A 57,671-nucleotide genomic window follows, 5' to 3' on the forward strand; every position below is an offset into this window, starting at 1 on the left:
CACCGCCTGCAGCTCGCTCGACGCGTACACGATCTTGCTGTTCTCGATGAGGTCGTCGTAAATGAGCGCGGGCGTGATGGACTGGGCCGCGCTGCCCGGCCGGTGGAACAGGTACTCGCGCTCCTCGGCGTTGCGCGGGCTCGTGAGGTACATGCCGTTGTATCCCTGGCAGGTGATGGCGTGGTCGATGTTGATGCCCTGGCCGATGAGCGATTCGCGGATGAACGAGTGGAACGGGTCGCACGCGATGGCCGACACGAGCGACACGGCGGAGCCGAGCCGCGCCGCAGTCACCGCGGTGACGATGTCGCCGCCGCCGATTGACTTCTGGTACTTTTCGGCGGAGGAAATGTCGCCGTCGCTGCGCATCTCCACAAACGTCTCGCCGATGGCGAGCAGGTCGAAGTCCCTGATATAGGCGGGTTTCATGGCACCCCCACCGGGCTGCGGGCCGTTTTTGCGGCGGCCCTGTTGACAAAACGGTCTATCGCAACGTCGAGTTCGTCTTTTCTCGCCAGGGAAGCGAGCCAGTCAGCGGGGACGGAATCGAGGCCGTAGAGCGCGCCCGCCATGCCGCCGGCCACCATGCCCGTGGTGTCGGTGTCGAGGCCCAGGTTCACCGCCGAGAGAAGAACATCCCTGGTGGTGGAATGGGTGAGCGTGCACCACAGGGCCGCTTCCAGTGTGTCAACCAGGTATCCCGACGACCGTATTTCGCTTTCCTTGAGGCCGGGGACCGCAAACGAGATGATGCGCATGTAATGCGAGAGTTCGTTCCGGTATTCGGGCTTGGCGGAATAAAACGCCAGCGCGCGGGAAACGGCGTTGTGATACGCCTGTTCCCTATCGCCGGCGGAAAGCATTTCCTGCACCAGGAGGCAGTAGATGCCGCACCCCACTTTGGAGCGCGTATGGGCGTGCGTTATCGCGGAAATTTCGTGCGCGCGGGCAAGCAGGTCCTCGGTGGGACTGTCGTGGAAATAAAGCGCCACGGGCAGCATGCGCATGAGCGAGCCGTTGCCGTTGTCGTCCTCGCCCGTGCAGCCGGACTGCGCCGCGCTCGCGCCGTCGTGATATATCCTGTCAAGCGCGAGGTAGGTGGTGAGGCCCGCGTCGAACACGAACCCGGTGGGAGTCCAGTACGATTCGAAAAGCCAATTGCAGAAGGTTTTTCCCATGGCCTCGAGGTCGTAGCCGCCTGCGAGGTTTTCCATGGTGCACAGGACAAGCGCGGTGTCGTCGGACCAGGTGCCTTCGGGCTGGTCGTACCTGCCGTAGCCGAGCATGTTCTTGACAGAACAGAGCGCGAGCTGCTGGCGCGTGGACGATTCTACGGGCACGCCGAGCGCGTCTCCCGCGATCCCGGCGTACAGCGCCGCTTTCATCTTTTTCGTGAGGCCCATTGCTCCTATGAAAATAACATTTTAAGGAAAGGCGGGTTATATTTTTTTACGGGACCAACAGGAGTGGCGGCAGTGCGGGCTGTTTATCGTGGAAGGAGACGGATGTTTCACCGCAAAGCAATGTAAAAGATTGATTGAGTCATGGATTGATGGGCTCTCGAAATATCAAGCACCGTGTCTGCTTCTGCCTTTCCCATGGGGATCCATCGCAGCAAGAAAAACAGAATATGAGGTGCCGCATGAAATCAATTCTTCCAATCTGCTGTCTTTCCGCAATCCTCCTTTTCTCACCTTGCTTTTCCGCCAACTGGTTTGTCGACAATGCTCTCCCTTCCGCCGGCGCGCACGACGGAAAAAACTGGGCATCGGCGTGGAGAAGCCCGGCGGATGCCGCGGGGCTTGGCGCGGGAGACACGGTGTATATCAGCGGCGGGGCGGCTGGCACGTCGCAGACGTACGGCGGGGTGGTGAGCCCGGGATTCGACCACTGGCAGCCCGCGGGCGGAACACCGGGCGATCCCATTGTTTACAAAATAGGACAAGATGCCCTTCACAACGGCACCGCCGTGTTCGACGGCGCCGCCGGCAACCCGGCCGGCTGGCTCGGGTATCCTAATTACAACAACTCGACCAACGTGAGCAACGCGGTGATCAGCGGCGACGCCGGCGACGGCAAACGGCATTTCAGCGTGAGGAATTACGATACGGCGCCGCACGGCCTTGCCGTGATTGATTTTTCGCAGAACCTCAGGATTTCCTACGTTGACTTCGGAAAAGTGTACGGCGGCCTGAACGGCGGCAATATCAACGGGTTTGAGTTCGACCACAACTATGCGGTTGTCGCCGACACCACCGCCGATCATTTCGCGGCCCTGGCGCTCGCCGGCACCGGCTGGGACCAGAACAGAATCCACGACAACATCCTGTATGTTCCCACGCGCGCAGGCGGCTTCGGCGCCGACTGCTTCCAGGGATGTTCCGACGGGTGCAGCATCTACAGCAACAAAATTGTAGGGTACTTGACAAACTACACCGGCGGCCAGCACCAGGACGGCTGGCAGGCGCTGGGCGGCAGCTACATCAAGATGTACGACAACACCTTTATCGGCATCACCAATTACGCCGTGTACGCCGAGGCGCTGTACGGCGACTTCACCCATATGTGGATCTACAACAACATTTCGGTGAACTGCGGCGGCGGCATCATCGCGGGACAGTCGGGCGGCGCCACCGCGTCCATGACGTTCACCGACGTGGTGATCGCGAACAACCTCGTTGACAACGCGGACCAGCCGTATGCGCTCAACAACATCACGGCGCTGCCCGCCTCGTTTGTCAACTGCGTCATGGCCAACAACGTCTGCGTCGCGTGCCGCGGCGGGTTCGGCCTCACCGGCAACACCACCACGCCTTCCACCGCCAATGTGGAAATCGCCGCGGCCGCGGCCCCGCCAGACTTTGTCCGGTTTTCGGCGGGGGACACGATGAATGACTACCACCTGCTGGCCGGCGCCTCGGCGCTGATCGGAGCGGGAACCAACCTTACGCAGTATTTCTCTTATGACAAGGACAATAATGCCCGTCCCGCCGCCGGAGCGTGGGACATAGGGCCATACGTTTATAAAAACGCGTCCGTAAAAGATGTGATGCAAAGGCATGTTGAAGGACAAATCATTCCGCGCGCAGCCATTATAAAGAAATCAATCTTTCAAACATATTTGAGAGACAATGGGGGATTGCGGGTGTTTTATCTTACTGGACGAGTGTTTGATCGATCTGTGGATGTCCATGAAGGCGTTTATCTGGTCCGTTTACCAGACGGCAAAACATCGAGGATGATTGAAGTTGTTAGATAATTAATTTTATTTGCAGGAGCGCATTGCCGGCCGACCCATCGCCGAAGGCGACTTCGGGCGGTCCGGCAACGAGGCCGATAGGCCGAGCCCGGAAGGAGGCCCGCCCCGCGGAGCGGGGGAACGCCCGATCCTTTTTTATTATTATCTTTTCACCATCACTAAAACAATCGCCGCAAGAATCAGCACCGCGCCGGACAATCTCTCCCAGAACACCTTTCTTCCCAGCAGCCTTTCTTCATTTCCCAGAAATTTTCCGAACCACCAGATGAACAGCACGCTCCACATGCCGCGCGAGCTGAAAACAATGTTCATGGCCGTGGCGTTGCCGAAGCGCGAAAGCGCGACCGCCATGGCGACTCCCTGAATGGAAATGAACACGATGCTGGCTATCAGCCACCAGGACACCGGTGATGGAAACAGCATCCTGGTCTTGCGGAACATTGGATAAAACCCGAGCGACAGCACCGCGACAATGAAGAACATGACGGAGATGTAGCGGTCTGCGCCAAAGCCCGGCGCCCATTTCTGTATGTAAATGTCGCACAGGGCGAAACAGATTGAGCACAGCAGGGAATAGGTCATGGTGGGTACAAAGCCCTTTTTGCTTTTCTCGCTGTTACCGCGCAGCAGCGCCAGCGCGATGACCGCCAGCGCCGACGCCACCCACCACAGCACCGGCACCGGTATGCCGAGCAGCATCACGGTGAAAAATGCTACCATGATCACCTTTGCGCCGAGCAGCGGCGTGGCAACCGAAACATCCCCGCACTTTAACGATAATAGCGAAAACGTCTGGCCGGCTATGAAAATGACGCTGGTAAAAAGCGGCTTTGCATAATCCATGTGACCGGGCGCATTGATACCCATGATAAAAAAGGGAACAGCAATAAGGAATGTTCCGATGTTGGAAAGAAAGTTGATATACCAGATGTTTCCGCCGTGCTCCATGACTTTTTTGAAAAGCATGGCGGCGAGGGTGTAGGTGATGGCGCTGAGGAGGGGGAGGGTGAGATATAATGGAAAGGTCATGATAATCCTGGAGCGGGTTTGATGATTGGATAAAATAATTATTATCGTTTGATGTTCCTACGGCGCACAGAAATGTTATTTGAAAGGATTTTTCTTGGCCTTTCAGGGCATTTACAAATGGTCTTCTAGCATTTGCGATGCAATCAAAAAATGCTCATTATTGACATAATATATAGGAAAGACATATTTTAATCCATCAAAAAAATCATCCTATTCAATGCCTAATTCAGAACAACACGTTGTCATCGCCATAGACGGTCCTGCAGGATCCGGCAAAAGCTCCACGGCCAAGCGGGTCGCCGCGCAGCTTGGAATCCTGCATCTTGACACAGGCGCAATGTACCGGGCGGTCACGCTCAAGTGCCTGAGGGGAAAAATACCATACCAGGACCACGTGAAGGTGGCCGCGCTGGTGAAGGACACGAACATATCCTTTTCGGGCATGGCGCCTTCCATGCGCGTGTGGATGGACGGCGAAGACGTCACCGACGCGATCCGCGGCGACGAGGTGACGAAAAACGTATCCGACTACTGCGTGGTCCCTATCGTGCGCACCGTGCTCGTTGACCTGCAGAGAAAAATCGCCGGAGGCCAATCGCTGGTGTGCGAAGGCAGGGACATCGGAACCGTGGTGTTCCCGAAGGCCGGGCTGAAGTTTTACATGGTGGCCTCGGTGGAGGAGCGGGCGAGACGGCGGCAAAAAGATTTCGCGGCATTGGGGATAAAAAAAGGACTTGAGGAACTTGCCGCGGAGATTAGAGAGCGGGACAGAAAAGACTCAAGCAGACCGAATAGCCCTTTATGTAAAGCATCCGATGCTGAAGAGATTGATACAACAAATTTGAGTCTGGATCAACAGGTGACGTACATAGTTGACAAAGCAAGAAAGTATCTTTAGGTTCTTTTACATTGCGACCGCATTGTCATGCTCGACTTTGATTGGGCATCCAGTAATCAGAGTCTACGGGAAGATGGATTCCCGCTTTCACGGGAATGACAAATCGAAAAATAATCATCCAGAATGAGTTATGTTTCTTTAGCCAATATCCATAAACCTTAACCAATTAATTCAGGAGTAAGTATGTCCGAGTCCTCAGTTAAATCCAAAAATGGACAGTCGGCAACCGACGCGCACGGCAACGCAGTGGACCTGTCCGAGTTCGAGGAAAGCTACTACAAGCCCGAGGAAGTCCAGACAAAGCTGGAGAGCTACAAGCAGTCGCTCGAGGGCATTGAGGAAGGCAAGGTGGTGAAGGGCCGCATCCTCAAGGTCACCGACAAGGAAGTATTCGTGGATGTCAATTTCAAGTCCGAGGGAATCATCCCCCTTGCCGAGTTCAAGGACGTTGCACAGTACAAGGAAGGGGACGAGATAGAGGTTTTTCTGGAGCAGGTGGAAGACAGCGAGGGCCAGCTCATCCTTTCGAAGTCCCGCGCCGATTTCCTGCGCGTGTGGGACCGGATATATCAGGCGTTCGAGAAGCAGGAGACCATTGAAGGGCGTATTCTGCGCCGAATCAAGGGCGGCGTGGTGGTCGATTTGTTCGGCGTGGACGCGTTCCTGCCCGGATCGCAGATTGATTTGCGGCAGATCCCGGACATGGATTCGCTCATCAACAAGACCTTCAAGTTCCGCGTGATCAAGGTGAACAAGGCGCGCCGCAACATCGTAGTGTCGCGCCGCGTGATCCTCGAGGAGGACCGCAACCAGCAGCGCGAAAAGATCCTCGCCGAGCTCGAAAAGGGCCAAGTGCGCGAGGGAACGGTCAAGAACATCACCGATTTCGGCGCGTTTATCGATCTGGGCGGCGTGGACGGCCTGCTGCACATCACCGACATGTCGTGGGGCCGCGTGAACCACCCGTCGGAGATCGTGGCGCTCGGCGACAAGGTGAAGGTAAAGGTGCTTGACTTCAACGAAAACAAGGAACGCATCTCGCTCGGCCTCAAGCAGCTCACTGAGCACCCGTGGAAAGGCGTCGAGGACAAGTTCCCCGAGGGCGCGCGCGTGCGCGGCAAGATCGTGTCCATCACCGACTACGGCGCGTTCATGGAACTCGAAAAGGGCATCGAGGGCCTTATTCACATATCGGAAATGTCGTGGACGCAGCACATCAAACACCCGTCAAAGATCGTGGGCATCGGCGACATCGTGGAGGCCGTGGTGCTCAAGGTGGACAAGGAGAACCAGAAGATTTCGCTCGGGTTCAAGCAGCTCGAGCCCGACCCGTGGACCAACGTGACCACCGAGTTCCCGGTGGGCAGCGTGGTCAAGGGCAAGGTGCGCAACATCGCCGCGTTCGGCGCGTTCGTGGAGCTCAAGGAGGGCGTGGACGGCCTGGTGCACATCTCCGACATGTCGTGGACCAAGAAGGTGAACCACCCCGGCGAGCTGTTGCGCAAGGGCGACACCATCGACGTGAAGGTGCTCGACATCGATGTTGACAAACGGCGTATTTCCCTCGGCGTCAAGCAGCTCACCGAGGACCCATGGGGCGACCTCGCCAAGCAATATTCGGTGGGCACCGAGACCGAGTGCGAGGTGGCGCGCATCCTCGACCGCGGCATGATCGTGAACCTTTCGCCCACGGTGGAGGGCTTCATCCCGCTCAACCAGCTCGGCCAGAGCGTGAGTCATCCGTCGGAGGTCTACAAGATGGGCGACAAGGTGCCGGCCGAGGTCGTGGAGTTCGACCTTGAGGGTAGGAAGATCATCCTCAGCATCTCCGAATATTTCAAGGGCAAGGAAGAAAGCTCATGGAAGGATTATGAGGCAGGGCATCCGGTAAAGAAGGTGCCCAAGGCCTCGCGCGCGGAAAAGGCGGAAGCGCCCGCGAAGGATGAGGGACTGGCAGAGGGCGAAGAACAAGCTGAGAAAAAGCCGAAGGAAAAAAAGGCGAAGAAAGAAGAAAATGAAGAGGATTCAATAGAAGAAAAGGAAGAGAAAAAAGGGAAGGAAAAAGAAGAGGAATAAATTTTTTTTTGATTTGAATGAAAAAGATGGACGGCCGTGGAATGAAGAATTTTGCGGCTGTCCTTTTTTATTTGTGGCAATTGATAATTTAAGATTTGGGCGTTTCCCTCACCTTCGGTAAGCCTCAGGCTCGGGTCGGCCCTCCTTCCGGTCTCGCCTTCGGCTCGGGCTGCCGGCGCAAGGCCGCTTCGCGGGGCGCCGGACAGCACCGCGCTCCAGCGCGGCCTCCAGTCGTGCCTAACGCGTCTGCGAACCTTATCGTCTTTACATTCAATAGTGCCGCCGATCGTAGATTGGCGAGTCAGCAAACGGGAAAGGTTTCTTTACCTGTCCAACTGTCCTCCGCGGGTGCGCCCGGCAGAGGTTTGAAGCTTGCAACTGCAGGTACCCGGCTGCACCCAGGAGAGGGGAGTGCCGAGGACACCGCAGGCCAAAGGCCGAAGAGGCCGAGGCCGGTGGAGACGACCCTTGGAAGTACCCGAAGGGGTATACCTCTCCCCCGACTATTTTTATTTTATAAAATTCTTTTTATTATCTCATCCACCGCCATCGCCCCCAATCCCGCCGCCATTTCCCATTTTATCAACGCTGATATTTTTCCTGCTGATTTCCGGAAATCCGAACGGTAAAACAGCCAGCTCCAGTACAAGTGCAGCGGCGCAACGACAATAAGGCAGACGAGCGCGTAGGCGATGCCGAAACCGCGTGAAACATACGGCACGATGACGAGCATCGCATACAGCAGGCCGCACACTGCGATGATCGCCTTGAGCGCGGGGCGGGAGAGCGACGCCGAGGTGATGTAACCGGCCACCCTGTCGCCGGGTTGGTCCTGAACGTCCTTTATTATTTCCCGCGGCATGTTGAGCAAAAACGCGAGAATTGCCGGAACGTAAAGCCGCTGCACATCGGGGCCGAGCAGCCCGCCGAAAACGATGGTGTAGGCGACGAGTGCGCTCACGAGAACGTTGCCGGCGAGCGGCGTGCCCTTCAAAATCAAGGCATACAGCAAGAGCATGACAAGAGGAACGGACGCGCCGATGCCGTGTTGCCACGAGGCGAGAAATCCGCAGATGAGAGCTGCGGCCGCGCAAAGAACGGAAAATACCGTTGAGCTTCTTTTTGAAATGTCGCCTTTGGCAAGGGGCCGTGAGGGATGGCTTATTTTATCCGTGGCAATGTCTGATATGTCATTGACCACGTTGCCGAAGCCCCCGGCCGCTATTGCGGCGGCGATGAGCAGGATCAATTTCTGCCAGGGTCCTGCCGCGTGCGAAAGCCAGAATCCAAGCGCGACCCCGACGCCGATCATGAGCATATTGCCCGGGCGGAGGAGCTTTACATAAGATAAGAGTTTCATATGGTCGGTTTTTTGTTCCGCAGCCCCCGGGGCGCACTGCGATCAGCGCCGCTGCGGGGCGGCGCGGGGTTCCAAGGGGCGTTCGCCGTAAAACACCCCTTGGTCGTCGTGCGGGGGCGAAACCCCGCAATTATACTTTATCTTCTTTTAATGGTAAAAAATAAAATTTTACAAATCAGCGCTGATTTATTTTCATTGCTTGTCATCGTGATAAAATAGTATAAAAAGTGATTAAGATAAGAATCAAAAAAATTGAAAACACGTGGAGGCATTTCTGAAAATCACTATCGAAAAGAAATGGCATCTTTTCATCGCAGTTACTATTGCGGGCGTCGCCTTTGACTGGTTCACCAAATACCTTGCCGCGACGCACCTGCGCGTGGGGGTTCCGGTCAACGTGATCGGCCATTATGCCCAGTTCCTGCTCATCTTCAACAAAGCCGCGATATGGGGGATAGATCCGAGAACAATCATCCCCTGGTTCCCGCTCAACGGGTTCTTTTACATTTTCAATATCGTCGCCATGGCCATCATCATCGTTTATTACCGGACCCTGAAGCCTTCGGACAAACTCATGCAGTGGGGACTCGCGCTCATCATGCCGGGCGCGCTGGGCAATCTGTTCGACCGGCTGGTGCACGCGAAGACCGGCGTGGTGGATTTCATCAGGCTCGGCATTTCCGACAGGCTGTACTGGGCCATTTTCAACTGCGCCGATATCTATGTCACCTTCGGCGTTGCCATCATGCTCTGGTATTTCCTGTTCGTGGAAAAGAAGCAGAAAGCGGCTGCAACGCAGCCAAGTCCGGATATCTCAGCCTGATTTCCGTTTACCTCCGCGATGACCGCCTATGAAAAGCCCAAACGATGTGGTTGAAATAGCCGTGGACTCGTCGGACGCCGGCGCGCGTCTTGACGTTTTTGCCGCGCGCCATATACCGTCGCTCTCTCGCGCGAAAATCCAGTCCCATATTGAGTCCGGATTGATTTTGCGCAACGGCAGGCCCGCAAAGAAAAAAACGGCTCTTGCCGAAGGCGACATTGTCTCTTTTGACAAGGCACGTCTGTCCGCGTCGGCAGCGTCGAGGCTTGTCCCGCAGAATATTCCGCTCGATGTTCTTTACGAAGACGATTATCTGCTTGCGGTGAACAAGCCGCCCGGCATGGTGGTGCATCCGGGCAGCGGGAACAGGGAGGGGACGCTTGTCCATGCGCTCCTCTATCATGTCAAGTCGCTGTCGGCGGGCTTTGCGCCCGACAGGCCGGGCATCGTGCACCGGCTTGACAAGGACACGTCGGGCGTGCTGCTGGTGGCAAAGACCGACCAAACCCACCGGAAGCTCGCCCGTCTCTTTTCTTCGCGCGAAATAAAAAAGGAATATCTTGGATTCTGCATTGGAAAGCGGCCCCAGGCGCACGCGAGCCTGGGAGCGCCGCTCGGCCGCTCGCGCCGCGACCCGGTCAAACGCGCGGTGCGCGGCGACGGCAAGGAGGCGCTCACCGAATACTGGCTCCTGACGAACCGCTGCGGCATATCGATGATGAAATTCGCGCCGCATACGGGCCGCACGCACCAGATCCGCGTGCACTGCAGCGCGGCCGGGTTTCCCGTGCTTGCCGATTCACTTTACGGCGGGGGAAAGGACGCGCTCGGCCGCATTCCCGTTCTGGAAAGGCCGTTTGCCGCAAGCGTGTTCAAATGCTTTGACCGCCACGCGCTTCATGCGCACACCATTACCTTTGTCCATCCCCATACGAACAGGGAGCAGACGATTTCCGCGCCGCTGCCCGGGGATTTTAGAAAAGCAGCGGGATTATTTGAAAATGACGGCGGGAAATTGTCAGCGTCTTTTCATTCGTGAACGTCAACGGCCGCCGCAAGCGCGGCCGAAGTTCTCTTCCGTATCCTTCCGCACAGGTTTTCGCACCCCTTGGGACATTTCTCCGTATTGGCAAGTATCTTTTTAAGATGCTCCGCCCTGGCAGTCGCGTCGATGCGCCGCAGGACAAAATCGAGAAACGCCGAGTCGGCGGCGGTGAACCGTTGCATCTCCGGCAGCGAGTCCCAGCGCTCGGCCAGCGCTTTGACAATGGCGGCGGAAAAAGCCTCCGTGGTATAGACATTTTCACAGTTTTTGTATAACCGGTAAAATTTATTGATCACCCGCCACCCGCCGTACTGCCGCAGGGAGTCCTGCGCACGGAACACGCCCTTGCCGGCGCAATTGGCTTTCTGGCCGCATGAAATCCCCACGGCCAATAAAATGAGGAGGACACATTTGATTATGGAGTTTCTCATCATTGCTATAAATAATTGATTGAACCGTTTTGCCGCAACCGTCGACTATCGGCATGCAGGGGACAGATCAAATGAACGCCCAACATTTGTTTCCATTGTCTTTTCCCTTCTTGCAATTATCGTTGGACAAGCCGGAGGCATTCCTTTACATCAAGTTACTTGACATTTTTATCGGAAGAATGGAATAATAAAAAGGAGAGGGCGGCGTCCGCACATTTTCCATAGTAAACCAGCTGTTTTACCATACATCACCATTTACCGGGAGGAATGTTATGCGCGCGAGGTGTCTTCTTATCGCCGTGCTTCTGTCCTGCTGTCTCGTTCATGCCGGAACAACGATCCTTCTTTCGGAGAATTTCGAGGGCCTTGCCGCCGGCTGGTCGCTCACGGGCGACTGGCAGATCGGCACCCCCACCTACGTGGGACCGGTCTCGGCGTATCAGGGCTCGCGCTGCGCGGCAACGAACATTTCCGGGTACTATTCCGCGAATTCCAACTCGATTTTGACCTCGCCGGTCATCCAGCTGCCCGCAACCGCAACGCAAATTACCTTCTCGTTTTTTGAATGGTATTACCTGGAATCCTGCTGCGACTACATGTACGTTGAGCTTTCCAACAACGGCGGCCTCTCGTGGAGCACGCTGCGAGGGGGACTCAACGGCTACAACCAGGTTTGGACACAGCACACGTATGATCTGACGGCATACAAAAACAGCTCGGTCCAGGTGCGGTTCCGGTTCACCTCCGACGGCTCCGACGAGTATCCCGGCTGGTACATCGACAGCGTGACCGTTGCGGCCACGGTCGTCGACACCGCGAACCTGCCGCACATCGCCGTTGCGCCGGGAAGCATGAGGATCAATGCAACCGACCCGTCGACGAAAACGCTTACCATTTGCAACACCGGCATCGGGGACACGCTGCGGTATTCGCTCAACACACTGGCGACGGGCGCCATCAACATCGTCGCATGGACCTACGGCGCGGAAATGTCGTACCGGTATCCTTACATGGTGAATGCGATCACGTCGAGGTTGCCGAATGCGACCGTCACGGCAACTACCACGACGGATCCGGCCACGCTCGCAGCGCTGCTGCAGAACGCGCAGGTGTTTCTGATACCCTGCCAATTCTATTCAACCCCATCTTACACTTACGGACAGGCGTTTGCCCCGGTGCTGAACAATTTCCTTAACGCCGGTGGCGTCGTGATCGCTCTTGCGCCATCGACCATGACCAGCTTCCTCTCCTACGCAGGCCTCGACACCATATCGGCCTACTCATACGCCACAGTGGGCACGGACCTGGCGACGAACCCGTCACACCCGGTATTCGACAGCGTCTCGACCGGCTCGCTGGCCAACCTGCCGTACACCTATTACTGGACCACGTTCGATGGTGCAACGGTTCTTGCCACCTACAGCTCCTACACCGTGCTCAGCGAGCGGAAAAAGGGCAACGGCGTCATCTACCTTATGGGCTATGATTTCTATTCGGGAAACGCGGTCACGTGGGGAAAGATCCTCGCCAACTGCATCACGAAAAACATTTCACCCACGGGAGGGTTCGTGACCGCCGATACCACAGCGGGTTGGGTAAAGGCGGGCTCCTGCAAGAACGTGCTGCTTACGTTCCACCGCGAGAAAATGCAGCCCGGCACGCAGGTCGTGCAGCTGAGGATAAACCATAACGCGCTGCTCGATGTGAACCCGGTGGTCGTGGCATGCACCTTGTCGGTGGATTCCACCACCGTTGCCTACAGCGCTCCGAGCATGTCGGTGACGCTGTTTACGGGGGACACTGCCACGAGGAACGCCACTATTCAAAATACGGGTTCGAGCCTGCTGAATTTCAACATCACGAAAATAAGCAAGGGAACCGCGCAGGCGCCCATTCTCATTAACGAAATCGGCATCTACTACCGTTTTATCGAATTGCTTAATACCGGAGGCGCCGACGTGAATATCGGGGGCTGGCGGTTGGCCTGGACCGACAATTACGGCGGGCCTGGCACCTACACGTTCCCTGCGGGCACCCTCATCCGCGGTCACCGCTTTGTGATGGTCTATGCGAGTACCGGCTTGTCAAGTGATTCGCTCTTCTACATCGGGAGCGTGATAAACTGGACGTATACTTCGGAGATGTCGGTGTCGCTTGTCAACTCCTCGGGACAGGGGGTCGATTTCTTTAAAACAAGCATGGACCCGACCCTTCCTCCTTCGGGGACCACATGGGCGGGTTCGGGATTCGTGCGGCCCGGCAGCGTATATTATTATTACCGGACCTCCACGGTCGACAATAATTCCGCCGCAGACTGGGCCTATTCCATCGGCGGCTATTACTGGTTTGTCCTCAATCCTGGACAAACCCTTGGCCCCGACGTCCAAACAGGGTATATTTCTGCATCAGCCGATTCTCTCACCCTCGGCGCCGGCAGCAGCTCGCTGATTCGGTTCAAGTACGACGCGAGTTCGCTCATGACAAGCGGCATCTTCATCGACACGTTCAAGATAACTCACAACGCGAAAACAATCGCGTCGCCCATCACCGTGGTCTGCACGCTTGTGGTGAAGTCCAATATTCCAGTTCTCATTCCGTACCAGCCGGACCCCACCATCAACCGCAAACCGCTGCTGCAATGGCACCCGGTTGCGTCGGCGTCGGCCTACATCGTCGAAGTCTCGCAGACCTCGTCCTTTGCCAGCCTCCAGCTGATCCAGCAGACGCAGGACACCTTTTTCCAGCCGCTCATGAACCTGCCGCTGGGCGACGTCTACTGGCGGGTGCGCTGCGACTTGAACGCGAAACCGTCACTGCCGGATTATTTCTTTATACAGAACGACTCTATACCGGTGCTCATCCCAATCATCCCGGACACGGTCACGTCGCAGGCGGGCATGATGTTCACCTGGCACAAGGCCACCGGCGCCACGAGTTACAAGATTCAGATTTACAAGACGGACACCATTATTCCCCAGCCTATTGTCATAACCTTCGCGGCCGACACATTCTACCAGCAGCTGGTGCCGCTGGCGAGCGGCCGGTATGTATGGACGGTATCGGCCAACTTCGATTACAACCGGCTTTCGTATCCGGACACCTTCTGGGTGAAGCCGGTGAGCAAAACGGTGGAAATCACCAGGAGCAAGCTGCCAACGGTTCTCAGCATCAGGGCGTTTGCCTCCTCGGGCCGCGTCATGCTTTCCATCGCGGTGCCGCAGCGCGCGTCGCTGGCGGTGCGGCCCGTTTCGGTTGACCTGTTCGACGTGCGCGGAAGGCTCATCGGCAGGGTGTTCGACGGCATGCTGGCCGCCGGGTATTACCAGTTCGCGGTGCAGGCACAACGCCTCGCCAGCGGCATGTACGTGTGCAGGATGCAGTCGCTCAACGAGCAGCTGCTGACTTCCGTGTACGTAAAGAAGTAGGGAAGACGCTCTGACCGGCGCAGGTGAAGAGACCGCCCGCGATTCGCGGGCGGTTTTTTTATTGGCGATCCGATTATTTATTTTATGAGTTCGTTTTTCATCATGCACCATGAAAGGGGCGCCTTTGGAAACCATTCCCCTCGGCAGACGGCCGCTCGATATCGCCATCATAGGGTTTTTCATTTTCAACGCGGTTTTCATCACCTACTTTTTCGACCTGGAGCAGGTGGTGATACCCAATACGGCGCACTTCACCTATCCGCTTTGGCCTCCGCGTTTTCTGGTGGACCTGGCCCACTGGTGGGGCAAGCACTATGACCCCCTCCTTTACGCGCGTCCGGTGTGGTGGCGCGCCACGATCTGGATCGATGTCCTTTTGTTCGGCCCCTTCTATTTTGTCGCGATCTGGGCATTTGCAAAAGGGAAGAACTGGATCCGCCTTCCCGGCATCATTTATTCGGCGGTGATGCTCACCAACGTGACCATCATCCTGAGCGAGGAGATAGGGGGACCATACGCAACCCCCAATCTTCCGTCCGTGGTCGGCGCCAACGCGTCATGGATCATTTTTCCCCTGCTCATCATCTGGCGACTGTGGGGGACCGATTGCCCATTTTCAAAAAAGAAATCTGCGGTTCCATGAACAATGACGCATTCAGGGAAAAATACGGGCCGTGGGCCGTTGTGGCGGGCGCCTCCGAAGGGCTCGGCGCCGCCTTCGCGGAAGAATGCGCAAGGCGAGGGCTGAAGGTCGTGTTGGCGGCGCGCTCAAGAGACAAATTGGCTTCTGTGCAGACTTCCCTGAGTGAAAAATATAAAACCGAATGCCGCGTGCTGGCGCTTGACCTTTCAGAACCGGATGCTGCGGCCAGTTTAGATCGGCAGACGGCGTTATTGGACACGGGGCTGTTCATTTACAACGCGGCATTGTCGCTGCTCGGTCCGTATTTTATTTTTCCTGAGGATCAGCACCGCGCCACAATGGCCACCAACTGCGCAACGCCGGCGCTGTGCGCCTACCGGTTCGGCAAGCGTTTGAGGGAGCGCGGCAAGGGCGGGATCGTTCTCATGTCATCCATGGCCGGGTTTCAGGGCGGGCCCTTCCTTGCGCATTATGCGGCGACAAAGGCATACTGCACGGTGCTCGCCGAAGGCTTGAGCAGGGAATGCGCTGCCGATAATGTTGACGTGCTTGCCTGCTGCGCGGGCGCGGTTGCAACGCCGGGCTACCTCAGGGCGAACGGGGGAAAAACTTCCTTCATGGTGATGAAGCCCGCGGCCGTTGCGCGCAAGGCTCTTGACAATATCCACCGGCGCGGTGTTTACATCCCGGGAATTTTCAACAAGTGCGGGGCTTTCGTTTTGCAAAAACTGCTCCCGCGCAGCCTGGCGGTGAGCGTCATGGAGCATTCCGTGCGGGGCATGGTGAAAACGCCGGGCAGATTATGATTCTGCAAACCCTCCGTTTTGCAAAGCTGACAAAAGGCAAGTCCCTGTTTCTTTGCTGTATCGCCTATGCATGCGCGGGCATAGGCGCCTGTGCGGTCGGCCTGCAATTTTCACCGGCGCATCCCGTCATTATGGCCGCCGCGGCGGATGCCGCCGCTACATTCGTAGTATTCCTTTTCAGCGTCATATTGGACAATTCCAGCGTGTACGATCCCTATTGGAGCGTCGCGCCCATAGGAATACTTCTGTTTTATGATTTACAAAGCGGAGTTTTCCTTGCTATGCGACAGGTCATTGTGGCCGCACTGGTTTGTTTCTGGGCGCTGCGGCTTACGTTGAACTGGCTTTTACGCTGGCAGGGCCTTGGCGACGAAGACTGGCGGTATGCCGATTTCCGGCCGAACCGCGCGTACTGGGCCTTGAGTTTTGCCGGTTTTCATTTCTTTCCGACGGCCGCGGTTTTTTGCGGGTGCCTTCCGCTCGTTCCGGTATTTCTTTGCGCCACCCATGCATTCGGTGCGATTGACGCCGCGGCGGCCGCGGTCGCGTTCGGAAGCATCCTCATCGAAATGAGGGCTGACAAGGAACTGCGCATGTTCAGAAGCAAACTACGGAAACAGGGGGAACTTTTGACAAACGGGATTTGGAGCCGGTGCCGGCACCCGAACTACTTCGGCGAAGTGGCGTTCTGGTGGGGAATGGGACTGTTCGGTATCGCGGCCGATCCCGCGTACTGGTGGACCATGTCGGGCGCGGCCGTCATCACCGCGCTTTTCCTGTTTATCAGCCTGCCGATGATGGACAAACACATGCTCAAGCATTATCCGTCGTACCGTGAACGCATGGAGTCGGTACCCGCCTTTATTCCATTCTTCCATCGGAAAAAGAAAGGGGGCGATCGCTTTTTCCGGCACTGAGACTTGACTCTTTCCGGTACGATAAGTATGTTACGTAATCCCGATCACCAATCTTTTAAAAGGAGTTTACCGGTATGAAACATGTTTTGTCTGCAGCGGCCATCGTCGTATTGATGGGATCCATTTCCATTACAAAGGCGGACACGGTGCAGGTGAATATTAAATCGCTATTGAACGCGCGGGCCGTTTCGACGTTTTCAAACGGGAAAATCTACACGTGGTCCATGGGTATTGACGGGGGAGGGGGCGGCGACGGATACGTAACGCACTCGGTTGCCGTTCATCTGAACTATACAGGACATACCCTGCCGGACAGCGCACGGTATCCTGCCAACGCCAACCATCCATTGATGATTTTAAATTTTTCCAATGCCGACAGCACCGATTCCCAAACACATTATCTCAAAGGCTCGGATTCCGTCACGTTTTCCGTTCCGCAGGGGAACTATTCGGCCGTCTACCTTGCCCTGACGAGCTCGGAAGGATCCACGACCATCGGCGTCGTGCTTAACTATACCGATGGCCCGGTAACTTCCAGCTTCACGCTGCCCGACTACGATCAGGGCCTCACCACCGGCGTCTTCTATGTTGATTCCGCCATGCAGAAGTGGAACAATCAGAATTCACCGGGTGACAACTACGGTCACGCCCTCAACGGCTACGGCGTCACCGCGAATCCGGCAAAGACGCTCACCAGCGTCAAACTTCTCAAGAAAACTACCGGCAGCTACCTCGTGCTCTGGGGCGTGACCGGGGTCGCCACCGGCGTCACCAAGGTTGTCACGCCCGTCAATGCCGGGAGACTCAATGGGATACGAGTGATGACCAACGGCGGGACAATACGCTTTGTCAATCTTCCCGCGAATGCGCGCGTGAACGTTTTTTCGGCCGACGGGAGAAATGTTTCACGGGCGGTTTTGTTCAACCATGAAAAACTGGCGGCAGGCGTTTACATGGTAGAAATGCATGCGGGTGGCGATTATAAACAGAACCGGATTATTGTTGACAGATAAAATTCATGTCGTATGAACACCATATAATTGGATGCCAAGAAATTCATCCGTCAAGCTTTTTGAAAGAATCTTCTTCCGCATAATAATTGCAGGGGCGTTGTTTTAAACGCCCCTCATCACATCTGTATCGCCAGCCCCTGCGTGAGGGTGATTGTCTCGCCTGGCGCATCGGCGCCAAAGAGGGGGCAGCGAAAGACCGGTCGCGCTCTTCCCGCTCCTAAAAGCCGTGTTTATCTCTAACGCGACCGGGCTGGAGCGAGGGGGAGACTTCCCCCGCAAGGTTTTTATCTTTTTATTGTGCAGAAATAGTTCTCCGCAATCTCCACGGCAACACCAACCCCATCCTCAGCCCTTATCTTTTTGCCCAGTTCCTCACTGCGGATTTTTATTTCTTTATTGGTTACTGCCTCATGAATAGCCTGCGCCAGGTTCTCTGCCGTCAATTTCTTCCAGGGAACAGGACGCGGGGCAACACCCAATTCGTGGAGCCGCCGTGCCCAGAAAAGCTGGTCGGCGAAAAAAGGCACGGGCACCGCGGGCACGCCCGCGCGAAGCCCGGCTCCGGTGGTGCCTGCGCCGCAATGATGGACCACGGCCGCCATGCGGGGGAATAGCCAGTCATGCGGTGCGGATTCCATCATGTAACCATTGTCGGGCAGCGCGGCCGTTGCAAGGCCGCCCCAGCCTGAAAGCAGGATGCCGCGCTGACCGGCGAGGCGCAGCGCGTCTGCGACGAGTTTTGTGGCGGCCGCCGGGTCGCTGTTGTTCATGCTGCCGAACCCTATTGAAACCGGCGGCGGGCCTGCATTGACAAAATCAACAAGGCCGGCAGGGGGCGTCCACGCGGAAGCGAGATCGAGGAACCAGTAACCGGTCGCCGTTGCATTCGGCGGCCAGTCTGTAGGCGGTTTCACCACAAGCGGGCTGTACCCGAACAGCAGGGGCCTTTTTATCGATTCACTTGACCGGTGCAAATCCTTGCCGACGCCGGCGCCGCGGAGCGCGCGCCGCACCACCGGGCCCGCAACCGCGGCCACGCCGAAATCGGCGATTGCATACGTAAACCTGTTGTACAAGGCCGCGCCGGGAATCCGCGGATCGAGCGGCGGGAAAAACGGGTGCGCAAACTTCGAGGTCGCGGCGAGCGGCTGCATCAATGCGGTGCAAAAGGGGATGTTGAGCCACTCAAATGCCGCGCTTCCGAACATCGCGCCGGAGGAGGGCATCACGAACGCGTCCGAGCCGGCGAAGTTTTTTTTCGCCTCGACGATCATCGGCTCGACGAACGGCTCGAGCAGCTGTCTCATCCTGCGAAGGAACATGAACGGGTTGCCGCCCGCGGCAAGCATTGCCCGGCCGCGCTCCGATTCAATCAGCGAGCGTATGTTGAGGTTGACGAACCGGCAGTCAAAGTCCGCGCCTTCGACCAATGGCGCGTAATCAGGCGTGGTGACCATGCGCACCCGGTGTCCCGCCGCCTTGAACCCGTGCGCCAGCGCGATATAGGGCTGCGAGTCGCCGCGCGATCCGCCGGAAGTGAGTGTGATGAGCATTGAAGCCCGGCTCCTTCAGGACGGCTGCCGTGACGCCGGCGCCGCGTTCACGATCAGCGCCCGCATGACAAAGCAAAGCATCACGCTGTTGAAAATATGCCATAAGAAATGGGTTCCGACAGGGAAGCACGGGCAGATGAGCATGTCTATGGTGCGGAATACAAGCGAGAAGAAGAATGCGGCAGCGCCGAGGAATAAAAAAAGACGTTCGTTCTTTTTTGTCGCTGCGGTTACAATTCCGTACACAATCATCATGACAAGCGCCGGTGCGTACACCAGCGAGTTGTTCAGAAGTCCATGAAAGAAGGCGCACATCCACATCGAGGCAAGAAAGCCGGAAAGAACAAGCATGGTCAATCCTGCGGAAAAGTTAAAAACCCGCCGGCTGTAAATCCATAGGAAAGCTACCTGAAAAAGAAAAATCGGCCCGGCGTCAAAAAGCTGGGTGAATCGCGTATGGAAAACATGGAAGATGGTGCTGCCGGCGCCGAGCGCGGCGATAAGGGCGATGAGAACGCAGACGCCGGGGTCTGCGGTGTCGCGGCGCCGGGCCATCCGCCAGCAAAGCCATGCCGCAAGAAAAAACGCCAGATTGCTGGCGGCATTGAACGGTTCGCCGAAAATTCCGGAGGCGGTTCTTTCGCAGTATGCGTCCATCATGACAAGGGCCTTTTATCAGGGCGTCGGCATGGAAGCATGCATGCCGCTTGTCAATTATTGAGGATCATGCCGGTGGAAAACACCAGCATGAAGGCGAGCCAGAGGTAGAGAAGAAGGTTGTTGAGCGCGGACTCGGTTATCGACTGCTCGTTGCTTTTGTTCCGCGCCCTTTCGCGCAGGTGTTTGACAATGGAATAAACAGTCCAGCCGAGCAGGCCGGCGCCGACGAGTTTTGCGAGCATGATGGACAACGGCATGGTATTCCTTTTGGATTAAAATACTTGGCGCAATGTAAAGAGAAAAAGAAAAATTGCCCGAGACACGGAGAGCACGGAGTTACAAGTTAAGAGTGAATAGTGAAGAGTTGAGAGTTGTTAAGGTGTATGTTTCTGTTCACAATTCACTCTTCGCTCTTAACTTTCTTTTTCTCTATGTCTTCCGTGTCTCTGCGGTGAATCTTGCTTTTTTATTCTTCCAGCGGGGTGGCGCCCGGGCTCTGGGCAACGGGCGGGGGCGGCGGTGTCTGGAGATCCACCTTTACCGCCGCGAGCCGCCGTGAGAAAATCTCGAACCCGTCCCACAATACCACGAATTCATAAAACCCCTCTTCCGGCAGCGGGAGCCCGTTGATGTTGCCGCCGATTTCTATCACCGAGCGCCGGTTGTCGGCGGGGTCAACGTCCCAGGGCGGCAGGGTCATGGAAAAGGAGCCGCCTTCTTTCCTGAAAAGAAGCTGGAGTTTTCCCTTCTTTGCCACGTCGGTGATCGCGATGTAGATGGCGCAGTTTCCGTGCTTCGAAGGGAAGTGCGGACTGTTGATGGAGCTGAACGTGCCGGCGAGCACGCTTTTTCCCGTGTGCACGTCGCGGTAGTAGTAATCGCACACGATCATGGCGAGGATGATGGGTTTCATGCTGGATTTCTTTATGATATTTTTTGTGAGGATAAAAATAATTCTTTGTCGATGGCGATGTTCCTAAAATCAAGACCGAAAAAAGATTTTGCCGCAAAGAACGCAAAGTCCGGCGGGCAGTGGATCGCAATTGAAAAATTTCCCGAAGCAACAGCCATGCTTAAGGTATTTTACTAATGGCTGCCCCAGGGTTGCGGGGAGAGAGGACGCGCAATTTCATGATCACTGTCATCAAAACGGGAAAAATCAAGGCCATCTTGATTGTATCAAAAAAATCCTGGTCACAGGGGCGTGCATGGCGATAAAGAGCGAAGAAATCCAGAGAAAAATCCTTCATTTCATTTTCGGCACCATCATCCCGCTCGGGATTTTCTACATACCGCTTTACGCGGAGAAACTGTCATGGAAGGCACTGCCGCCGTGGACCCTGCCGCCCATCATCCTGTCGTTTTTCCTCGCACTGTTCGTGATCATGGAGACGCTGCGGTTCCGCGTGCCCGCGATCCAGAACATCTTCCATCGGTTCTTCGGCAGCATGCTGCGGCTGGAGGAAGTCAAAAAAACGACCGGCGCCACCTACATCCTCGCCTCGTCCGTGCTCTGCTCGCTCGTTTTCAGAAATCAGCCGCAGGTGTCGCTCATGGTGCTTTCCACGTTCATCTGGGGAGACGCGGTCGCCGCGCTCGTGGGACAGGGCATGGGAAAAATCAGGATCGGCTCCAAGTCGCTCGAGGGCTCGGTCGCCTGCCTCGTGCTGTGCCTGGTGTTTTTTCTGGCGGTGTTTCCCGCCCTGCCGTTCCTTCTTGACAAATGGAACGGAAGAATCCCCCTCTTGCTCGCTATCATCGCGTCGCTGTGCATAACGGTCATGGAGCTGTTTACCATCAAGATCCGCGGGTTTGAGGTGAATGATAATCTTTCGGTGCCGTTTATCACGGGAATTGTTATGATACTTTTATATCCAATTTTAAAATAATGATATGCCGGATATCTCCCCTCGCTACTGGGCTGGCACCTTGTCGCCGACCCGCAAATCAATAAAACTCTTCCAAAGCGAAATCCTGCGCCATTATAAAACCCACGGCAGAAAAATGCCGTGGAGAGAAACGCGGGACCCCTACTGCGTTCTCGTTTCTGAAATCATGCTCCAGCAGACGCAGGTGCGCAGGGCGGAGGAGAAGTATCCGGAGTTTATAAAGGCCTTTCCAAATTTCGAGGCGCTTGACAAAGCGCCGCTGGCGAAAGTTTTCGCCGTGTGGCAGGGGATGGGTTACAACCGGCGCGCGATTGCCTTGAAAAGAATCGCACATTTAGTTGTCAACGATTACAAAGGTAACTTACCTCGAACGCGGGAAAAGTTGTGCAGCCTGCCCGGCATCGGCAAGGCCACGGCGTCGTCGATCATGGCGTTCGCGTTCAACCAGCCCTCGGTCTTTGTTGAAACAAATATTCGAACGGTGTTCATACATTTCTTTTTTCAAAAGAAAAGAATGGTTGCGGATGAGGAAATCCTTGAGGTCGCACGCCGGTGTGCGTATGAAAAAAATCCCCGTGTTTGGTATTGGGCGCTCATGGACTATGGAGCGATGCTGAAAAAGAGCGGCGAGGATAAAAATGCGATAAGCAAACACTATAAAAAGCAGGAAAAGTTTGAAGGATCAAGGAGACAAAAAAGAGGAAAAATACTCAGGCTGTTGCTTGATTACAAGCTATTGACAATAGATGAGATATATAATAGAATGAATGTAAAGGGCGATGAAGATAAGAAAGTGAAGAGCGAAGAATTAAGAGTGAAAAGTAAAAATAAGGGAAAAATATCAATTAAAGAGATAAAAGGCATTTTAAAGGAGTTGAAAAAGGAAGGGCTGGTAAACGAGGAAAAGGGGGAGTTTTTTATTTGAACCGGAACTTCCGGAAACCATTTTGCAGTTGTTCCTGTTTCTTGACCGGCAGGAAAAACAGGTTTAAAGGAAGAAAATAAAAATGTCCGATGTCCAAATCGTCTCGATCGCCGTAGTATTCTTCATCGCGGTGACCCTCTGCATCGTGATTATCCAGTTCCGCGAATATTTCAGCGACGTGCACCGGTTGAGGGTAACCAGTGGCCGCCTTGAGATCATTGACGGCCTGCTCCACGCACGCCAGCACGCCTCCGAAATCGATAATATAAAAGCAGGACCCGACGCCGAAAAGGAGCTTAAATCCGCGTTCGGATTCTCGGACCTTCAGGCGGTGGCGATAATAAAAATCAATAATCCGATGCGCAGCGTTTCCGAGGAAAATTTACGGGAGGAGCGGCAGCGGCTGGCAAAGGAAGTTGAGGAGCTGGAGAAGAGGACAGGGAAGAGGAAAAAAAGGTAAAAGGAACACGCGGTGGGTTTTGGTCATAACTTAATAATTGGGGGTTAAATTTGAGTCTAATAATTACACTATATATTCGCGAAGGTATTGTAATGGCAAGCGATTCAAGATTATCCCTTAATCAACAAGAATAAAGCCCGGCAGGTCAAGTTCTTAATTTATCAGTTAGCCAATCAGACTCAAATTATAAAACGCTCCTAACACCGACTAAGGTAGGAATTTCAACATGTGGAGCTGCCGATATATAGGGTATTCCTCTTGCTGGGTTTATCGAATCATTTATAAATGATATTGTAGTTCCAAGAAAATTATTGGTGGAGGAAGCTGCAATTGAGATTTTAAAATATTTTCGAAATTTCCAACCTACTCCTGAAATTACATTCCATGTAGCCGGCCATAAGTCTCTCGAAAACAGATCCGAGCAAGAGGTTTGGGGCGTTGTTGTTACGCAGAACTCACATCAAAGATTAAATACTACTGATGATCAAGGTATTGCATGGGGAGGCGAGGTAGATATACGTGCTGGTTATAAAACCGACGGAGGCATACTGGGTTCAAAGAAAAACTTTACACGGTTCTGATAATTAACGAAATAACGATTGTTATAGCTTGTACTTAGTTTGTTTTAGCAGCTTTTCAAATTTAAATCCTTATTATAGCTGTGCTAAGTAGAGGTCGCGCCACAAATTATTTTAACATTTTATGCCCCTGTCAATCGCCCCCTGAATCACCTCCCTCGTCTTCTCCCTTATCAATGCGATCCTCTCTCTTTTCGGTAAATCCCCATCCCCAAAATCCCTGGGATAAAGCGCCGTCTCAATCACCACATGGACCCGCGGCGGCAGCCAAAGAACAGGCTTTCCCCTCCATAATCTTTGCTTCACCACGATCGCCATCGGGATCACGGGCACGTTGAACATGACCGCGAGGAAAAACGCGCCGTCCTTGAACCCGTTCACCCTCTGGTTGAAATGCGCCAGGTCGTGCTCTGCGAACACGTGGACAAATCCCCTTTCGTCAAGCGCGCGCCTGAGCTGCTTGACAATGTGCAAGAGCGGGTCTTTGTCGGTGAGCGGGAACGCGCCGAGCAGACGGATGAACATGCCGAGAAAGCGGATCCTGAACGTTGACTCCATCGCCGAATAATAGGCGCGGCGCGGGGCAATGGCGTGGCTGAGGATGCCGGGATCGAGGTACAGGGTGTGGTTGCTCACGAGGATCGCCTTGCGGATGCGGAGATTGCGCCTTCCGCTGATCCGCATGCCGAACGCGAGCAGGTCGAGCACGATGACGAAAAACAGCGTGATGTGGTAAACGAAAAATGAGGCAAGCTTGAACAGCAGGGAAAAATAAAACACCTTAATGGCGCCGGTGTTTCCGCTCACTTCACGAACCGTCCCTTCCACAGGTAGCCCTTGCCCAGGGTGTCGTCGATTACGGATTTCCACCCGATGTAAATGAGAAGGATGAAGAGAAACGGGTAGAGCAGAGGGGCGTACCATACCATTCCCCGGTTGTAAAGGAAAAGCGCCCATGCGCCGAAAAACAGTCCCACGGATGCGGCCGCGAGGTGGATGTGGCTTCCATGGGTGAGGACTTCCAGGGGCAGCAGCACCACGGGGAGCACCAGGCCGCCGATGATGAAAACCGTGAGCGCAATGATCGATGCGACATGCTTTTCAAAAAAGTCGTAGATGTTTTTCGCGATGCCGTCCACGGCGCCGGAAAAACTCCGGTACATGCGGCAGGACACATGGTTCTTCACGTCGAGAAACACCAGACGGTGTCCGCGCTTTTTAAGTTCGCGGCCAATATAAATATCTTCGCTGATCTTGTGCCGTACGCTCTTGTAACCGTCGATCGCCTTGAACACCGATGCCTTGAAGAAAATAAACTGGCCGATAATGTGCGACGCGAAGGGCAGCCTGATGAGCGGGATGATCCACAGCGGCATGAACAGTACCGCGTTGAGGAACATGTTTGAAAGTACCGCCACCTCGCCGAATGATTTCGGAATTTGGCGGGTGTAGCCGGAAAGCGCGTCCGCCCGGTGCGCGAGCGCGTTGGTCACCGCCCATGAGATACTGTTGCCGTCGTGCACGGTGTCGGCGTCGGTGAACAGAAAATATTCGCCGGACGCGTGCCGTGCGAGTTCCTGCATGGCGTGCGGCTTTCCAAACCACCCTTCCGGAAGGTCGCTGCCCTTTATTGCCCTGATGGAAGGGTTTTTTTCAGCATAGCCGCTGATGATTTCCCAGGTGCCGTCCTCCGACATGTCGTCGTACACGATGATTTCATAATCGCGATAGGTCTGGTTGAGCAGCGAATCGAGGCAGCGGCCGATGTTTTGTTCCTCGTCCCGCGCGGGCACAAGCACCGACACGAGGGGACCGTGCGTGAGGCGGGGCTTTTTTGTGAACAGGGAAAGGTACAAGGTGTTGGTGATGGAGAGAAAGCAGAAAATGAAGCAACCGGCGATGATGATGTAGTAATACCAGGAAAACAGGTCAGGGGTTGACATGCTGCCCCGATGCTATCTCCTTGAGTTTTTCCGCGGCATACCGGTTGCCGGGATACAGTTCGAGCGCCTTGTTAAGGTATGCAAGCGCCTCTTCACGGCGCTCAAGACGGCCGTAGGCGATGCCGAGGCCGGAGAAAATGTTGAACTGGTCGTCTTTTTCTATGTCGGGCATCTCGAGAGCGGTGTTCATGACCTCAATGCCCTTGCTTGGATTGCCGCCGTAGATAATGGGCGGGTACACCAGCGTTGACCCGATAAGAATATGCGCCTTTCCGTTTTTAGGCTGTATTTTGAGCGCCGTGTTCGCAAGGTAAGATACCTCAAGCCCGTGCATGAAGACCCACCAGTATTCAAACTGTCGTATTTTCACAAGACACATCTGGCCCATGATCGCGCTTTTCACGCGCCATCCTTCGTCGCAGGAGGCGCAAAGGCGCAGGTGGTCGTCAATTGCCTTGAGCCCTATGGCAAGGTGTGAATCGGCTTCTTTCCAGTTCTGCAACTCATTTTCCGCCCTGCCTTCAAGGTATTCCAACCGGCCGCACCAGTACGCATTGTCTTTTTTGTTGTTGAAAACCTTCATCCGCAAGGAATCAGCCTTCCTGTAATCTTTTCTGATTTCCGCAATGGGCGAGTTCTGATATACCGCGTCACGCAGGGTTTCGTAAGCAGGGACAAATTCAGGCGGAACAGCGGGAGCGGCAAAAGCACTGCAAAAGCATAACGCATTAAAAATAACAACGACTTGAAAAATCCCTGGGATTTTTTCGGTTTTCATAGGCAGATGCAAAAGTCGCAAGATACGTGCCAGTTCTTTAATCTGTATAATATAAAAAATTCTTACTGAAAAAGGTAGATGATATAGCTGGCGAATAGGGATGGCGGTTCGTCTACTTGTTGGCCTCATCCAGAAGCCTGCATCCCTCCATGAGGAGCATGGTGGTGGAAGTGGCTATCTGGTGCCGTTCCGTTATCCTGTCAAGCGGAGAGAATGAGAAGGAGCCCTGGCTGAACCTGAGCACTTCAAAGACGGCCTTATCGCCCGATCTGTCGGCGAACTTGGCGGTCACCACATTTCCCTGTTCAAACAGGTACGCGCCCTCGCCGGACTTGGTTTTGACCACAAGGCTGCCGGTTTTCCTTCCGGTTTCGAGCATTTGGAAAAGCTCCACCGGGCAGAGGTGCTCGAGGTCGCCGGATATCCCGGGCTGCTCGGTCTCGGCGAGGATGTCGGACATGTTGATGATTTCGGTGACCTCCTGGTGCATCTTCTCCCTGAGCTGCTCGAACTCGTTTTTTATCACCGCGGCGTCGTTGACGCACCGCACCGTGAACACGATTGAGGTGACGCGGATTTTGTTCCAGTCGTTGAGCGGGCGCGGGTCGTGCGTGCTGATTTTGAAGCCGTTGAGGTACGTGCCGTTTTTGCTCCCCAGATCGCGGACCAAAAACGCACCGGATGATTTTTCCCATTCAATGACCGCATGCTGGCGGCTCACGCGGGGCTCGTTGAGCACGATGTCGTTGGAGTCTGCGCGTCCGATGGACACCGTTCCCTTGTCGGGCACGCGGATGGGGGAATCCGGATAATGCACGAGAAATACGCTTGACACTGTCGTTACCTTCTTTTATGAGTATAAACCGCGCCAATGTTAAATGCAAGATTTGGCAAATTTGATTTTTAATGGATGCAGAACATTGATTTTTTTGAGCGATATCGGATGAAATAAAGTGTCTATTATAATGGAAGATTAAATGCATAATGCTTTTAAAGCGATATTCCGCGCATTACGATAATAAAAAAAATCGATTTTTACTTTGCAGCCAGGGGAGTTACGCCAGCGGGAAATCCGTGCGCGCCAGTTGCTTTAAAGGAGAAATCAGCATGAAAAAATGGAAGTTTGTATTTTCCGTCGGGCTTATCGGAATCTTTTCGATCGGTGCAAAACTCGACGACAGCGGAAGCTACTGCACGGTGATCAACCCGGTGAATTTCTATTTGTACGACACGCTTCTCCTCATCTCGGATTCGGTTGCGGGGATCCACGTTTACTCCGTGAAGAATCCGCAGGCCCCGAAATTCCTGATGCGCATCCCATTGAAAGGAAACACCGGGATCGCCATGAAAGACAACGTGGTGTTCGCCAATTCCTGGGGCTCGATTTTGGCCATCCGGCTGACCGGAGAATCAACGTATGAAATTGCGGAATATATCAAAGAGGACCCCGATTACATTCCCATGCCCATTGACTATGGCGGAGGCCTCAGCTGTTTTCCTTCTGAGTCCGCGCCGGCATATTCCGGAACGGGCGGCGCATCGGGCACCGGGGGCTCGTATGCGGTCTTTGCCGTCATCGGCTCATATCTGTATTATCTCGACGGCTCGTCGGTCATCACCATGGACATCTCAACGCCGGCCCAGCCGAACAAATTGTCGAGCACCTATATCGACTGGTCCTCGGAGACCCTTTTTCCCACCGATAAATATCTTTTCGTGGGCGGAAGCAACGGCATGTACGTTCTTGACAGAAGCAACCCGGCGAATCCTTTGAGCATCGGGTCTTTCGCGCATTTCCGCGCCAAGGACCCCGTGGTGGTGCGCGACTCCGTGGCCTTTGTCACGCTACGCACCACCAACGACCTCACGGCCTCCCGGGACGAACTGCTCTCGGTGAGCCTGGACCCCATAACGAATCCCTCGGTAATTTCAGAAAAGCCCCTGTACACTCCCTGGGGGCTTGCCGTGTCCGACACGCTGCTGTACGTGGGCAACGGGGCGAACGGATTTTCACTTGTCAACGTGAAAGATCCGGGCCAGATGGCGGTGGTCAAATCATGGCAAACGCCGGAAGTCAAGGATTTCATCTGGCAGGGGAACAGGCTTTATGTGATGACGTTCGGGGAAATCATGATCTATGATGCGACGGATCCTCAGGCGCCGGTGCTGCTGGGGACGATACAATAGTTATCTACAGTTATCTTCGATGTTTCTTGCGTTAGCAGGCAGGACTGGGGGCCGCGCAAAAGCGCGGTGCCGGCCGGCGCCCCGCGAAGCGGCCTCGCGCCGTGGCAGCCCGAGCCGAAGGCGAGGGAAACGCCCAGATTTATTTTATTTTTTCAATTTCTTTTCAATCGCCTTTATCACCGTCTTCAACGTCTTTATTCTCGCAAAATATTTGCTGTCCGCCTCCACGATGGTCCAAGGAGCGTGTTTGGTGCTTGTGCGGTATATCATTTCATCAACAGCCAGTTTATACGCGTCCCATTTTTTCCTGTTGCGCCAGTCCTCGTCCGTGATTTTCCACCGCTTATACCACAATCCCTCGCGCTGCTTGAACCGCAGCAGCTGTTCACGCGGGTCGATGTGGAGCCAGAACTTGACAATCACGGCTCCGAAGTCCGCGCAGTCTTCCTCGAATTCGTTGATTTCACGGTAGGCACGCTTCCATTCCGTTTCGCTGCAGAAGCCCTCGACGCGCTCGACCATCACGCGGCCGTACCACGACCGGTCGAAAATGGTGATGTGGCCCGCCTTGGGCACCTTCTGCCAGAAGCGCCAGAGATAGTGGTGCGCCTTTTCAACGTCGCTGGGCGGGCCGACCGGCACCACCTCGTAGCCGCGCGGGTCAAGCGCCTGGGCAAGCCGCTTGATGTTGCCTCCTTTTCCGGCCGCGTCCCATCCTTCATACACGATGATGACGGGAATTCGCTTTATGTAAATTTTATACTCAATCTCACGGAGGTGCTCCTGGCATTTTTTAAGGTTTGCCTCATATTCCTCTTTTGTCATGGAAGGGGAGAGGTCTATGCGGTTGAGAATGGGCGGCACCTTTCCCGGCAAAACAGGCGCTTTTGTCAATCGACCCGGTTTTCCCTTGCGCGCGCAGGCCTCGGTAAGAGCCGCGATAAGCGTTTTGGTCACCTTTATCGAGGCGAAGCGGTGGTCGGTGGCCTCGACCACGGTCCATGGAGCATTGGGCCGCGATGTCTGGCCGAGCATGTCCGCCACTGATTTTCTAAGCCGGGCGTAATGCCGTTGCTGTTTCCAGTCGTCCTTGGTTACCTTCCATGCCGTGGCCGGATCTTTCAACAGCGCCTTGAAACGTTTTTTCTGCTCCTTTTTGCTGATGTGCAGGAAAAATTTAACCATGACGGTGCCGTCATCGGTAAGCTGGCGCTCGAATTCGCGGATCTCCCTGAAGGCCTTGCGCCATTCCCCTTTGTCAGTTGATTTTCCGTCCCTGTCGTGCAGCACGCCGCGGTACCAGCTCCTGTCGAATAGTGCGATGCGGCCGGCGGCAGGCAGCCTGAGCCAGAAGCGCCATAAGAACGGCCGCAGGTATTCCTCTTCGTTTGCCGCCTTGGTGAGGTTGACGTTGAACCCGCGCGGATCAAGCGCGAGCATGAGGTTGTTGATCTGCGTGCCCTTGCCCGCCGCGCCCCAGCCTTCGAACACGATGATGACCGGGATGTTCTTTTCACGCGCCGTCCGCTGCAGTTCGCCTATGGTACGTTGAAGGCCGGGCATGACTGCCTTGTAGGCGCGCTTGTCGGTTTTTTTTGAAAGGTCGAGCCGGTCGAGATCCATGGCTGAGCTCCTGGTTGCGAGGGGAATCAGCAATCATCAGTACTATTTATAGTATAAAATCCGTCAAAAACCAAGCAGTTTGTGTTCTTTTACGGGCCAAATCCATGATATATTTTTAATCCCTGTCAAAACGAATTGCGGAAGTGGTGAAACTGGCAGACGCGCTAGGTTCAGGGCCTAGTGAGAGCAATCTCGTGGGGGTTCAACTCCCCCCTTCCGCATTTTTCTCCTTCACCCGTACCTTCTCCGCGTGACGTTTGCAAATGCAAACCAATGACCCCGTCATCCGCGTGCTCCCACAGCAGGTGGTTGAGAAAATCGCCGCGGGCGAGGTCATTGAGCGGCCGGCGTCGGTGCTCAAGGAAATTATAGAGAATGCGATAGACGCGGGCGCGACAAAAATAGACATCGTTATCGAGGACTCGGGATTTTCACTGATCCAGGTGAGCGACAACGGCTCGGGCATGTCGCCGGTAAACCTCGAAAAATCCGTGCTGCGCCATGCGACCAGCAAGATTGCCACGGCCGACGATCTCTACGCCGTTTCGACCATGGGGTTCCGCGGCGAGGCGCTGGCGAGCATCGCCGCAGTGAGCCGCACCGTCATCGCGAGCAGCGCCACGCAGGACGGCCTCGGGTATTCGCTCGGGTGCGACGGCGGCGTTGCCGCGAAACCGAAACCCGTGCCGCATGTGCGCGGTACAACGGTGTCGTGCCGTGACCTTTTCTTCAACGTGCCCGCGCGCAAGAAATTCATGAAGACCCGCAAGGCGGAGCGAATGGCGCTCGCGCGGCTCATCGAACAGATCGTGATTCCGTTTCCGTCAATGCATTTCACCGCGGTGTTCGAGGGCAAGCCGGTCTTCGACGTGCCGCCGGCTGATTCGCTGCTCGGCCGCATTTCCCAGGTCGCCGGCGTGGAATTCGCAAAAACGCTTGTCATGGCCCAGGGAAGCGCGGAGGGCATGGAGGCAACGCTTTTTTTTCCGCTTCAGGACAACGGCCAGGCCCGGCCGCGCTACCAGAACCTGTATGTCAACCTGCGCCGGGTGGACAACGATTCGGTGCTTTTCGCCGTGCGCCAGGCGTTTGCTCAGCTTGTCAGACGCGACTTTCGTCCCTCGTTTTTCTGCTTCATCGATATTGATCCCTCATTGATCGACGTCAACGTCCACCCCACGAAACAGAAGGTGAAATTCGAGGATGAACAAGGCCTTTTCAGGTTCATTTATGCCGCGGTCAGCAAGGTGCTGAAACCTTCGGCGCCGGCGGCCCCTGCCCGCACGTCTCAAATGGAGGGCGAAATCAGCACAAACGGCCTTGCGCCCGCACCGGTTCCAGCGGCTGAGGCCCCTTTAGAAGAAAGCGGCCGGCCTTTGTTTGCCGCCGAGGACCCTGCTGACGGCGCCTACGGTCAGACCATTCTCGCCTTTCCGAAAAAAGGACCTCAGGGTGAGAATGATCTTGATTCCCTTGACCAGGAGAAGGTACAATTAGCAGACAGCAGCGACCGGGCGTCCTGGAGCCTCATTTCGTGCTTTCAAATACACGAGATGTTCATTCTCGCGCCGATAAAAAACGGCATCCTGCTCATCGACCAGCATGCGGCGCACGAGAGGATTCTGTACGAACAGGCGCTCGACGACCTCAAGGTGGGACGGGCAGCGTCGCAGCAGCTTTTATTTCCCGTGGTGATCCGGCTCACCGCCACGGAAAAAACGGTGGTAGGGTCGTCGGAGGAATATTTCAGGGCGTTCGGTTTTGACATTCAGGATTTCGGCGGGAACGAGGTGTCGGTTTCCGCAACGCCGTCGTTCATGAAAAGTTCCGACATCGAGAGCTCGGTGCGCGACATGATAGGCTACCTGCTCGATGAAAAGAGTATGGGCCATTTCCCCGAGCCGCACAAGCGGTTCGCGGCCGCGTTTGCCTGCGGTGCGGCGATCAAGGCGGGGCAGAAGCTTTCGCAGGAGGAGATGATGGCGTTGCTCAACAGCCTGTTCTCCGCGCAGAACCCGTACACCTGCCCACACGGCAGGCCCACGGTGGTCAGGATTTCAATTGACGAGCTTTCCCGCAGATTCCTGCGGTGAGGGAGTCCGATGAAGATAGAACATGATAATAAAGGCATTGTCATCCTGCTGCCCGAACGGTTTCTCAAGCCGGCGTCCAATGCGTTCCTTTTGTCGCTGAAAAAGGAGATCGAAGCGGGCGCGGCGCGAATTGCCGCGGATTTCAAGAATACCGTGCTCATCGACAGCACTGCCATCGGCGCGCTGGTCGCTATGGCCAAGGAAGCCAAGGCGCAGGGCGTACCGTTTTACATCCGCAACCTGAGCGGCGAAATCTACGCCCTTTTCACGGACACCGGGCTCGACAGGATTTTCAACGTCGAGCACGAGGGCCGGGTGCATTCGGCCGAGGTGGATATATTTGAGAAAACGGGCGACGTCCGCCTCGAAATAACGATCGAAACCGTAAACGGCATATGCGTGTTCCACCTTGCCGGCGTGATGAACCATCTTCAGGGATCGCGCTTTTTCAGGCAGCAATTCCTGCTCGCGATGGCCGAGCACAAGAAAATCCTGCTTGACATGCAGGATCTGACCTTTTTTGACAGCCTGAGCATGAGCGTGATGCTCAACATGAACAAGCTGATCAAGGAGACGGGCGGCAGCATGCGAATCTGCAACGCCAACTACGCGGTCAACGATCTCTTCATGACCACCAACCTCAACCGGATCATTCCGGTATTCACCACCCTTGCCGAGGCCCTGCGGAACTGGGAATAGGGGAGATTCCCTCATGGCAAGCGCCGTGCTCATCAAGTCCATCGGGTGCCGCACCAACCAGGAGGAGATGACGGCCCTTGCTGCACAGCTGGCAGGCGATGGCTACTACGTTGTTTATGACCTCGCGGACGCTGATGTGGCAATTGTCAACTCCTGCCTCGTCACCTCTGCGGCGGAGGCTAAAACCCGTCGGTACATTTCTTCGGTATCGCATGCGTATCCCGGCGTAAGAATCTGCGTCACCGGCTGCCTTGCCCAGCATTCTCCGCACGAGATCCTTAAACGCATGCCGGTCACCTGGGTGGTGGGAAACTCCCGCAAGCATGATATTCCGGCTATTCTGCGCAAAAAAGAGGGCGGCGTGTTTCATGGAGCAATGGATGCGCATGCTCTCGCAGCGGTCTCTCTTGTCAATTCTCCCACGTGCCCGGGCGCATCGGGCCGCACCCGTTTTTTTCTCAAGATCCAGGAGGGATGCAACTACCGGTGCGCCTATTGCATCGTGCCGCTCGTGCGCGGGCCCTCGAGAAGCGTTTCCTTTGACCGCGTTGTCGGGGTGTTCGAAGACGCCCTTCGCGCCGGATACAAGGAAATTGTTCTTACCGGTACCCATATCGGACAATATTCTGATGGCCCGTCTTGCGGATTAGAGGCGCTTGTGGAAAGGCTCGCAAACACGGACGGCGATTTCCGGGTCCGCTTGAGCTCGCTTGATCCGCGGGACATGTCTGATTCCCTTTTGCAAATGATCGGCTCACATCCGCGCCTGTGCAGGCACCTGCACCTGAGCGTGCAAAGCCTGTCTCCGGCCGTGTTGAAAAATATGGGACGGCCCATTGCGGAGCATGGCCGGTTTCTTGAAAAGCTTGCCTCATTCCGGAAGAGTTTTCCTCTTGCAGGACTCGGCGGCGACTTCATTACCGGCTTTCCCGGAGAGACGAACGAACAGTTCGATGGTACATGCAGGGCGGCGGTCGAGTGCGGGTTTACCTTCGGGCATGTGTTCCGCTATTCGTGTCGTCCGGGCACTCTTGCGTCCGCCATGCCGGGGCAGATTGACGAAAAAGAAAAAAGCAGGCGGAGCGAGCGCCTCCGGAAACTCCTCGAGGACCGCCGCCGCCTTTTTGTAAGAAGTGCCGCGGGCGAGGTGCAGCGCGTCCTGGTGGAGGAGGAATCCCCTGCGGCCGGTCTCGCCTCCAATTATCTCCGCATCGAGGTGGCCGGCCATACGGCGCCGGCAAACACCTGGATCGATGTGACGGTGTCCGGGATCGGAAACAAGAAGGACCGGTGCGGGGCGGTCCTGGCCAAATCGTGAGCGGCAGGGGAGCCGTTTGTTAATTTTTGGATGGACGCAGGCGATTGTAATTATTTTTTGAAACATGAATATCTTTACGCGGCTCAAAGAAGGGCTTTCCAAAACCCGCAATCAGATCGCCTCCATTGTTTCAAGCGCAAGGGGCAGGTTTGACGAGGAATTTTACGAAACACTTGAGGACGCATTGGTTTCGGCGGACGTGGGCTACGATTGCAGCACGGCACTCATTGAAAGGCTTAAAAAGGAAATCTCGGAAAAAGGAATAGTCACACCGGAGGCCGCGTATGCCGCGCTCAAGGCCATGCTCGCCGCCGACCTTACGGTGTCAAAATCTCCCGTAGAGTTTTCCCACAAACCGTGGGTGGTTCTTGTCGTGGGTGTCAACGGCGTTGGCAAGACCACGACCATCGGAAAGCTTGCGAGGGAATATTATGCTGCGGGAAAAAAGGTGATGTTCGCCGCCGCCGACACGTTCAGGGCGGGAGCAATCGAACAGCTCAGGATCTGGGCGCAGCGCACGAATTCGGAAATCATCACCCAGAAAGAGGGAGCCGATCCCGCCTCGGTCGCCTTTGACGCCATGGAGGCGTCCAAGGCACGCGGCATCGACGTGCTCCTTCTTGACACGGCCGGCAGGCTCCACAACAAGGCAAATCTGATGAACGAGCTTGAAAAAATAGTGCGCGTCATCAAAAGGAATTCACCCGGCGCACCCAACGAGGTGCTGCTGGTCGTCGACGCCACCACGGGCCAGAACGCGCTGGCCCAGGCAAAGGTGTTCAATGAAATCACCAGCGTCACCGGATTCGTCATCACCAAGCTTGACGGAACGGCAAAAGGCGGCATTGCCGTCACGCTCGCAAAGAACTTCGGGATCCCGGTGCGCAAAATCGGCGTGGGCGAAGGCCCCGACGACCTGCAGGATTTCGACCCGGCCGCCTATGTTGAGGCGATGTTCGGCGACCTTGGCGCGGCTCAGACGGCGCCGGCGCGGTAACGCGGAGTTAGGTCTTCCACTGTTTGCGAAGGAGAAACGATGGCACCCGACGAAAGCAAGTTCAGCACGATGAAATTCATGCGCTGTAAAAAATGCGGCAACGTCTTTGCGGCGAACCTTTCCAGCGCCGTCGAATGCCCGGAATGCTCTTCGGGGGACGCCGTGCAGTACCGGCCCGACGGCAAGGAAGCCGATGAACCGTCTGCAGAGGAAGAAACGCATGGATAACCCCCTTTGGTCTCCGTTCCGTTTTCTCGGCGGCAGGGATAACATCCCAGGACTGCTTGCCTGTATTCCCGCATTTGACGGATTTTTAAAAAACGAACTGAGGATCGTTGAACAGATGCTCCACCAGCGCCAGTACAAGAAAGGGGAGACCGTTTTCAACGAAGGCGAGCCGGGAGCGGGCATGTATATCGTGAAAAGCGGTGAAGTGGAAATCACGAGGAAGATGGGGAACGGTGCAGAGCTGGCCCTGGCCCTGGTGAAGGAGCAGGGCTTTTTCGGCGAGCTTGCCCTTCTTGATGAAATCCCACGGAGCGCATCCGCAAGGGCCGTCGCCGATACGGTTCTTTTCGCGTTTTCCAAGCCCTCGCTCGAAAGCCTTTGCCGGAGAAACCCGAGGCTGGGCATCAAAATCCTGTCGAACCTGTCGCGCGTCATCTGTAAAAGGCTCGTGAAGAGTAACGATGCAATGGAGCAGTTGCAGGACAGGCTGGGAAAACAAGACGGGGAAGATAAATCTCAGGAAAGCCTGACGACGCATGTTTAACAAGATAAAACCGATTTCATATTACATCATCCAATTCGGCTTTTACGGCTTTGTGCTTCTTATTGCCGCCGGGATTTTATTTTCGTTCAGTTTCATCTTCATTTCGCTTTTCGCTTCGGCGGTGTTTGCCTTCCTTCTGGAGCCTTCGGTCAATTACTGGGAAACCCGGGGTGCCAACCGTGTCGCCGTCATCCTTGTCATCTATGTGCTTATCGCGGCAGGACTCGGTCTGCTCGGTTCATACCTCGTCCCGCCTCTCATGGATGAAATGAAAAATTTTGCGGCCAACCTTCCTTCCTACGGATCCATGGTTCACGAAATGGCGACAAACCTTCAAAAGAAGGTAAATACGCTGTTTCCCGGTTTTGCCTTTCCAGACTATTATCCTTATTTAAAGGGAAAACTGTTTGTTTCCCTTAAGGCGGTAATGGCATCCGTGCCCGCGCTTGCCTCGGGCGTGGCATCGCTTGCCTCGATGACGCTGCTCATTCCGTTCATTACTTTTTTCCTTTTGGCAGACGGCTATCTTATCTCGAAGAGCATCATGACCATCGTGCCGAACCGATACTTTGAGATGTCGGTGCTGCTGCTGCACAAGATCGTCGACGCGCTCAAACTGTATGTGCGCGGTCAGCTCATCGACTCGTGCGCAATCCTTGCGCTGACGACCGTGGGATATGCCATCATTGGGTTGCCCTACTTTTTGGTGGTGGGCCTCGTTTCGGGGCTGGCGAATTTAATTCCATACTTCGGGCCCATCATAAGTTTTTGCTCTGCTGTTTTCGTTCTTCTGATTACGCCGGGCATGTTCAATCTCCTGTCCCTGATTGCCGTGACTTTGGTTTTTGTTGCGGTCCAGGTGATTGATGGAACAATCGTTTATCCCAATGTTGTGGGAAGAACGGTGCACCTTCATCCGCTGGTCGTTATTCTGGGTGTTGCCGTCGGCGGGAACATAGGCGGGCTCGTCGGAATGCTTATTGCGATTCCTGTAATAAGCATCTGCAAGGTCACGATTGAGGTGTTGTACACCTATCTGAGAAGCTACTCGATCATTTGATTTTCTCTGGATCGCATTACCGTGATTTTCTTCATGCGCGCTGCTGCTCAATGCCCAGTGAGGGGCTCATATGGGGAAAACGGAGCATGCCCCGCCGCAGCCGCTCGTACCCAGCGCGTGCAATCATGGCGGCGTTGTCGGTGCATAAAGACGGCGGCGGAAAAGAAATCTTGTCCCCGAAGATAGTGTTCAGCGTCCGCCGCAATTCACCGTTGCAGGCCACGCCTCCAGCCACCCCCACGGTTCTGATTCCCGTTTGTTCCGCGGCGAGCAGAAGGTTACGCGCCAGGGAATCAACCAATGCTTTTTGGAATGAAAAGCATATCTCGGCCCTGTTTTGCGCGACCCAATCTGCGCCTTTTTCCATGCAATAATATTTCACCGCGGTCTTAAGTCCGGAAAAACTGAAATCGAGCCGCTGGCCCGCGCACCGGGCCACCGGAAAGGGGATTGCAGGACCGGGTGCTGCGGCAACGGCCTCCTGCTCAACGGCTCTCCCGGCAGGATAGGGAAAACCGAGGAGTTTTCCCACTTTGTCAAAGGCCTCGCCTGCAGCGTCATCCACGGTCGAGCCGAGACAGGTATACCGGGCAAAATCATCCACCCGGTATATGGCGGTATGGCCTCCCGATACAATGAGGGCAAGAAACGGGCAGGACAGGTCCGGATTCGCGCAAAACAAAGAACAAATGTGGCCCTCGAGATGGTTAATGCCGGTGATTTTATTGCCATGCTGACAGTGAAGACCGAGGGCAAAGCTGATACCTACCAGCAAAGCGCCGGCAAGGCCGGGACTGTCGGTTACCGCTATGCAATCAAGGGAACGGGGGCAAATGTTGTGATCGCGCAAAACCGATTCCGCAAGAATGTCCACTTTGTTCAGGTGTGCTCGTGAGGCAAGCTCGGGCACGACTCCGCCGTATAATGAGTGTAAAGCTTGGGTAAATATTTCATTTGCCACAATGTCACCATTGGAAAGAAGGGCAACTGAAGTTTCGTCGCAGGAAGTTTCAATGCCTAGTGTGATCATAAGAAAAAAAGAATACCTTTATAGAAATAATTTTATAAAATAGATCAGATCTGTTCGTATTTCAATTTTTTAATCAAATTATTGTCCCGCCGTTTTTACCGATATAGGGCAAAATTACACTTATCAGGATGATAATCAATAGTCTTTTTTAGGAATAAAAAGCCCTATCTTGTTGATTTTCTAGTTATAATATTTTTCCAATTTTTTGGCATAATGATGGCTTATAAATGTGTCGAGTCTATGGGTATCTCATTTAAAATACTGGTAGTTGAAGATAATCCGCCAACTCAGGAGGCCTTGAAAAGATCACTTTCACGGTTGGGATGCCAGGTCCATGTTGTTGACACTGCCGAAAGCGGCATTCAGGAGTTGGCCAAAAATCATTTTGACGCGGTTTTTGCCGCGTTATGCGTAAGGGAAAAAGGTGCGCGCAGCGTGGCACGATGGATAAAAAGTAAGTCACCTCAGACCAAGGTTTTTGTCGTTACCAGTTGGAAAGGTGACCTTGAGCCAAATCTTCTGCAATTAGACGGTATTCACGATGTTATACGCAAGCCTCTGATATTTACTGAAATAAGGGATAAATTGCTTGAATATCTCGGATAATTTTTCAAGGACGTTTTTATGAAAAAAAGGTGCATCGAATGTGGCAAAAAGCTTGAGGGTGAAGAGCGTGAATCCGGTTTTTGCGCAGATTGCAACGCCAAGATCGAAAATGACATGCGTATACTCAGGGAAAGTGAAGATGACAGCTTTGCCTTTTTCTCGGAATTAACCATTTAAGATGAGTTATTTTTCTTCGAGTGTCCAATAATCTCTCCTGGTTTCTCGTAATCATTTTTGTTTTATTTCCTTTATTTTTTTAAAATTTTTTTGCTTTTTATAAAATTTATATTATATTTGTAAATGTAACAGTGGGTGGCTTTATAAAGGGCCAATTAATGATTAAAAGAACTTTTGTTTCAATTATTACAATTTTGGCCTTTGTTGCATTTGCCTTTGCCCAGCCTTCCACCACGAGTCCTGATTCATTAAAGGCTTCCCAAAATTCTGAAACTCAAAAATTGGCCAAAAAAACTATAGTCAATAATCCTTTAAAGACCTCGACCAACTGGTCAAAAATTAAAGATCTTTTCAGGTAAATAAACTTACAAAGAATAAAAAAGGGAATGCAGGCGCATTCCCTTTTTTATTCTCTTTTTTATCGCGGTTATGGATTCCATTCTTCGCTAGTTTCATGCCCGTAAAGTCGAGATGTGATTGTTCCGACACTTATGGAAAAGCTGAGTTCCTGGACAGGCGCCCGAGCATTGAACCGGGCCTTGGGTGAAGCGGTCATTTCCAGAGAGAGATAGAATAGGTTTTTGGAGTTTGGAAGCGGCGGAGGGAAATAATCAACAGCGAGCCATCCGCGCACGTTATTGACATTGGAATAGTAGCCGGTCTTTCCGGAAAAATCAATGGTTTTTCCCTCGATAAGGTAGGCCTGGGAACCAACCGTGATATAACCGAAGGACGGCACATGAAATTGCAGCCCAAGACCGCCACAGGCATCGGTGCCGTTATAGGAAGTGCCGGCATCATTCATGGAAGAAAAGAAGCTCCCTTGCGCAATTCCGATGGCGGCAAGGAGGTTATTGAAGAAAAAAGGTGTCCCGAGCTTCAGATGACCGCCTCCGGAAAAAGAATATTTGCCGTGAAATATGCCGAAAGTGTCGGTGGCGGTCGTGTCGCCGGCCACTTCCATCTGGCTCGCGCCAGCATCGATGCCGAAATTAACATAAGGGAAAGGGGAGTAGCTGAGGCGCCCCTGGATGCGGTTCAGCAGGGCGGGCACCGCGCGGTTTGTAATGGTGTATCCGCCGAGGTCGTAGGAGGCGCCTATGGAAAGTCGAGCCGGCGGCATCAGGACGGCCGGATCTGCAAGGTTCGCTGCGAAAGTAGTTGTATAAAGGGAGGTAATGCCCGCCGCCGTGATAATTGTCGCCGCCAATCGCATCACTTTTTGTTTGCATGTCTTCATTTTATTTTGTGCTTTCAATGATGGGGAGAATTTGTGTTACAGGGTGGTCCTGTAGAACTCCCTGGCATTCGGCCCAAACCGTTATCTGCACTCTTGTCGCATTTGTTTGTCCGTAAACGATCACATTAGGCGCTTTTCCGCTCTGGGTTTGGACGGTGCGTACTATGGATATTGCCGGATCGGGCTGGCCAAGGGGTTGGGCATTCCAGCTGAAATCGTAGGAACCGAGCGCTTTTATGAAATGCGGATTTGCCGTATATGCCGAGTCCATGCTTGCAAGTATTTTTAAAAGCGCGGAATCCTGGGGCGGCAATGGACGTTTAAAATACAATTTATAATAGGCCGAATCATGCCTTAGCGCATTGTATGTGGACATATACAAAGGGTCAAGCAAGGGCTCGATCGGGTCCCATTCACCATCTCCATTCAGGTCTGCATATTTATAAAGACCGTTGCTGCACTGATAAAGGGGTTCAACCGGAATATTTATATCGAATTGACGTTTCCCGTCATGGTTTATGTCTTCATAGGGCGGGCCAGGATCGTATATACAATCGCCGTTCAGATCTGCACCGCGATTCGCAAAACCGTCGTTATTTAGGTCTTCACCAGGATCCAACCTGCAATTATTATTGAGATCTTCAAAAGGAAGCACATCGGCGACCGTGTCAACTATTGAATAACAGGAGAAGGCCCCTTGGCTTACCTCTTCTACCCAGCGTGGGCTGAGTCTCCAATACACATATCCCGTCACTTGAACGCTGAACGTCACCGGTGTGCCGTCAGCGACAGGGTTGCCGTTGACATCCGTGACCACTGCTGCGCAGGGCAGGCCGAAGGTGCCGTCTTGATAGTCCACTCCTTTAAGCATATTAACCCCTATCGATACTTGATTTGGAGGGCCTGCGATGGTGAACAGCACGGTGTCCGATTTGACGCCGGAAACATCGCTTGCGATCACACCAACACCGTGGAACGTGCTCGTCGCCGTGCCTGAAACAAGGAAAGAAGAAATCGAACCATCGGCACCCGTCAGCGCCGAAGGAGGATCAATATATTCGCCGCCGCCGGGTCCGTTGGTCATATTTAAATAAATGCGTTCATTGCTGACCCTATTGTTGAGCGAATCATAAGCGACGGCGATCAACTGTGCTTTACTGCCGCTTGTTGAAATGACCGAAGGTGTACCAGTCAAAACGATTCTTCTCACTCTGGTGGCCTTAAAATATAATTTGAATACCGCCGAAGTTACTTCGGTTGAAGTCTTTGCATAAGCGGAAATCGTGGCCAAATTTGCGAAGTACGGGTTTTTTACATGAAAAACGATTCGGCCGTTGTCCGCTTTGGCAAGGGTAAAGCCCTTTGCAAAAAGAGTATCGTTGTTGATGGTGCCCATGGTGACGCTTATGGCGATCGTGGCATCGGAAACCGGCGTGGTTTTGTCTCCCAGAAGGTACGTAACGGAGAGTGCGGTCGAGTCAGTGCCGTTTGCTATACACGATTGTCCGGGGAGCGTATCGATGACTAAATAGTTGGAAGAATAGTTTATCGCGACTTTTTGAGATGCCCCCGCTGCTTGAATCTGAATGGTGTCCGTGCCAGCTCCGGAGCCGTACACCTTGCAGTAGGCCTCGCCCCGGTTATCGGTCACCGAGTCCGGTTTGTAAATAAACGTGCTGTCCTGCTGTTTGGAAAAATTAATCGGTTCGCCGACGATGGGATTTTGCGCCGCGTCGATCAAGGTAATCGCGATGGTGCTGGAATCCTTGCGGTTGGCATTGATGCTTGGCGGGTTTGCGCTGGCGGTAAGCGTAACACCGGTGAACTCGACTTGGATCGACGCGGTTTTCGTGGCGTCTTTGACCAGGGTCGCCTTTACGGTTGCGACAGTGTTCCGCCGGTCGCTGATGAGCGTGGCGACCGCCTTACCATTATCATCGGTGGTTGCGAGCGCGGTCACCACCCCGGCGGTTGTCGTAAAAGAGATTTGATCGCCCACCATGGGATTGTAGCTTTCGTTCTTCACAAGCACGGTTATCGTCGAATTGCTAGTACCATCGGCCTGAATCATCGTTGGTATCGCGTTGATGGTCATGCTTCGTGACGCGATGAATGAAAGCGTCGCGGCTGCAGAGGCGATATCGGTGCTGGTATTGAACGCGGTCACTTCAAGCGACATGGTGGTTTCGTAAGGAAGTGCATAAATGGTATCGGTGCATTTTCCCTGTGCATTGGTCTTTAATAAAACGACATCGCTGGTGTCTCTCCCGTCGATGAGCTGATAAGTGCGCGTCAGCTGGACATCCTTGTTGGTAAGCGGAGAGCCAGATTTGTCCGCAAAATAAATGTGTAGAATGGTGGATTTTGACGGATTTGCTTGAAGGATTTTATCATCGAGCGATATGGTTAGCAAAAGGTTGGTGACGTTTATTCTTATGCTGGCGTATGCGCCGGCGGCCGAGATCCGAATCGAATCGGTGCCGGTTTGAACGCTTTTGCTTTTCACGGCACATTGGGCGGTTCCTTCCGGTCCGGTTGCGGTATCTTTTGAAAGAAAGGTCAGGACTGAAGCTGTATCCCTTCCTAAGGAGAAATAGATCGGAATGTAGGGAATAGGTTCGTTTGAACCGTTAAGGACGTGGGCCAGGATATTGGTCTTTTGGCCTGGATTCATGTTGGTGGAGTCCGCGGTCACAATGATGTTAACCCCGCTAAAGACAACCCGCGTCTGGGCGCTTTTTGTGCGGTCGGACGCAAGAAACACCGTTATGAAGGCCGTATCGTTGATGTTCGCGCTCGTGAGCGTGGCGTGGGCTATTCCGCCTGCGTCAGTCGCCCCTTGACCTGAATTGCCGCAGGTTCCGCCTTGTCCGGCGATTATACCGGCGGAAGAAATAAATTGGACGCATTGCCCGACAATGGGGTTGTTATTTTCATTCATCAACGTCACATCTATTGTGGTAGCGTCCTTGCCGTCGGCTTTTAGCACTGCTTTTTCCGGATACACTTGAATCCGCTTCTGTACCTTGTCGGGAGTGTCGGTCACGTCAATATCGATCGTCTGTGTTACCGTCCCGCACGTGAACCTGATTTCCACGCTGGCTTTTGTAGTGTCCATCATTTTAAGAATCGCACGACCTCTGGAGTCGGAGTACAAGGTATCGGCGGAAAGAAACCCGTTAGCGCTAGAACAGAGGATCTGCGCATTGGCCAACGGATGTGTAAGCGTGCTGTCCTGCATCACCGTAATGGTAATGGTAAGCGACTCGCGTATTCCTATATACATGCTGTCCGGTGTTACAATAAGCGAGGGGGTCAACGTTAGGGTTTGGCCGGGCCCGGTGGAGGGATGGGGGCCGGTGAGGGCCAAGTTGCCGTTGTCGTCTTTGATGGTGCATAAAAGCAGAAAGCACACTATTCCTGCCAGAAAAACGCCGGAAACCAATTTCACTGTTTTCACGAGCAGCTCCTTTGAAATGAATTGCCTCTGCGCTGAGAGTAAAGTGAGGAAGTATCAATTATTTTTATCTAACGGCACGGCAGGAAAAAGAAACGTTCCCGCCCCGCCCGGATTAGATTATATCTTTAAAAGAAATAGAAATCAATCAAATAAATCTGCAGGTTGCTGCCCGCGGTTTTTCAAGGACGGAGTGATGGCGCAAGAACTTGGATTGACAATACGGTCTGTTGAAAAAGGGCTGCCTGCATGGGAAGCGGGCCTCAGAAAGGGCGACATCATTGTCACGGTAAATGATGAACCCGTGAAGGATGAGGTCGATTTCAGGTTCTGTACCGCCCAACCGGTTTCTGAAATACGGGTGCTACACCGCATGGGCATTCTTACAAAGCTGTTGAAACGGCCTTCCCGCACCGCAGTAGGAGTTCAATTTGCCGATCAAGGCGTTACAAGGTGCAGAAACCACTGCATTTTCTGTTTTATAGACCAGATGCCGAAGGGATTGCGCAGGAGCCTGTATATAAAAGATGAGGATGTAAGGCATTCTTTTGTCAATGGAAATTATGTCACGCTTGCTGCGATGACCTTTGATGATCTCGAACAGCTTTGCAGCCGGGGACTGTCTCCATTGTACGTTTCGGTCCATGCGACGGACAGGCACGTTCGCTGCACTATGCTCGGCAACAAGCATATCTTTGATATCATGGACCAGCTTGGTTTTCTTGAAAAAAACGGCATTTCGTTTCATGCCCAGATTGTGGTATGCCCCGGTTATAATAACGGCGCGGTTCTCACCAAGTCCCTTAAAGACTTGTGCGGTTTGACAAAGGGCCTTATTTCGGTTTCCGTTGTTCCGGTGGGACTCACCAGATTCCGGCGGCATCCTTTACAACCCGTGGATCGCGGTGAGGCGCGACGCATCTGCAAACAGGTCATGCGGGCAAGTGAAAAGGACAAAAAGCGCTACGGCCGGCGGAGGATTTTTCTGGCGGATGAGCTGTTCATTCTTGCCGGACTTTCCATCCCTCCCCGGAGATATTATGGAAATTATCCCCAGATCGGAAACGGGGTCGGGCTTGTCCGAATGTTGCTTGATGAATGGAAAAAAATCGAAGTTCGCCATGGCAGGAGCCATCCAGGAAATGCAGGTGGGAACCGGAACCGTGTCAAAAGGGCGCTCCTTGTCACTTCGGAATCGGCATTTCCCTTTATCAGGGAAATCGCCGACCGGCTTTCCCAAATTTCGCTCCGGGTTACCGCGGAAGCGCTCGCGGTTCAAAATATTTTTTTTGGCAGAGAAGTCACTGTTGCGGGGTTGCTAACCGGCAACGATATCATCAAGCAGGTGCGGGCGACCAAAAAAGCGCCGGACCTGGTCGTGCTTCCGGGAATAATTTTCAACCGCCATGGGCATACGCTCGATGGATACTCGGCGGAACGCATCGGAAAAAGTTTAGGCATCAAGGTTATGGCGGCGGATTCACTCGATGCGTTGGCCAAGCTTTTATGAGCCCGGTCAGAAAAGAATCCGTAATGCGCCTCAATAAATACTTGGCCGGATGCGGATTGGGATCAAGGCGCTCATGCGATTCCCTGGTTGGCTCGGGCAGAATCTATGTGAACGGAGCAAAAGTCAAGGCACTGGGAGTAAAGGTAACCGTTGGCAAGGATCGGGTTGAATACTTGGGAAGGATCCTTGAGCCGGTACGGTGCTTGCGGTATATTGCCTTTCACAAACCGCAAACCGGTATTGCGGCGGAAAGCGATTTGGAGAAGAGAGACGGCATGTTTGATGCCCTGCGTCAAGCCGGGTGCGATGCCGATGCGCTTACAATCATCGAACGGCCCGATGCCGCAACCGAAGGCCTTGTCCTGCTCACCAATGACGGCAGCTTGGTCCACGCGCTCACGCATCCCCGTTACCAGATAAAACAAGTGTTTGATGTTCAGCTTGACAGGAAATTATCTCCCGATGAGGTTGAGGTCATGACCGGCCCCGGTGTGGAATCGGAACATCAGATACTTTGCGCCGGCATGATCATACAGGCCGGCTCCGTGAACTTGCCCTGGTACCGTGTGGAATTGTACAACAGCAAAAAACGCCACTTGCAGCGCATGTTCGGCGCGGCGGGCCGCGCCGTGCTCAGGAGCCGCCGCGTTCAATTCGCCTCGGTCAAACTCGGGGATCTTGCGCCGGGCGCTTTTCGCGAACTCACCGGCCGCGAAGTGGCGGCGCTGCGGGCGGCCGGGTTTAAGCCTTCCCCCTCCTCCCGCTGACGCTTCTTTTTCTTTTCCATTGTTCTTAGGTATGCTTTACATTTTGCCCGCCGCAAGTTTATAATGTAACCGTAAGACTCGGCAATAAAACACGGCCTCGCGCAGGCCCGTTTTTCAACATCAAAAAGGATCTCATGGATTCACGTTCCGAAGACGTGGAAAAACTTCAGCAGCAGCTTGTAAAGGCCAAGCACGACCTCAAGCTCGCGCTTGCGTCCGAAAAGATCCTGCTCGACGAGCTCGAAAGGAAAAACCTTGAGATCATCGAACGGAAAAAAGCCGAAGAGAAGCTCGACGCCGCCCTGAACGACCTCAAGCTCGCGCTCGCGTCCGAAAAAGTGCTGCTCGACGAGCTTGACAAGAAAAACAAGGAACTTACCGAGCTGTCGATTACCGACGGGCTCACCGGCCTGTACAACCACCGCTACCTCCAGGAACGGCTGGAATTCGAGTTCAAGCGCGCCAAGCGGTACGGCGGCAATCTTTCGTGCCTGATGATCGACATCGACCATTTTAAAATGCTCAACGATACCTACGGCCACCAATGCGGCGATTTCGTTCTCAGGGAGCTTTCGAACCTTTTCCGGTCCAGGTCGCGCGAAGTTGACATATGCGGCAGGTACGGGGGGGAGGAGTTCCTGATCATTACCAACATCGCGCTCGGCGACGCCGCGCAGTTCGCCGGCAAGCTCCGCACCGCCGTGAACTGCCACGATTTTATTTTCGAGGGCGCGGCGCTGCGCGTGGCGGTGAGCATCGGTATTGCTGAATTCAACCCCGCCCTCAAAGACAGGCTCGAACTGATCAGCAGGGCCGATCGGGCCATGTACCAGGCAAAGCAGGACGGCCGTAACCTCATCCGCTTGTGGAACGCGCAGCAGGTCGGGACGCCGCCGGAAAAGGAGGCGCGGACGTAAATTCTCGGGCATTTAGAAGGACCGTGCGTGTTGCAAACGAACAATGAGACGTGAAGCCGAGTGAAAACGGATGATCGCGGAAACTATGGGCAAAAATAACCGGGCATGATATAATTACACTGGCCGTAAAAAAGGCGCTTAATTATTTTCTTACCCGTATGGAGGAACTGATGAAAATCCGGATTGACACGGTCGGAACCGTGACCGTTGTCTTCATCGACGGCAATGTCCTGCAGGAAAACGTCCCCATTTTCCGGGTGAAACTCCTCGAGCTCGTGGAAGAGGGCAAGGTCAACATCGTCCTCGACATGGTCGCCTCCAATTACATCAGCAGCATGTGCCTCGCCACGATCGTCGATGTCAAGAAAAAGCTCAACGAGCTGTCGGGCGATTTGAAACTGGCCAGGGTGAACAAACTCGTGCGGAACCTTCTCGAGACCACAAGCCTCATTAAGAAGGTCGAAACCTACGATGACGTCGATTCGGCGGTAAAGTCGTTCGAGAAGAAATAGCCTGCGCCCTTCTATTTCGTCAATTATAATTTCATCTGGATCGCTGAGCGGGTGCAGCCGGGCACCACTCGATTCAGGCCCATTCCTTCCGTTGGGCGCACCCTTGTAGCACCCGATTGCCAGGGCGTCCTCTTACTCATCCTTATTTTCTTAATGTAAAATCGTGGAATAATCACTAATTCGATTTTGCGGTTCCCTTGCCCGGTTGCATCGAAAACGGCTTCAATTCACCATTCTCCTTGTGAAAGCACATCTGTCGCGTCACTAAAAAATTAAATGTGGAGAGTTCCGGGAATAATACGGAAATAAGTTCCGATGGCTTGCAGGTTTTTTTCGGCTGCATCGATAAAATCGCGGTAAACGACTGTTCGCCGTTCTCGCCTGAAGGAGCGAGAAAAATCACAAGCGGACGAATATCCTTGCTAGATGAAATAGTGTTCTTTGTGATTGTTATGACCGCTTCCCGTTGGACGAGAAATGCGTCGATTCGCGCTTTGACATTGTTTTTCATCCTTGATCGTAAAAGTGCCTCGCCGGTCGACGAGAAACGATATTGACCCGCGCAGATTGCTTCGTTGAGCGATACATGGTCGATCGCCATCTCCTGAAAGCCGGCGACCGCTAGACCTTCAGGCAGGAATTTGTTAATTGCATCAATGGTAGTGTCCAACAGGCCCATCGTCACCACATCGAACAGCTCCGTGGCGCCGGAAATTCCCAGCGGCAGGGGCGGGCCGAAGGCGATGAGGGGATGGGGATGGCATCCTTCCGAAAAAGCAATTGGCAGCCGCGCGGCGAAAAGCGCCCGGTGAAGAACGCCCACCATGTCGAGATGCCCCAAAAACCGTACCGGAAGTCCTTTTGTGTAAACGAACCGGTAGCAGCGGCGGTCAGTGGAGGCCGGCACAACGGTCTCGGCCGCGGAACGGGTGGATTCCAAGGCCGAGGCCTTGACAAAGCGCGCAGAACCCTGCCGGATCGGCCCGCAAACCCCGCATGCCGAACATTCCCCGTTCCGGCAATCAGCAGTGGGCCCGCCGGCAATCGCCCTCTCGCGCTCCCTTTGCAGAAATTCCGTTGAAACACCGGCTGAGACCGCATTCCACGGCAGCGCATTGTCCATGGGAATTGCGCCGCAGAACGTGGTGAGGCCGATATTGCATTTGTCAAAAGCATCTTTCCATCTGTCAAATTTGAAATGCTCGTCCCATCCGTCAAAACGGCAGCCGGATTCCCAGGCGGCGCGGATCACGGCGGACAGGCTCCGGTCGCCGCGCGCCATCACGGTTTCGAGCTGTGCCATGAACGGATCGCGGTAGGAAGTTTTTACATTGCGCCGGTCCGCAAGCCCCCGTTTGATCCGCTTTGATTTTTCGAGCAGCCGTTCGGGCGCATCCATGGCCTCCCATTGAAACGGCGTGTGCGCCTTGGGAGAAAACGGCGACAGCGCGATAGTGATCGTCACGCGCCGCGAATGGCGCCATGCCATGTCCGCGATGCGGCCGGCAAGCGAAGTGATTGCGTCGATGTCCTCGTCGCGCTCCGTGGGCAGCCCGATCATGAAATACAGTTTGACGGTCTGAACGTTTCGATTCAGCAGTCTTTCCGCCATGGCAAAAATATCGTCGTCGGGAAACCCTTTGTTGATGACGCTGCGCAGGCGCTGCGATCCCGCTTCCGGCGCGATGGTAAATGAGGAGAAGGGCGTGATCGCCGCCATCGCGTCGAGGTCGGCATCCGTCAGCGCGTCGATGCGGGTTGACGGAAGCGAAACCGAGAGCCTTCCGCCCGTGCCGTAGGCCGCGGCGCCGCGCAGCAGGGGGGTGAGCCCGGAATAATCGGCGGTGGAGAGCGACAGGAGGCCGATATCGCGCCAGCCAGTTGCCGACATTCCGTTTTCCATCTGGCAAAGCAGGCTTTCCACCGCGCGCTCGCGCACCGGCCGGTACCAGATTCCCGCCGAGCAGAACCGGCAGCCCCGCGTGCACCCGCGCATCACCTCCACGGCGAGCCGGTGGTGCACGACATTGACAAGAGGGACAAGCGGTTTTGCGGGATAATTTCTGTCGTCAAGGCTTCGCACCTTTGCGGCCTTTACCGGAGCAGGAATTATGGGGACGAGAAACGCCCCTGATTTTTCTGTCCCGTAAAATGACGGGACATACACGCCGCGGCATTTCGACAATTCCCTCAGGGTGGCCTCTTTGGACGCACTGCGCTTTTTCGAGCTTTCCATGACCGAGCAAGCCTCAACAATCGCCTCTTCTCCGTCGCCGATCACAAACGCGTCCACGAAATCGGCGATGGGCTCAGGATTGACCATGGCGGGGCCGCCTGCAATAACGAGCGGCTCCTGGCCGGTACGGTCGCGGCTGTAAAGGGGAAGCCCGGCAAGCGCGAGCATGTTGATGAGGTTCGTGTATTGCAACTCGTACGTGACCGAAAATCCTACCCAGTCCGCATTTTTTATCGGCGCGAGGTATTCGAGGCAGTACAGGAGAATTTCTTTTTCCCGCATGAGCTTTTCGGCATCGGCGCAGGGGTGATAGCAGCGCGACAAAGCCCATTGCGGCCTGCTGTTGACAATGTGGTAAAGTATCTGCCCGCCGTAATGCGACATGCCGATGTCGTAGGTTTCCGGGTAGCACAAGACGCCGTGCAGCGAAACACCGGATAAATCTTTTCTGACGATATTCAGCTCATTGCCGAGGTATTGCATCGGTTTCTGCACAAAAGGCAGGAACTGGGTTTCGAGGAGGTGTTTGAAGGATTCTTTATTCATGGCCTAAGAATTATTTCGGATTGATGACGGCTTGATTTTCATCCTTATTTTCTTGTAAAACGGATTCCCGCTTCCATGGAGCTAACGCGCCGTGCGGTAATGACGTTCACGCGATTCATTAAAGACGCAACGTAAAAATAATTTGCCTGTAAAGATATAAATGAAGCAATCTTGACCGCGAGGATTTTTTTTCGCCGCAAAGCTGCATACGGCTGAGGGTCGTTGCTCATCGTGCCTAAGGGCCGGCGCTGATGGCGGAGAAGAAGAACAAGAATGGCACTTGACTTATGCCCTGCGCCAGGGCGGACTGGAGGCCGCTCTGGAGAGCGATGCTGCCCGGTCCTCGCCTGGTCGTCGAGTAGCCGCTTTTAAGCGGGGTATCGAGGCGCAGACATATAGGGGCCCTGGCAGCCCGAGGCGAGGCCGAGACCGGAAGGAGGCCCGCCGCCGTCTTCGTCGGGGCGCCAATATTTTTTATTGATTTAAAAAATATTATTTGCCTTTTTCCAACCGCTGCGCCAGAAACGCCGGCAGATTATTGTCGAGGATTTTACGCTGCGTGATGGTGTAATCATACATGACCCGAATGAGGCTGATGTCCTGGTTTTTCGTGTCGTAGATCGCGTAGCAGCAGCGGGAGTCGAAGTCGCGGGGCTGTCCCACGCTGCCCACGTTGATGAGGTAGAGGTTTTTCTCGGTGAGCTTGATGGAGTGCTCGGCGTGGAGGATGATCTTGTCCTCCTCCTGGATCATGATGGAGGGCCAGTGCGTGTGGCCGATGAAATTGATCCTGAAGGTGAGGCTCTTGAACGCTTCGAACACGGCGTCCTCGCTGTCCGGGAACACGTAGATCCAGTCCTGGGGGTTGGACGGCGACGAGTGGGTGAGGAAGATGCTGTCTTTTTCAATTGTCAAGGGAAGCGACCCGAGAAAGTCCTTTGCCTTCTTGGAAAGGTGGTTCCTGGTCCACTCCATGGCCGCGTAGGCGTAGTAGGTGAAGGTCTGGATGTCGATCCGGTTGATCGCCGCGTAGTCGTGGTTGCCGGCCACGCAGTCGTCCACGTTTTCCTGCACGAGTTCGATGCAGCGCTCCGGGTCCGGGTAATATCCCACGATGTCGCCGAGGCAGACGATGCTGTCGATCGAGCGGTTTTTGATGTCCTTGAGCACCGCCTGCAGCGCCTCGACGTTGCCGTGGATGTCGGAGATGATCGCGTATCTCATGAAACGACCGCCGCTTTCCGCAAGAACGTGAAATAGCGATAAATATGTTTAATTATATTATTTTAGATTCGGCGGTGCAATATAATTCTCCCTTTGCGCCGCCGGGCCCGCGCGCCATTCCTTTCTGTCAGTTTGCGCGGTGCCGTTGAAAAGAGGAGGTACCCTACCGTGGCCGACATGTCGAAACTGCCCAAGGGCATTGCGGAACAGGTCGAGGATTTCAAGCGCCGGGTGACTCCGTCGTCCTCGACCCTGATCCTCACCCACGATTATCCCGACCCGGACTGCATTGCGTCCGCCTACGGCATCGCGCAGCTGCTGTCGTTCTGGGGAACGCAGTCGAGCGTGATCTCGTTCGGCGGGTTCGTGGGCCGCGCCGAAAACAAGGCCATGATACGCCACCTCAACATCCACACCGTGCCCTACGTGCTGCTCGAGCTCAAGGATTTCGATAGGATCATACTCGTCGACTGCGTTCCCGGACGCAGCAACGTGTCGCTGCCCGCGAGTACGCCCGTGCACGCGGTGATCGACCATCACATGGGCGACGCGCCGGCAAACCAGCAGTTCTACCGCGACATCCGCAAGGAGATCGGCGCGGCCTCGACCATCGTCACCGAATACCTGCTCGCGGCCAACTGTCCCATCAACCCAAAACTCGCCACGGCGTTGTTTTACGGGATAAAGACCGACACCGGCGACATGGGCCGCGACTCGACCGCCGAGGACCTCGAGTGCTACAAGCACCTTTTTCTACGGATGAACCACAGCCTTCTTGCCAAAATAGAAAATCCGGACCGGGACGTGGCCTTTTTCAAGATCGTCCACCGCGCGGCCGTGACCATGCTCGCGTACGGGTCGTTCGGATACATCCCGCTGGGGCATGTGGCGTCACCCGACTACGTCGCCGAGATGGCCGACCTGTTCCACAGCCTGGAAAATATCGACATCACCGTGTGCTGCGGGTTTTTCAAGAAAAACGTGTTCTTTTCCATCCGCGCGAAGAACCGCGACGAGGCCGGCATATTCGCGGAAAAGATCGCGCTCGCGCTCGGCGGCGGGGGCGGCGGGCACGGCAAGCTCGGCGCGGGCCGGATTCCCTATGTCAAGGGCCAGGAAGACGAGTTGATGAAAAAGTTTGTGGAGACCATCAAGGCCGTGTTCAATATCGGCGCCATGGAAGGCGTACATATACTGGAGGAACGAAGGAGAAAATAGAAATACTTTTCAAAAAAGGATTTGCCATGTGGGAATATTCAGACAAGGTCCGCGACCATTTTCTCAATCCCCGAAACACGGGGGAGATTGAAAATCCCGACGGGCTCGGCGAGGTGGGCAACATCACCTGCGGAGACGCGCTGCGGCTCACGTTCAAGCTCGACGACAAGGGAAAAATCAAGGACGCGAAGTTCAAGACCTTCGGGTGCGGCAGCGCCATCGCGTCGGCAAGCGCGCTCACTGAAATGATCAAGGGAAAAACCCTCGAGGAGGCGCAGAAGATCACCAACGCCGACATCGCCAAGGAGCTCGACGGCCTTCCGCGCGAAAAGATGCACTGCAGCGTGATGGGGCAGGAGGCGCTCGAGGCAGCGATAGAATATTACAAGTCGGGCGGGAAAAAGACCGCGCCGCCGGAAAAGGAAGGCAAAGTGGTGTGCACCTGCTTCAACGTCACCGACAGGGAAATCGAAAAGGCCATACGTGAAAACCATCTCAAGACCATCGAGGACGTCACCAATTTCACCAAGGCGGGCGGCGGGTGCGGCGGGTGCCACGAGCAGATCCAGGAGATGCTTGACAAAATCAACGGCACCGAGGGCGCGACGCCCAAGGCCGCGGCGCGGCTGACCACGCTGCAGAAAATCGACCGCATCCGCGACGTGATACAGACCGACATCCGGCCCATCCTCGTGAACGACGGCGGCGACTGCGAGCTCGTCGACGTGGACGGAAATGAGGTGACGGTGCGGTTTAAAGGACACTGCAAGGGATGCGCGTTTTCGAACAACACCATGGTCGGGGTGGTGCAGAAAAAGTTAAGGGAGAAGGTGGCGGAGAATTTAGTGGTGAAGATGGTTTGATTTGTTGAAGTTAGTTTTTCAAAAGAAAAAACGAAGCCTTCCTCGGTACACCCGTTGGTCGTCTTGGCTTAACTTAGCATATTCCCATAGCACGCGGAGGAAATAACCTGTCGCAATAAGAGCTAAGAGAACACAATAGGAAAAGAAGCGAGTGCCAACTCCTCCGAATGCCGGAATGTTGAGGACATGGTAACCAAACAAAATGACTGCCCCGAAGATGAGGGGCAGGATCCATAGAATTGACATGATGGTGAGATGGTATTTGAACTTCATTACATCCCTCCTGTACTTTCACCAGTACATTTTATCAATCCATCGAAATCAATTTATTTTAGAAAATTTATGGAATATCCTCTTTCATAACAACCACAGGCCCGCGTCCACGGATAAGTTTTGCCATCCGATTGTTCTTTGCATTGTAGATACAAATGTCGTCATTCATTTGAAGAACTATCCGGTCGTTGGGAAGTATGGTGGCATTGCGGAACAGAATGCTGCCAAAAGGTGTTTCAAATCCGATAGATTTTTTCTCGCCAGAACCAAAGGACAGATGCAAGCCCATACCAGGCCAGAATTCTGTATAGGCATACTTAAGCTGGCTAGGCGCCTTCCTGAGATCTGCCGCTTCACCGAAATTCCACCAGGTGTTCAAAAAATCAAATTGAGAACGTGCATGATTCGCTAGCGTCACTGAGTCCCTCCACGATCTGGAGGCGAAACGAGAGAAGGCATGACAAATTTGCTTGTTGCAAAAGGAATCTGGTTTTGCGCATTTCATGGCTGCATAAAGATCCCAACTGCCGGAATCGTTCGGGGTCGCGTAGAGTCTATCAAAATTTCCTCTTGATTGAAGCCTATATGTGAGAGCGGTTGATTGCGTGTGAGCGTCGAACATGTACACATTCCCGTCATTGGGATTGATATAATAGACAATATAGTCGTCTCCGAAATCCTTGACATTTACCTGAGAGTGTGATACGGCCGTAATCAAACCAATGTTTCCCACTAACGCATAAATTACAGCCAGAATTGCGTAAGAAACGGCATTTACTATAAAGGACGCTTTCAGCGAGGTCAGTTTGTGTCTTTTAGATTTGTCAAAAGAGAAATGATAAAACGGCCATTCAATCGCGACGGTCGCCAAATAGGAGACAAGAATCATCGAGAGAAGAAGGAATAACGCATTGTCAAGCGAATACTTCAGGCCTGCTCCCGCAATCGCCAATCCAAGCCCGCCGAGAATCATGGAGGTGTAGTTGGCAAGGATCAGGCGAGGTGTTGCCTTCCCAAAGTCTATGGCTATTTGATAGATTCTCCAGAGCAGGAAAGCCTCAAAATATCCGATAATGGCATTCCCGAAAAGCAAATGAAAGGTGCCCGTCCACATCATGAACGTGCCGGCATTTGCATGCGCGGGTACTGCGCCAAAAATGATTGCGAGAAATGATAAAACAAGAAGGCTTGCAGTGCGGTTTATTTTGGGAAGTGGGGTGTCTGGGGTCAATCCATACATGTTAAATGATCCTCCAATCACCTCAACCGGCATTCTATCCCTTAACCTATAACCTTCTCAACTCTTCAACTTTTCAACTCATCTCGGCTATAATATTTCTTACTTCCCCCGCTATCTGGTCCGCCGTCGAATACGCCGTAATCTTCCCTTTGTCAATAAGTCCTTGAAACGTCAGCGGCTGTCCAAACGTTATCGTCGGCGAGGCCTTTTTGCCTATGAAAAATTTCGGGAACCCGCCGAGCGGCCACACGGCAAAGGTGCCGCGCACGCGAACCGGCAGCACGGTGGCGTTGATGCTGAGCATGAGCAGGCCTATGCCTGACTTGAATTTCCGCAACTCGCCGGTTTTTGTCTGGCCCGATTCGGGGAACACGAGCAGGTTGTTGCCGTCCTTGAGCACGGCGATGGACGCGCGCAGGATGGCCGCAACGTCGCCCTCGCGCTTGACAGGCACGATATTGCCCGAAAGCGAAGCGTGCAGGAGGACGGGCAGAAGGTCTCTGCCGCCGATGATGAAGGTCTTTTTCCGCACGGCCGGCGGGAGCGAATACATGACCCATAGCGGGTCGAGGACGCTCTGGCGGTTCGCGCAGAAGATGACCGGCGTGCCGGCCTCCGGGACGCCCACGTTGCCCGATGCGGTGACGTTCCACAGCATGCTGCTTGCGGCGTGGGTGATTGCCGGCAGCGCATTGGTAAACACGGCGGCGCCTTTTGCGGGATACGGTGCCGGCTGTGTTGAGCCCACGATCCTTTGCTTGATGTCGTCGATGGTTTCTGCGCCTTTTGCCGCGGACAACTGGTCCATTACCGCGGTGTAAACGTCGCCGAGGGTCTCGAGCCGCACCAGGTCGTCGTCGGAAAAGACGATTGAGAATCTACGCTCTGTCAAAGATAGAAAATCGAGCTTCTTCATGGAATCGAGGCCGAGTTCGAGCTCGAGGTTGAAGAACGGCGGCAGTTGCGCTGACTCATTGAGGTTTGCCGTTTTTGCGGCGAGCATGGCGATGGACTTGTATTCGGCGGTCGCCATAAGACTGCTCTCCGCGGCCGAGACCGCCTGTTTCTTGGTGCGGCCTTCGTCGGATTCCTTGAGCGAATAGTACAGCTCGCGCAGCTCGTGCTTCTTGAGCTTCTTGGTGGTGGTCCGGGGCAGGGGGTCATAGACAACCGCGAAATCGGTGATCTTTTTGTAGGAGGGCAGGTCGCGTCCGAGCCGCAGCACCTCGTTGCGCACGACCTCGGCGGCTTCGGAGAGCGTGTGGTTCCGGCGCACCTTCTGCGACGGCAGGATGAGCGCGGCCGCGATCTCCTTGCCCTTGACTTTTGCGGAAAACACGCCGATCTCCTCTATGGATTCCGAGGCGGAATAGAAATCCTCGAGCTCGTCGGGATACACGTTCTTGCCGCTGTCGAGCACGATGATGTCCTTGCTGCGGCCCACGATGTAGATGAACCCGTCCTTGTCGAGCCTTCCCAGGTCGCCGGTGTGGAACCAGCCGTCCGCGTCGAACGATTTTTTGGTGAGTTCCTCGTTGTTAAGATAGCCCGCGAACACGTTGGCGCCCCTGAAGCATATCTCGCCGATGCCCGCGGCGTCGGCCTTGTCGATGCGGACTTCGTTTTCGTCAAGCGGTACGCCCACGCTGCCGAGGCGCGGGTCGTCGATGGGGCAGAGCGTGATGGCGCCGAAGGTTTCCGACAACCCGTATCCCTCGACGATCCTGAACCCCATGAGCTTGAACCCGGTGAAAACGTTTTTTGTGATGGCCGCGCCGCCCGATATGACGATGTTGAGCCTGCCGCCGAACCCCTTGTGCACGGAGGAAAAAAGTTTTCTGCGGAAATCCTGGCCCAGGAACCGGCCGAGCGTGGCGGACACAAACGTGAGTGCGGCGAACATCGCGCGCACCATGGGGCCTTTTGATTTGACGTTCTGGTTGATGTTATTGTAGAACATCTGGAGCAGCTTGGGCACCGCGGGCAGCATGGTCACTTTTTTCTCCCGCAACCCATCCAGGATGAGCGAGCCCTTGATGGTGGGAATGAGCACGATGTCAAGCCCGCCGCCGAGCGCGCCGGGCAGGTTCGCGCACGCGCCGAACACGTGGTGCAGGGGGAGCACGGCCATCATGGTGTCGCCGGGCCCGGCCTTCATGCGCGGGATGGCCGAAAGCGGTGTGGCCGTGAAGTTGCGCTGGGTAAGCATCACGCCCTTTGCCTTGCCCGTTGTGCCGGAAGTAAAGATGATCACCGCGACATCGTCGGGGTTGAACTGCCGAGCAAAGGCGTCCTGGGCCGGATCGCCGTCCGCGATGAACTTCGCGAAAGTGGTTTTGGCCTCGGCGCAGTCCTTGTCGTCGACGATCACCGCTGAAATGAATTTTGATTCGGCTTTTATTTCGTCAAACAGCTTAATGAACCCTTTGGAGCAGAACACGAATTTCGGTTTCACCTGGGACACGATCTCGCGGATTTCCGGCGCGGGAAGGTTGGGATCGACCGGGACGGTCTTTCCGCCCGCGAGAAAACCGCAATGCCACGCGAGCACCCACTCGGGCGTGTTGTCGCCGATCACCACGATCGTGTCTTTAT

General features: G+C 54.5%; 53 protein-coding genes and 1 tRNA gene (2 of these 54 cut by a window edge). 32 read left to right on the plus strand and 22 right to left on the minus strand.

All coding sequences use genetic code 11. The features are described 5' to 3' along the window. Positions 1-429, minus strand: partial view of a sugar kinase gene (locus tag VLX68_12765; protein ID HUI93112.1) — the beginning only. Its footprint begins 507 nt before the window's first position; the window shows 429 of its 936 coding nt (coding positions 1-429); the start codon lies at positions 427-429; its stop codon lies off the left edge, out of view. Further along, entirely contained in the window at positions 426-1,403 is a 978-nt protein-coding gene (locus VLX68_12770; GenBank protein HUI93113.1) for an ADP-ribosylglycohydrolase family protein, read from the minus strand. The genes VLX68_12765 and VLX68_12770 overlap by 4 nt, the downstream gene beginning before the upstream one ends. Positions 1,404-1,642: 239 nt before the next feature. On the opposite strand from VLX68_12770, the gene VLX68_12775 reads away from it, so the two are divergent. Then, a complete protein-coding gene (locus VLX68_12775) occupies positions 1,643-3,259 on the plus strand; it encodes a hypothetical protein (GenBank protein ID HUI93114.1) in 1,617 nt (538 codons plus the stop codon). 141 nt (positions 3,260-3,400) lie between these two features. Here the strand turns inward: VLX68_12775 and VLX68_12780 are convergent, their stop codons facing one another. Continuing rightward, complete coding sequence (locus tag VLX68_12780) at positions 3,401-4,288, minus strand: DMT family transporter (protein HUI93115.1); 888 nt, start codon at positions 4,286-4,288, stop codon at positions 3,401-3,403. 217 nt (positions 4,289-4,505) lie between these two features. Here VLX68_12780 and cmk point away from each other — a divergent pair, with 217 nt between their 5' ends. Together cmk and VLX68_12790 are read left to right on the plus strand one after the other, a co-directional pair. Further along, a complete protein-coding gene (cmk, locus tag VLX68_12785; GenBank protein HUI93116.1) occupies positions 4,506-5,186 on the plus strand; it encodes a (d)CMP kinase in 681 nt (226 codons plus the stop codon). A gap of 183 nt (positions 5,187-5,369) precedes the next feature. Next, positions 5,370-7,262 (plus strand): 30S ribosomal protein S1, encoded by a 1,893-nt coding sequence (locus VLX68_12790; protein ID HUI93117.1) that lies wholly within the window; start codon positions 5,370-5,372, stop codon positions 7,260-7,262. 514 nt (positions 7,263-7,776) lie between these two features. On the opposite strand, the gene VLX68_12795 is transcribed toward VLX68_12790, so the two are convergent. Further along, entirely contained in the window at positions 7,777-8,622 is an 846-nt protein-coding gene (locus VLX68_12795; GenBank protein HUI93118.1) for a geranylgeranylglycerol-phosphate geranylgeranyltransferase, read from the minus strand. A gap of 262 nt (positions 8,623-8,884) precedes the next feature. On the opposite strand from VLX68_12795, the gene lspA reads away from it, so the two are divergent. Both lspA and VLX68_12805 read left to right on the plus strand, forming a co-directional pair. Beyond that, on the plus strand, positions 8,885-9,445 hold the full coding sequence (gene lspA / locus VLX68_12800; protein HUI93119.1) for a signal peptidase II: 561 nt from the start codon (positions 8,885-8,887) through the stop codon (positions 9,443-9,445). A 28-nt stretch (positions 9,446-9,473) separates the two neighbouring features. Beyond that, positions 9,474-10,484: an RluA family pseudouridine synthase gene (locus VLX68_12805; GenBank protein HUI93120.1), complete on the plus strand. Its 1,011-nt coding sequence runs from the start codon at positions 9,474-9,476 to the stop codon at positions 10,482-10,484. On the opposite strand, the gene VLX68_12810 is transcribed toward VLX68_12805, so the two are convergent. Further along, complete coding sequence (locus VLX68_12810) at positions 10,475-10,924, minus strand: hypothetical protein (GenBank protein ID HUI93121.1); 450 nt, start codon at positions 10,922-10,924, stop codon at positions 10,475-10,477. The two genes, VLX68_12805 and VLX68_12810, sit on opposite strands and share 10 nt — an antisense overlap. 269 nt (positions 10,925-11,193) lie before the next feature. Between VLX68_12810 and VLX68_12815 the strand changes: the two genes are divergently transcribed. The 5 genes from VLX68_12815 to VLX68_12835 all read left to right on the plus strand — a co-directional run bounded on the left by VLX68_12815 (position 11,194) and on the right by VLX68_12835 (position 17,725). After that, complete coding sequence (locus tag VLX68_12815) at positions 11,194-14,346, plus strand: lamin tail domain-containing protein (GenBank protein ID HUI93122.1); 3,153 nt, start codon at positions 11,194-11,196, stop codon at positions 14,344-14,346. Between the two features lie 124 nt (positions 14,347-14,470). After that, on the plus strand, positions 14,471-14,989 hold the full coding sequence (locus VLX68_12820; protein ID HUI93123.1) for an emopamil-binding family protein: 519 nt from the start codon (positions 14,471-14,473) through the stop codon (positions 14,987-14,989). Then, positions 14,986-15,795 carry an SDR family NAD(P)-dependent oxidoreductase gene (locus tag VLX68_12825; GenBank protein HUI93124.1) on the plus strand — a complete coding sequence of 270 codons (810 nt, stop codon included), beginning with the start codon at positions 14,986-14,988 and terminating at the stop codon, positions 15,793-15,795. Before VLX68_12820 ends, VLX68_12825 begins: the two co-directional genes overlap by 4 nt. Continuing rightward, on the plus strand, positions 15,792-16,712 hold the full coding sequence (locus tag VLX68_12830) for a DUF1295 domain-containing protein (protein ID HUI93125.1): 921 nt from the start codon (positions 15,792-15,794) through the stop codon (positions 16,710-16,712). Before VLX68_12825 ends, VLX68_12830 begins: the two co-directional genes overlap by 4 nt. Before the next feature lie 74 nt (positions 16,713-16,786). Continuing rightward, on the plus strand, positions 16,787-17,725 hold the full coding sequence (locus VLX68_12835; protein HUI93126.1) for a hypothetical protein: 939 nt from the start codon (positions 16,787-16,789) through the stop codon (positions 17,723-17,725). 284 nt (positions 17,726-18,009) lie between these two features. Here the strand turns inward: VLX68_12835 and VLX68_12840 are convergent, their stop codons facing one another. From VLX68_12840 to VLX68_12855, 4 genes are all read right to left on the minus strand, one after another. Beyond that, positions 18,010-19,278 (minus strand): glycosyltransferase, encoded by a 1,269-nt coding sequence (locus VLX68_12840; protein HUI93127.1) that lies wholly within the window; start codon positions 19,276-19,278, stop codon positions 18,010-18,012. A 15-nt stretch (positions 19,279-19,293) separates the two neighbouring features. Next, on the minus strand, positions 19,294-19,938 hold the full coding sequence (locus VLX68_12845; protein ID HUI93128.1) for a ceramidase domain-containing protein: 645 nt from the start codon (positions 19,936-19,938) through the stop codon (positions 19,294-19,296). Between the two features lie 50 nt (positions 19,939-19,988). Then, entirely contained in the window at positions 19,989-20,195 is a 207-nt protein-coding gene (locus VLX68_12850; GenBank protein HUI93129.1) for a hypothetical protein, read from the minus strand. 209 nt (positions 20,196-20,404) lie between these two features. Continuing rightward, positions 20,405-20,851, minus strand: coding sequence for a hypothetical protein (locus VLX68_12855; GenBank protein HUI93130.1), 447 nt, complete (start codon positions 20,849-20,851; stop codon positions 20,405-20,407). Positions 20,852-21,146: 295 nt separating this feature from the next. Between VLX68_12855 and VLX68_12860 the strand changes: the two genes are divergently transcribed. From VLX68_12860 to VLX68_12875, 4 genes are all read left to right on the plus strand, one after another. Beyond that, positions 21,147-21,827, plus strand: a complete 681-nt coding sequence (locus tag VLX68_12860) for a hypothetical protein (GenBank protein ID HUI93131.1) — start codon at positions 21,147-21,149, stop codon at positions 21,825-21,827. Positions 21,828-21,942: 115 nt separating this feature from the next. Further along, on the plus strand, positions 21,943-22,752 hold the full coding sequence (locus tag VLX68_12865; protein HUI93132.1) for a hypothetical protein: 810 nt from the start codon (positions 21,943-21,945) through the stop codon (positions 22,750-22,752). 82 nt (positions 22,753-22,834) lie between these two features. After that, positions 22,835-23,212, plus strand: coding sequence for a hypothetical protein (locus VLX68_12870; GenBank protein HUI93133.1), 378 nt, complete (start codon positions 22,835-22,837; stop codon positions 23,210-23,212). Positions 23,213-23,526: 314 nt separating this feature from the next. Beyond that, positions 23,527-23,793, plus strand: coding sequence for a hypothetical protein (locus VLX68_12875; protein ID HUI93134.1), 267 nt, complete (start codon positions 23,527-23,529; stop codon positions 23,791-23,793). A gap of 111 nt (positions 23,794-23,904) precedes the next feature. Here the strand turns inward: VLX68_12875 and VLX68_12880 are convergent, their stop codons facing one another. The 4 genes from VLX68_12880 to VLX68_12895 all read right to left on the minus strand — a co-directional run bounded on the left by VLX68_12880 (position 23,905) and on the right by VLX68_12895 (position 27,346). Further along, complete coding sequence (locus tag VLX68_12880; GenBank protein ID HUI93135.1) at positions 23,905-24,618, minus strand: lysophospholipid acyltransferase family protein; 714 nt, start codon at positions 24,616-24,618, stop codon at positions 23,905-23,907. Next, positions 24,594-25,733, minus strand: a complete 1,140-nt coding sequence (locus VLX68_12885) for a glycosyltransferase (protein HUI93136.1) — start codon at positions 25,731-25,733, stop codon at positions 24,594-24,596. The genes VLX68_12880 and VLX68_12885 overlap by 25 nt, the downstream gene beginning before the upstream one ends. After that, a complete protein-coding gene (locus VLX68_12890; protein ID HUI93137.1) occupies positions 25,720-26,316 on the minus strand; it encodes a tetratricopeptide repeat protein in 597 nt (198 codons plus the stop codon). Before VLX68_12890 ends, VLX68_12885 begins: the two co-directional genes overlap by 14 nt. Before the next feature lie 307 nt (positions 26,317-26,623). After that, positions 26,624-27,346 carry an FHA domain-containing protein gene (locus VLX68_12895; GenBank protein HUI93138.1) on the minus strand — a complete coding sequence of 241 codons (723 nt, stop codon included), beginning with the start codon at positions 27,344-27,346 and terminating at the stop codon, positions 26,624-26,626. A gap of 272 nt (positions 27,347-27,618) precedes the next feature. Here VLX68_12895 and VLX68_12900 point away from each other — a divergent pair, with 272 nt between their 5' ends. Continuing rightward, complete coding sequence (locus tag VLX68_12900) at positions 27,619-28,698, plus strand: hypothetical protein (protein ID HUI93139.1); 1,080 nt, start codon at positions 27,619-27,621, stop codon at positions 28,696-28,698. 144 nt (positions 28,699-28,842) lie between these two features. Here the strand turns inward: VLX68_12900 and pap are convergent, their stop codons facing one another. Next, positions 28,843-30,321, minus strand: coding sequence for a polyphosphate:AMP phosphotransferase (gene pap, locus VLX68_12905; protein HUI93140.1), 1,479 nt, complete (start codon positions 30,319-30,321; stop codon positions 28,843-28,845). Between the two features lie 137 nt (positions 30,322-30,458). Between pap and VLX68_12910 the strand changes: the two genes are divergently transcribed. The 8 genes from VLX68_12910 (at position 30,459) to VLX68_12945 (ending at position 37,260) form a co-directional block, all read left to right on the plus strand. Continuing rightward, positions 30,459-30,542 (plus strand) — tRNA-Leu (locus tag VLX68_12910). Positions 30,543-30,584: 42 nt separating this feature from the next. Next, positions 30,585-32,414: a DNA mismatch repair endonuclease MutL gene (mutL, locus tag VLX68_12915; protein ID HUI93141.1), complete on the plus strand. Its 1,830-nt coding sequence runs from the start codon at positions 30,585-30,587 to the stop codon at positions 32,412-32,414. A 9-nt stretch (positions 32,415-32,423) separates the two neighbouring features. Further along, positions 32,424-33,113 (plus strand): STAS domain-containing protein, encoded by a 690-nt coding sequence (locus tag VLX68_12920; protein HUI93142.1) that lies wholly within the window; start codon positions 32,424-32,426, stop codon positions 33,111-33,113. A gap of 13 nt (positions 33,114-33,126) precedes the next feature. After that, on the plus strand, positions 33,127-34,431 hold the full coding sequence (gene mtaB / locus VLX68_12925; protein HUI93143.1) for a tRNA (N(6)-L-threonylcarbamoyladenosine(37)-C(2))-methylthiotransferase MtaB: 1,305 nt from the start codon (positions 33,127-33,129) through the stop codon (positions 34,429-34,431). Between the two features lie 64 nt (positions 34,432-34,495). Next, a complete protein-coding gene (gene ftsY, locus VLX68_12930) occupies positions 34,496-35,428 on the plus strand; it encodes a signal recognition particle-docking protein FtsY (GenBank protein ID HUI93144.1) in 933 nt (310 codons plus the stop codon). A 39-nt stretch (positions 35,429-35,467) separates the two neighbouring features. Further along, complete coding sequence (locus tag VLX68_12935; GenBank protein ID HUI93145.1) at positions 35,468-35,656, plus strand: hypothetical protein; 189 nt, start codon at positions 35,468-35,470, stop codon at positions 35,654-35,656. Further along, positions 35,649-36,200 (plus strand): cyclic nucleotide-binding domain-containing protein, encoded by a 552-nt coding sequence (locus VLX68_12940; GenBank protein ID HUI93146.1) that lies wholly within the window; start codon positions 35,649-35,651, stop codon positions 36,198-36,200. Before VLX68_12935 ends, VLX68_12940 begins: the two co-directional genes overlap by 8 nt. Beyond that, positions 36,193-37,260 carry an AI-2E family transporter gene (locus VLX68_12945; GenBank protein HUI93147.1) on the plus strand — a complete coding sequence of 356 codons (1,068 nt, stop codon included), beginning with the start codon at positions 36,193-36,195 and terminating at the stop codon, positions 37,258-37,260. Before VLX68_12940 ends, VLX68_12945 begins: the two co-directional genes overlap by 8 nt. Positions 37,261-37,291: 31 nt before the next feature. Here VLX68_12945 and tsaD read toward each other — a convergent pair whose 3' ends face one another. Continuing rightward, a complete protein-coding gene (gene tsaD / locus VLX68_12950) occupies positions 37,292-38,290 on the minus strand; it encodes a tRNA (adenosine(37)-N6)-threonylcarbamoyltransferase complex transferase subunit TsaD (GenBank protein HUI93148.1) in 999 nt (332 codons plus the stop codon). Positions 38,291-38,530: 240 nt separating this feature from the next. On the opposite strand from tsaD, the gene VLX68_12955 reads away from it, so the two are divergent. From VLX68_12955 to VLX68_12965, 3 genes are all read left to right on the plus strand, one after another. After that, positions 38,531-38,896, plus strand: coding sequence for a response regulator (locus tag VLX68_12955; protein HUI93149.1), 366 nt, complete (start codon positions 38,531-38,533; stop codon positions 38,894-38,896). 18 nt (positions 38,897-38,914) lie between these two features. Further along, positions 38,915-39,073, plus strand: a complete 159-nt coding sequence (locus VLX68_12960) for a hypothetical protein (protein ID HUI93150.1) — start codon at positions 38,915-38,917, stop codon at positions 39,071-39,073. 158 nt (positions 39,074-39,231) lie between these two features. Next, positions 39,232-39,432 carry a hypothetical protein gene (locus VLX68_12965; GenBank protein ID HUI93151.1) on the plus strand — a complete coding sequence of 67 codons (201 nt, stop codon included), beginning with the start codon at positions 39,232-39,234 and terminating at the stop codon, positions 39,430-39,432. Between the two features lie 68 nt (positions 39,433-39,500). Here the strand turns inward: VLX68_12965 and VLX68_12970 are convergent, their stop codons facing one another. Both VLX68_12970 and VLX68_12975 read right to left on the minus strand, forming a co-directional pair. Beyond that, a complete protein-coding gene (locus VLX68_12970) occupies positions 39,501-40,313 on the minus strand; it encodes a hypothetical protein (protein ID HUI93152.1) in 813 nt (270 codons plus the stop codon). Between the two features lies 1 nt (position 40,314). Next, positions 40,315-43,758 (minus strand): Ig-like domain-containing protein, encoded by a 3,444-nt coding sequence (locus tag VLX68_12975; protein ID HUI93153.1) that lies wholly within the window; start codon positions 43,756-43,758, stop codon positions 40,315-40,317. 208 nt (positions 43,759-43,966) lie between these two features. On the opposite strand from VLX68_12975, the gene VLX68_12980 reads away from it, so the two are divergent. The 4 genes from VLX68_12980 to VLX68_12995 all read left to right on the plus strand — a co-directional run bounded on the left by VLX68_12980 (position 43,967) and on the right by VLX68_12995 (position 47,476). Beyond that, positions 43,967-45,280, plus strand: coding sequence for a DUF512 domain-containing protein (locus VLX68_12980; GenBank protein HUI93154.1), 1,314 nt, complete (start codon positions 43,967-43,969; stop codon positions 45,278-45,280). Between the two features lie 23 nt (positions 45,281-45,303). Continuing rightward, on the plus strand, positions 45,304-46,047 hold the full coding sequence (locus VLX68_12985; protein HUI93155.1) for a pseudouridine synthase: 744 nt from the start codon (positions 45,304-45,306) through the stop codon (positions 46,045-46,047). Positions 46,048-46,181: 134 nt separating this feature from the next. Then, positions 46,182-46,964, plus strand: coding sequence for a GGDEF domain-containing protein (locus tag VLX68_12990; GenBank protein ID HUI93156.1), 783 nt, complete (start codon positions 46,182-46,184; stop codon positions 46,962-46,964). 170 nt (positions 46,965-47,134) lie between these two features. Next, positions 47,135-47,476, plus strand: a complete 342-nt coding sequence (locus VLX68_12995; GenBank protein HUI93157.1) for an STAS domain-containing protein — start codon at positions 47,135-47,137, stop codon at positions 47,474-47,476. Between the two features lie 175 nt (positions 47,477-47,651). On the opposite strand, the gene VLX68_13000 is transcribed toward VLX68_12995, so the two are convergent. Continuing rightward, entirely contained in the window at positions 47,652-50,258 is a 2,607-nt protein-coding gene (locus VLX68_13000) for a TIGR03960 family B12-binding radical SAM protein (GenBank protein HUI93158.1), read from the minus strand. A gap of 492 nt (positions 50,259-50,750) precedes the next feature. Continuing rightward, the gene (locus VLX68_13005; protein HUI93159.1) at positions 50,751-51,482 is read right to left on the minus strand and encodes a metallophosphoesterase family protein; all 732 of its coding nucleotides are present in this window, start codon (positions 51,480-51,482) and stop codon (positions 50,751-50,753) included. 177 nt (positions 51,483-51,659) lie between these two features. Between VLX68_13005 and VLX68_13010 the strand changes: the two genes are divergently transcribed. Both VLX68_13010 and nifU read left to right on the plus strand, forming a co-directional pair. Then, positions 51,660-52,700, plus strand: a complete 1,041-nt coding sequence (locus VLX68_13010; protein ID HUI93160.1) for a DHH family phosphoesterase — start codon at positions 51,660-51,662, stop codon at positions 52,698-52,700. Positions 52,701-52,726: 26 nt separating this feature from the next. After that, positions 52,727-53,563, plus strand: coding sequence for a Fe-S cluster assembly protein NifU (nifU, locus tag VLX68_13015; GenBank protein ID HUI93161.1), 837 nt, complete (start codon positions 52,727-52,729; stop codon positions 53,561-53,563). Between the two features lie 18 nt (positions 53,564-53,581). Here the strand turns inward: nifU and VLX68_13020 are convergent, their stop codons facing one another. The 3 genes from VLX68_13020 to VLX68_13030 all read right to left on the minus strand — a co-directional run. Beyond that, positions 53,582-53,836 carry a hypothetical protein gene (locus VLX68_13020; GenBank protein ID HUI93162.1) on the minus strand — a complete coding sequence of 85 codons (255 nt, stop codon included), beginning with the start codon at positions 53,834-53,836 and terminating at the stop codon, positions 53,582-53,584. Between the two features lie 67 nt (positions 53,837-53,903). Then, positions 53,904-55,109 (minus strand): hypothetical protein, encoded by a 1,206-nt coding sequence (locus VLX68_13025; GenBank protein ID HUI93163.1) that lies wholly within the window; start codon positions 55,107-55,109, stop codon positions 53,904-53,906. A 40-nt stretch (positions 55,110-55,149) separates the two neighbouring features. After that, positions 55,150-57,671, minus strand: partial view of an AMP-binding protein gene (locus VLX68_13030; protein ID HUI93164.1) — the 3' portion only. Its footprint extends 169 nt past the window's final position; 2,522 of the gene's 2,691 nt are visible here — the last part of the coding sequence; its start codon lies off the right edge, out of view — the gene reads right to left on this strand; its stop codon occupies positions 55,150-55,152.

Source organism: Chitinivibrionales bacterium, from assembly GCA_035516255.1.
Classification (GTDB): Bacteria; Fibrobacterota; Chitinivibrionia; order Chitinivibrionales; family FEN-1185; genus FEN-1185.

Bases quoted from the DNA above. Each gene is read 5' to 3' on its own strand.
- VLX68_12845 (HUI93128.1), bottom strand. From the start codon at position 19,938: ATGATGGACGCATACTGCGAAAGAACCGCCTCCGGAATTTTCGGCGAA.
- cmk (HUI93116.1), top strand. From the start codon at position 4,506: ATGCCTAATTCAGAACAACACGTTGTCATCGCCATAGACGGTCCTGCA.
- mtaB (HUI93143.1), top strand. From the start codon at position 33,127: ATGGCAAGCGCCGTGCTCATCAAGTCCATCGGGTGCCGCACCAACCAG.
- VLX68_12945 (HUI93147.1), top strand. From the start codon at position 36,193: ATGTTTAACAAGATAAAACCGATTTCATATTACATCATCCAATTCGGC.
- VLX68_12860 (HUI93131.1), top strand. From the start codon at position 21,147: ATGGCGATAAAGAGCGAAGAAATCCAGAGAAAAATCCTTCATTTCATT.
- VLX68_12995 (HUI93157.1), top strand. From the start codon at position 47,135: ATGAAAATCCGGATTGACACGGTCGGAACCGTGACCGTTGTCTTCATC.
- VLX68_12825 (HUI93124.1), top strand. From the start codon at position 14,986: ATGAACAATGACGCATTCAGGGAAAAATACGGGCCGTGGGCCGTTGTG.
- mutL (HUI93141.1), top strand. From the start codon at position 30,585: ATGCAAACCAATGACCCCGTCATCCGCGTGCTCCCACAGCAGGTGGTT.
- VLX68_12775 (HUI93114.1), top strand. From the start codon at position 1,643: ATGAAATCAATTCTTCCAATCTGCTGTCTTTCCGCAATCCTCCTTTTC.
- pap (HUI93140.1), bottom strand. From the start codon at position 30,321: ATGGATCTCGACCGGCTCGACCTTTCAAAAAAAACCGACAAGCGCGCC.
- VLX68_12855 (HUI93130.1), bottom strand. From the start codon at position 20,851: ATGAAACCCATCATCCTCGCCATGATCGTGTGCGATTACTACTACCGC.
- VLX68_12935 (HUI93145.1), top strand. From the start codon at position 35,468: ATGGCACCCGACGAAAGCAAGTTCAGCACGATGAAATTCATGCGCTGT.
- VLX68_13000 (HUI93158.1), bottom strand. From the start codon at position 50,258: ATGAATAAAGAATCCTTCAAACACCTCCTCGAAACCCAGTTCCTGCCT.
- VLX68_12890 (HUI93137.1), bottom strand. From the start codon at position 26,316: ATGAAGGTTTTCAACAACAAAAAAGACAATGCGTACTGGTGCGGCCGG.
- VLX68_13020 (HUI93162.1), bottom strand. From the start codon at position 53,836: ATGAAGTTCAAATACCATCTCACCATCATGTCAATTCTATGGATCCTG.
- VLX68_12955 (HUI93149.1), top strand. From the start codon at position 38,531: ATGGGTATCTCATTTAAAATACTGGTAGTTGAAGATAATCCGCCAACT.
- VLX68_12940 (HUI93146.1), top strand. From the start codon at position 35,649: ATGGATAACCCCCTTTGGTCTCCGTTCCGTTTTCTCGGCGGCAGGGAT.
- VLX68_13025 (HUI93163.1), bottom strand. From the start codon at position 55,109: ATGCCGGTTGAGGTGATTGGAGGATCATTTAACATGTATGGATTGACC.
- VLX68_12970 (HUI93152.1), bottom strand. From the start codon at position 40,313: ATGAAGACATGCAAACAAAAAGTGATGCGATTGGCGGCGACAATTATC.
- VLX68_12865 (HUI93132.1), top strand. From the start codon at position 21,943: ATGCCGTGGAGAGAAACGCGGGACCCCTACTGCGTTCTCGTTTCTGAA.
- VLX68_12990 (HUI93156.1), top strand. From the start codon at position 46,182: ATGGATTCACGTTCCGAAGACGTGGAAAAACTTCAGCAGCAGCTTGTA.
- VLX68_12900 (HUI93139.1), top strand. From the start codon at position 27,619: ATGAAAAAATGGAAGTTTGTATTTTCCGTCGGGCTTATCGGAATCTTT.
- VLX68_12790 (HUI93117.1), top strand. From the start codon at position 5,370: ATGTCCGAGTCCTCAGTTAAATCCAAAAATGGACAGTCGGCAACCGAC.
- VLX68_12965 (HUI93151.1), top strand. From the start codon at position 39,232: ATGATTAAAAGAACTTTTGTTTCAATTATTACAATTTTGGCCTTTGTT.
- VLX68_12795 (HUI93118.1), bottom strand. From the start codon at position 8,622: ATGAAACTCTTATCTTATGTAAAGCTCCTCCGCCCGGGCAATATGCTC.
- VLX68_12830 (HUI93125.1), top strand. From the start codon at position 15,792: ATGATTCTGCAAACCCTCCGTTTTGCAAAGCTGACAAAAGGCAAGTCC.
- VLX68_12805 (HUI93120.1), top strand. From the start codon at position 9,474: ATGAAAAGCCCAAACGATGTGGTTGAAATAGCCGTGGACTCGTCGGAC.
- VLX68_12810 (HUI93121.1), bottom strand. From the start codon at position 10,924: ATGATGAGAAACTCCATAATCAAATGTGTCCTCCTCATTTTATTGGCC.
- VLX68_12885 (HUI93136.1), bottom strand. From the start codon at position 25,733: ATGTCAACCCCTGACCTGTTTTCCTGGTATTACTACATCATCATCGCC.
- VLX68_13010 (HUI93160.1), top strand. From the start codon at position 51,660: ATGTCGAAACTGCCCAAGGGCATTGCGGAACAGGTCGAGGATTTCAAG.
- nifU (HUI93161.1), top strand. From the start codon at position 52,727: ATGTGGGAATATTCAGACAAGGTCCGCGACCATTTTCTCAATCCCCGA.
- VLX68_12920 (HUI93142.1), top strand. From the start codon at position 32,424: ATGAAGATAGAACATGATAATAAAGGCATTGTCATCCTGCTGCCCGAA.
- VLX68_12850 (HUI93129.1), bottom strand. From the start codon at position 20,195: ATGCCGTTGTCCATCATGCTCGCAAAACTCGTCGGCGCCGGCCTGCTC.
- VLX68_12985 (HUI93155.1), top strand. From the start codon at position 45,304: ATGCGCCTCAATAAATACTTGGCCGGATGCGGATTGGGATCAAGGCGC.
- ftsY (HUI93144.1), top strand. From the start codon at position 34,496: ATGAATATCTTTACGCGGCTCAAAGAAGGGCTTTCCAAAACCCGCAAT.
- VLX68_12770 (HUI93113.1), bottom strand. From the start codon at position 1,403: ATGGGCCTCACGAAAAAGATGAAAGCGGCGCTGTACGCCGGGATCGCG.
- VLX68_12815 (HUI93122.1), top strand. From the start codon at position 11,194: ATGCGCGCGAGGTGTCTTCTTATCGCCGTGCTTCTGTCCTGCTGTCTC.
- VLX68_12840 (HUI93127.1), bottom strand. From the start codon at position 19,278: ATGCTCATCACACTCACTTCCGGCGGATCGCGCGGCGACTCGCAGCCC.
- VLX68_12870 (HUI93133.1), top strand. From the start codon at position 22,835: ATGTCCGATGTCCAAATCGTCTCGATCGCCGTAGTATTCTTCATCGCG.
- tsaD (HUI93148.1), bottom strand. From the start codon at position 38,290: ATGATCACACTAGGCATTGAAACTTCCTGCGACGAAACTTCAGTTGCC.
- VLX68_12780 (HUI93115.1), bottom strand. From the start codon at position 4,288: ATGACCTTTCCATTATATCTCACCCTCCCCCTCCTCAGCGCCATCACC.
- VLX68_12980 (HUI93154.1), top strand. From the start codon at position 43,967: ATGGCGCAAGAACTTGGATTGACAATACGGTCTGTTGAAAAAGGGCTG.
- VLX68_12835 (HUI93126.1), top strand. From the start codon at position 16,787: ATGAAACATGTTTTGTCTGCAGCGGCCATCGTCGTATTGATGGGATCC.
- VLX68_13005 (HUI93159.1), bottom strand. From the start codon at position 51,482: ATGAGATACGCGATCATCTCCGACATCCACGGCAACGTCGAGGCGCTG.
- VLX68_12960 (HUI93150.1), top strand. From the start codon at position 38,915: ATGAAAAAAAGGTGCATCGAATGTGGCAAAAAGCTTGAGGGTGAAGAG.